The 54147-nt window shown below is 69.2% G+C and carries 59 protein-coding genes (2 of these 59 cut by a window edge); 38 read left to right on the top strand and 21 right to left on the bottom strand.

Features of this window, described 5'->3' with window-relative positions:
* From QTI68_RS02695 to QTI68_RS02675, 5 genes are all read left to right on the top strand, one after another.
* A protein-coding gene (locus tag QTI68_RS02695) for an FAD binding domain-containing protein (protein WP_286519503.1) crosses the window boundary here: on the top strand, positions 1–160 show its 3' end. The gene continues 680 nt to the left of window position 1, outside the view; the window shows 160 of its 840 coding nt (coding positions 681–840); its start codon lies beyond the left edge, outside the window; it ends in the stop codon at positions 158–160.
* Positions 157–1365: a xanthine dehydrogenase family Fe-S subunit gene (locus tag QTI68_RS02690; protein ID WP_286519502.1), complete on the top strand. Its 1209-nt coding sequence runs from the start codon at positions 157–159 to the stop codon at positions 1363–1365. Before QTI68_RS02695 ends, QTI68_RS02690 begins: the two co-directional genes overlap by 4 nt.
* Before the next feature lie 171 nt (positions 1366–1536).
* Positions 1537–2502, top strand: a complete 966-nt coding sequence (locus QTI68_RS02685; RefSeq protein ID WP_286520202.1) for an ABC transporter substrate-binding protein — start codon at positions 1537–1539, stop codon at positions 2500–2502.
* Positions 2499–3302 carry an ABC transporter ATP-binding protein gene (locus tag QTI68_RS02680; protein ID WP_286519501.1) on the top strand — a complete coding sequence of 268 codons (804 nt, stop codon included), beginning with the start codon at positions 2499–2501 and terminating at the stop codon, positions 3300–3302. The genes QTI68_RS02685 and QTI68_RS02680 overlap by 4 nt, the downstream gene beginning before the upstream one ends.
* Positions 3302–4069, top strand: coding sequence for an ABC transporter permease (locus QTI68_RS02675; protein WP_286519500.1), 768 nt, complete (start codon positions 3302–3304; stop codon positions 4067–4069). The genes QTI68_RS02680 and QTI68_RS02675 overlap by 1 nt, the downstream gene beginning before the upstream one ends.
* 12 nt (positions 4070–4081) lie before the next feature.
* Here QTI68_RS02675 and QTI68_RS02670 read toward each other — a convergent pair whose 3' ends face one another.
* From QTI68_RS02670 to QTI68_RS02650, 5 genes are read right to left on the bottom strand one after another with little or no spacing between them, the layout of a single operon-like run.
* Positions 4082–5056: a Bug family tripartite tricarboxylate transporter substrate binding protein gene (locus tag QTI68_RS02670; protein WP_286519499.1), complete on the bottom strand. Its 975-nt coding sequence runs from the start codon at positions 5054–5056 to the stop codon at positions 4082–4084.
* Positions 5057–5084: 28 nt separating this feature from the next.
* Positions 5085–6638 (bottom strand): bifunctional 3-(3-hydroxy-phenyl)propionate/3-hydroxycinnamic acid hydroxylase, encoded by a 1554-nt coding sequence (locus QTI68_RS02665; RefSeq protein ID WP_286519498.1) that lies wholly within the window; start codon positions 6636–6638, stop codon positions 5085–5087.
* The gene (locus tag QTI68_RS02660; RefSeq protein ID WP_286519497.1) at positions 6635–7498 is read right to left on the bottom strand and encodes a fumarylacetoacetate hydrolase family protein; all 864 of its coding nucleotides are present in this window, start codon (positions 7496–7498) and stop codon (positions 6635–6637) included. The genes QTI68_RS02665 and QTI68_RS02660 overlap by 4 nt, the downstream gene beginning before the upstream one ends.
* A 20-nt stretch (positions 7499–7518) precedes the next feature.
* The gene (locus tag QTI68_RS02655) at positions 7519–8418 is read right to left on the bottom strand and encodes a VOC family protein (protein ID WP_286519496.1); all 900 of its coding nucleotides are present in this window, start codon (positions 8416–8418) and stop codon (positions 7519–7521) included.
* Positions 8415–9446 (bottom strand): amidohydrolase family protein, encoded by a 1032-nt coding sequence (locus QTI68_RS02650; protein ID WP_286519495.1) that lies wholly within the window; start codon positions 9444–9446, stop codon positions 8415–8417. The genes QTI68_RS02655 and QTI68_RS02650 overlap by 4 nt, the downstream gene beginning before the upstream one ends.
* Before the next feature lie 84 nt (positions 9447–9530).
* Here QTI68_RS02650 and QTI68_RS02645 point away from each other — a divergent pair, with 84 nt between their 5' ends.
* The 12 genes from QTI68_RS02645 (at position 9531) to QTI68_RS02590 (ending at position 21289) form a co-directional block, all read left to right on the top strand.
* Positions 9531–10457 carry a LysR family transcriptional regulator gene (locus QTI68_RS02645; RefSeq protein WP_286519494.1) on the top strand — a complete coding sequence of 309 codons (927 nt, stop codon included), beginning with the start codon at positions 9531–9533 and terminating at the stop codon, positions 10455–10457.
* Between the two features lie 72 nt (positions 10458–10529).
* Positions 10530–11315, top strand: a complete 786-nt coding sequence (locus tag QTI68_RS02640; RefSeq protein WP_286519493.1) for a YoaK family protein — start codon at positions 10530–10532, stop codon at positions 11313–11315.
* Positions 11316–11327: 12 nt separating this feature from the next.
* Positions 11328–11678, top strand: a complete 351-nt coding sequence (locus QTI68_RS02635; RefSeq protein ID WP_286519492.1) for a hypothetical protein — start codon at positions 11328–11330, stop codon at positions 11676–11678.
* Positions 11679–11756: 78 nt separating this feature from the next.
* Entirely contained in the window at positions 11757–13160 is a 1404-nt protein-coding gene (locus tag QTI68_RS02630) for a porin (RefSeq protein WP_286519491.1), read from the top strand.
* 30 nt (positions 13161–13190) lie between these two features.
* On the top strand, positions 13191–14108 hold the full coding sequence (locus QTI68_RS02625) for a metal ABC transporter substrate-binding protein (protein WP_286519490.1): 918 nt from the start codon (positions 13191–13193) through the stop codon (positions 14106–14108).
* Positions 14105–14887 (top strand): metal ABC transporter permease, encoded by a 783-nt coding sequence (locus QTI68_RS02620; RefSeq protein ID WP_286519489.1) that lies wholly within the window; start codon positions 14105–14107, stop codon positions 14885–14887. Before QTI68_RS02625 ends, QTI68_RS02620 begins: the two co-directional genes overlap by 4 nt.
* A gap of 97 nt (positions 14888–14984) precedes the next feature.
* Entirely contained in the window at positions 14985–15365 is a 381-nt protein-coding gene (locus QTI68_RS02615; protein ID WP_286519488.1) for a DUF805 domain-containing protein, read from the top strand.
* Positions 15362–17671 carry an FAD-binding protein gene (locus tag QTI68_RS02610; protein WP_286519487.1) on the top strand — a complete coding sequence of 770 codons (2310 nt, stop codon included), beginning with the start codon at positions 15362–15364 and terminating at the stop codon, positions 17669–17671. Before QTI68_RS02615 ends, QTI68_RS02610 begins: the two co-directional genes overlap by 4 nt.
* Entirely contained in the window at positions 17668–18723 is a 1056-nt protein-coding gene (locus tag QTI68_RS02605; protein WP_286519486.1) for a hypothetical protein, read from the top strand. Before QTI68_RS02610 ends, QTI68_RS02605 begins: the two co-directional genes overlap by 4 nt.
* Positions 18707–19753 carry an alpha/beta fold hydrolase gene (locus QTI68_RS02600; protein ID WP_286519485.1) on the top strand — a complete coding sequence of 349 codons (1047 nt, stop codon included), beginning with the start codon at positions 18707–18709 and terminating at the stop codon, positions 19751–19753. The genes QTI68_RS02605 and QTI68_RS02600 overlap by 17 nt, the downstream gene beginning before the upstream one ends.
* Positions 19754–19933: 180 nt before the next feature.
* Positions 19934–20932: a M12 family metallopeptidase gene (locus tag QTI68_RS02595; RefSeq protein ID WP_286519484.1), complete on the top strand. Its 999-nt coding sequence runs from the start codon at positions 19934–19936 to the stop codon at positions 20930–20932.
* Positions 20933–20980: 48 nt separating this feature from the next.
* Entirely contained in the window at positions 20981–21289 is a 309-nt protein-coding gene (locus QTI68_RS02590) for a hypothetical protein (protein WP_286519483.1), read from the top strand.
* 57 nt (positions 21290–21346) lie between these two features.
* Here the strand turns inward: QTI68_RS02590 and QTI68_RS02585 are convergent, their stop codons facing one another.
* Genes QTI68_RS02585 through QTI68_RS02555 form a run of 7 tightly spaced genes read right to left on the bottom strand, consistent with a single transcriptional unit; the run spans position 21347 to position 28485 of the window.
* Entirely contained in the window at positions 21347–22264 is a 918-nt protein-coding gene (locus QTI68_RS02585; RefSeq protein ID WP_286519482.1) for a polysaccharide deacetylase family protein, read from the bottom strand.
* A 4-nt stretch (positions 22265–22268) separates the two neighbouring features.
* Positions 22269–23312: a bifunctional UDP-4-keto-pentose/UDP-xylose synthase gene (locus tag QTI68_RS02580; protein ID WP_286519480.1), complete on the bottom strand. Its 1044-nt coding sequence runs from the start codon at positions 23310–23312 to the stop codon at positions 22269–22271.
* Between the two features lie 26 nt (positions 23313–23338).
* Positions 23339–24268, bottom strand: a complete 930-nt coding sequence (locus QTI68_RS02575; protein ID WP_286519479.1) for a formyltransferase — start codon at positions 24266–24268, stop codon at positions 23339–23341.
* Positions 24265–25269, bottom strand: coding sequence for a glycosyltransferase (locus QTI68_RS02570; protein WP_286519478.1), 1005 nt, complete (start codon positions 25267–25269; stop codon positions 24265–24267). Before QTI68_RS02570 ends, QTI68_RS02575 begins: the two co-directional genes overlap by 4 nt.
* The gene (locus tag QTI68_RS02565; RefSeq protein WP_286519477.1) at positions 25266–26408 is read right to left on the bottom strand and encodes a DegT/DnrJ/EryC1/StrS family aminotransferase; all 1143 of its coding nucleotides are present in this window, start codon (positions 26406–26408) and stop codon (positions 25266–25268) included. The genes QTI68_RS02570 and QTI68_RS02565 overlap by 4 nt, the downstream gene beginning before the upstream one ends.
* On the bottom strand, positions 26405–26794 hold the full coding sequence (locus QTI68_RS02560) for a DMT family transporter (protein WP_286519476.1): 390 nt from the start codon (positions 26792–26794) through the stop codon (positions 26405–26407). Before QTI68_RS02560 ends, QTI68_RS02565 begins: the two co-directional genes overlap by 4 nt.
* The gene (locus QTI68_RS02555; RefSeq protein WP_286519475.1) at positions 26791–28485 is read right to left on the bottom strand and encodes a glycosyltransferase family 39 protein; all 1695 of its coding nucleotides are present in this window, start codon (positions 28483–28485) and stop codon (positions 26791–26793) included. Before QTI68_RS02555 ends, QTI68_RS02560 begins: the two co-directional genes overlap by 4 nt.
* A 309-nt stretch (positions 28486–28794) precedes the next feature.
* Here QTI68_RS02555 and QTI68_RS02550 point away from each other — a divergent pair, with 309 nt between their 5' ends.
* Together QTI68_RS02550 and QTI68_RS02545 are read left to right on the top strand one after the other, a co-directional pair.
* Positions 28795–29391 (top strand): ABC transporter ATP-binding protein, encoded by a 597-nt coding sequence (locus tag QTI68_RS02550; RefSeq protein WP_286519474.1) that lies wholly within the window; start codon positions 28795–28797, stop codon positions 29389–29391.
* Positions 29388–30233: an ABC transporter permease gene (locus tag QTI68_RS02545; RefSeq protein ID WP_286519472.1), complete on the top strand. Its 846-nt coding sequence runs from the start codon at positions 29388–29390 to the stop codon at positions 30231–30233. Before QTI68_RS02550 ends, QTI68_RS02545 begins: the two co-directional genes overlap by 4 nt.
* Here the strand turns inward: QTI68_RS02545 and QTI68_RS02540 are convergent.
* Positions 30133–31368 carry an O-antigen ligase family protein gene (locus QTI68_RS02540; protein WP_286519471.1) on the bottom strand — a complete coding sequence of 412 codons (1236 nt, stop codon included), beginning with the start codon at positions 31366–31368 and terminating at the stop codon, positions 30133–30135. The genes QTI68_RS02545 and QTI68_RS02540 overlap by 101 nt on opposite strands.
* A gap of 161 nt (positions 31369–31529) precedes the next feature.
* On the opposite strand from QTI68_RS02540, the gene QTI68_RS02535 reads away from it, so the two are divergent.
* The 4 genes from QTI68_RS02535 to QTI68_RS02520 all read left to right on the top strand — a co-directional run bounded on the left by QTI68_RS02535 (position 31530) and on the right by QTI68_RS02520 (position 34019).
* Complete coding sequence (locus tag QTI68_RS02535; protein ID WP_286519470.1) at positions 31530–32738, top strand: hypothetical protein; 1209 nt, start codon at positions 31530–31532, stop codon at positions 32736–32738.
* A gap of 12 nt (positions 32739–32750) precedes the next feature.
* Positions 32751–33194, top strand: a complete 444-nt coding sequence (locus QTI68_RS02530; RefSeq protein ID WP_286519469.1) for a GFA family protein — start codon at positions 32751–32753, stop codon at positions 33192–33194.
* Between the two features lie 82 nt (positions 33195–33276).
* Positions 33277–33591 carry an NIPSNAP family protein gene (locus QTI68_RS02525; protein WP_286519468.1) on the top strand — a complete coding sequence of 105 codons (315 nt, stop codon included), beginning with the start codon at positions 33277–33279 and terminating at the stop codon, positions 33589–33591.
* Complete coding sequence (locus QTI68_RS02520; RefSeq protein WP_286519467.1) at positions 33588–34019, top strand: DUF1801 domain-containing protein; 432 nt, start codon at positions 33588–33590, stop codon at positions 34017–34019. Before QTI68_RS02525 ends, QTI68_RS02520 begins: the two co-directional genes overlap by 4 nt.
* Here the strand turns inward: QTI68_RS02520 and QTI68_RS02515 are convergent, their stop codons facing one another.
* Genes QTI68_RS02515 through QTI68_RS02505 form a run of 3 tightly spaced genes read right to left on the bottom strand, consistent with a single transcriptional unit; the run spans position 34020 to position 37197 of the window.
* A complete protein-coding gene (locus QTI68_RS02515; protein ID WP_286519465.1) occupies positions 34020–34442 on the bottom strand; it encodes a GlcG/HbpS family heme-binding protein in 423 nt (140 codons plus the stop codon).
* 26 nt (positions 34443–34468) lie between these two features.
* Complete coding sequence (locus QTI68_RS02510; protein WP_286519464.1) at positions 34469–36202, bottom strand: thiamine pyrophosphate-binding protein; 1734 nt, start codon at positions 36200–36202, stop codon at positions 34469–34471.
* A gap of 5 nt (positions 36203–36207) precedes the next feature.
* Positions 36208–37197: a Bug family tripartite tricarboxylate transporter substrate binding protein gene (locus QTI68_RS02505; RefSeq protein WP_286519463.1), complete on the bottom strand. Its 990-nt coding sequence runs from the start codon at positions 37195–37197 to the stop codon at positions 36208–36210.
* 112 nt (positions 37198–37309) lie between these two features.
* On the opposite strand from QTI68_RS02505, the gene QTI68_RS02500 reads away from it, so the two are divergent.
* Positions 37310–38233: a helix-turn-helix domain-containing protein gene (locus QTI68_RS02500; protein WP_286519462.1), complete on the top strand. Its 924-nt coding sequence runs from the start codon at positions 37310–37312 to the stop codon at positions 38231–38233.
* Here QTI68_RS02500 and QTI68_RS02495 read toward each other — a convergent pair.
* A complete protein-coding gene (locus QTI68_RS02495) occupies positions 38221–38712 on the bottom strand; it encodes a GNAT family N-acetyltransferase (RefSeq protein ID WP_286519461.1) in 492 nt (163 codons plus the stop codon). The two genes, QTI68_RS02500 and QTI68_RS02495, sit on opposite strands and share 13 nt — an antisense overlap.
* 93 nt (positions 38713–38805) lie before the next feature.
* Between QTI68_RS02495 and QTI68_RS02490 the strand changes: the two genes are divergently transcribed.
* From QTI68_RS02490 to QTI68_RS02480, 3 genes are all read left to right on the top strand, one after another.
* Entirely contained in the window at positions 38806–39438 is a 633-nt protein-coding gene (locus tag QTI68_RS02490) for a hypothetical protein (protein ID WP_286519460.1), read from the top strand.
* 108 nt (positions 39439–39546) lie between these two features.
* The gene (locus tag QTI68_RS02485) at positions 39547–39786 is read left to right on the top strand and encodes a DUF6364 family protein (protein ID WP_286519459.1); all 240 of its coding nucleotides are present in this window, start codon (positions 39547–39549) and stop codon (positions 39784–39786) included.
* The gene (locus QTI68_RS02480) at positions 39776–40054 is read left to right on the top strand and encodes a PIN domain-containing protein (protein WP_286519458.1); all 279 of its coding nucleotides are present in this window, start codon (positions 39776–39778) and stop codon (positions 40052–40054) included. The genes QTI68_RS02485 and QTI68_RS02480 overlap by 11 nt, the downstream gene beginning before the upstream one ends.
* A gap of 2 nt (positions 40055–40056) precedes the next feature.
* Here the strand turns inward: QTI68_RS02480 and QTI68_RS02475 are convergent, their stop codons facing one another.
* Complete coding sequence (locus QTI68_RS02475; protein ID WP_286519457.1) at positions 40057–40773, bottom strand: GntR family transcriptional regulator; 717 nt, start codon at positions 40771–40773, stop codon at positions 40057–40059.
* A 121-nt stretch (positions 40774–40894) separates the two neighbouring features.
* Between QTI68_RS02475 and QTI68_RS02470 the strand changes: the two genes are divergently transcribed.
* From QTI68_RS02470 to QTI68_RS02445, 6 genes are read left to right on the top strand one after another with little or no spacing between them, the layout of a single operon-like run.
* Complete coding sequence (locus QTI68_RS02470; protein ID WP_286519455.1) at positions 40895–41863, top strand: VOC family protein; 969 nt, start codon at positions 40895–40897, stop codon at positions 41861–41863.
* Between the two features lie 7 nt (positions 41864–41870).
* Positions 41871–42725, top strand: a complete 855-nt coding sequence (locus QTI68_RS02465) for a fumarylacetoacetate hydrolase family protein (RefSeq protein ID WP_286519454.1) — start codon at positions 41871–41873, stop codon at positions 42723–42725.
* Between the two features lie 46 nt (positions 42726–42771).
* Positions 42772–43986: an amino acid ABC transporter substrate-binding protein gene (locus tag QTI68_RS02460; protein ID WP_286519453.1), complete on the top strand. Its 1215-nt coding sequence runs from the start codon at positions 42772–42774 to the stop codon at positions 43984–43986.
* 4 nt (positions 43987–43990) lie between these two features.
* On the top strand, positions 43991–44851 hold the full coding sequence (locus tag QTI68_RS02455; protein ID WP_286519452.1) for a branched-chain amino acid ABC transporter permease: 861 nt from the start codon (positions 43991–43993) through the stop codon (positions 44849–44851).
* Positions 44851–46677 carry a branched-chain amino acid ABC transporter ATP-binding protein/permease gene (locus QTI68_RS02450; protein ID WP_286519451.1) on the top strand — a complete coding sequence of 609 codons (1827 nt, stop codon included), beginning with the start codon at positions 44851–44853 and terminating at the stop codon, positions 46675–46677. The genes QTI68_RS02455 and QTI68_RS02450 overlap by 1 nt, the downstream gene beginning before the upstream one ends.
* Positions 46670–47434, top strand: a complete 765-nt coding sequence (locus tag QTI68_RS02445; protein ID WP_286519450.1) for an ABC transporter ATP-binding protein — start codon at positions 46670–46672, stop codon at positions 47432–47434. The genes QTI68_RS02450 and QTI68_RS02445 overlap by 8 nt, the downstream gene beginning before the upstream one ends.
* Here the strand turns inward: QTI68_RS02445 and QTI68_RS02440 are convergent.
* Both QTI68_RS02440 and QTI68_RS02435 read right to left on the bottom strand, forming a co-directional pair.
* Positions 47399–48043, bottom strand: a complete 645-nt coding sequence (locus QTI68_RS02440; protein ID WP_286519448.1) for a DUF6134 family protein — start codon at positions 48041–48043, stop codon at positions 47399–47401. The genes QTI68_RS02445 and QTI68_RS02440 overlap by 36 nt on opposite strands.
* Complete coding sequence (locus QTI68_RS02435) at positions 48036–48590, bottom strand: DUF2878 domain-containing protein (protein WP_286519446.1); 555 nt, start codon at positions 48588–48590, stop codon at positions 48036–48038. Before QTI68_RS02435 ends, QTI68_RS02440 begins: the two co-directional genes overlap by 8 nt.
* Before the next feature lie 130 nt (positions 48591–48720).
* Here QTI68_RS02435 and QTI68_RS02430 point away from each other — a divergent pair, with 130 nt between their 5' ends.
* Positions 48721–49191 (top strand): hypothetical protein, encoded by a 471-nt coding sequence (locus tag QTI68_RS02430; protein ID WP_286519445.1) that lies wholly within the window; start codon positions 48721–48723, stop codon positions 49189–49191.
* A gap of 84 nt (positions 49192–49275) precedes the next feature.
* The gene (locus tag QTI68_RS02425) at positions 49276–51648 is read left to right on the top strand and encodes a DNA polymerase II (RefSeq protein ID WP_286519444.1); all 2373 of its coding nucleotides are present in this window, start codon (positions 49276–49278) and stop codon (positions 51646–51648) included.
* On the opposite strand, the gene QTI68_RS02420 is transcribed toward QTI68_RS02425, so the two are convergent.
* Positions 51645–52154, bottom strand: coding sequence for a MarR family winged helix-turn-helix transcriptional regulator (locus QTI68_RS02420; RefSeq protein ID WP_286519443.1), 510 nt, complete (start codon positions 52152–52154; stop codon positions 51645–51647). The two genes, QTI68_RS02425 and QTI68_RS02420, sit on opposite strands and share 4 nt — an antisense overlap.
* A 133-nt stretch (positions 52155–52287) precedes the next feature.
* Here QTI68_RS02420 and badH point away from each other — a divergent pair, with 133 nt between their 5' ends.
* The 3 genes in view from badH to aliB are tightly spaced (at most 43 nt apart) and all read left to right on the top strand, a layout consistent with a single transcriptional unit that may run on beyond the window.
* Positions 52288–53055 (top strand): 2-hydroxycyclohexanecarboxyl-CoA dehydrogenase, encoded by a 768-nt coding sequence (gene badH, locus QTI68_RS02415; RefSeq protein WP_286519442.1) that lies wholly within the window; start codon positions 52288–52290, stop codon positions 53053–53055.
* 43 nt (positions 53056–53098) lie between these two features.
* Complete coding sequence (gene badI / locus QTI68_RS02410; protein WP_286519441.1) at positions 53099–53881, top strand: 2-ketocyclohexanecarboxyl-CoA hydrolase; 783 nt, start codon at positions 53099–53101, stop codon at positions 53879–53881.
* A gap of 25 nt (positions 53882–53906) precedes the next feature.
* On the top strand, positions 53907–54147 hold the beginning of the coding sequence (aliB, locus tag QTI68_RS02405) for a cyclohexanecarboxyl-CoA dehydrogenase (protein WP_286519440.1). It continues 911 nt past the right edge of the window; the window shows 241 of its 1152 coding nt (coding positions 1–241); it begins with the start codon at positions 53907–53909; its stop codon lies off the right edge, out of view.

Raw genomic sequence — 54147 nt, 5'->3', positions numbered from 1 at the left:
AGCGCAGGTGGCACGCGACGCTGCGATGCCGTCGCGCGACACGCTTCGATCGGCGGTCGCCGCGGCGCTGCCGGCCAAGGACGCGGTCGATCGCAAACTGATGGTCGCGGCGGTCGAGCGCTGCCTGCACCAGATCTTCGTTCCGGAGCTTTCCACATGACCACCATCGCCCTCGAACTCAACGGGCGCGAGCTCCGCCGTGACGTGCCCGCGCGCATGCACCTGGCCGATTTCGTGCGCGAGGAAGGCCGCCAGACCGGCACCCACCTCGGCTGCGAGCATGGCGTCTGCGGCGCCTGCACGGTGCTGGTCGACGACCGGCCGGTGCGCTCGTGCATCGCCTTCGCGGTGGCCTGCGACGGCCGGAAGGTGACGACCGTCGAAGGCTACGACCACGACCCGCTGATGGCGCTGCTGCGTCCCGCGTTCTCGCGCCACCATGCGCTGCAATGCGGCTTCTGCACGCCCGGCATGCTGGCCACGTCGCGCGACATCGTGCTGCGCTTCCCGGACGCCGACGAGGCCCGGGTCCGGCTCGAACTCTCCGGCAACCTGTGCCGCTGCACCGGCTATGTCGGCATCGTGGGGGCGATCCGCGACGTGCTGGCCCAATGCCGCGGCGGCGCCCACCCCGAGATCGACGCCCTGCGCGCTGCGATGCCGGGCCACGCCTGCAGCGCATCGGCGCCTGCAGCGACGCCGGGCTTCACGGCCTTCGAGGCGGCCGACACCGGCGTGGCGGCGGTGGCCGCCGTGCCGCGCGGCGAGGCGCCTGCGGCGGACGCCGCCGCGCCGGCCAACGGCACCCGCATCCAGGGCCAGTTCACGGTGCCGTTCCCGGCCGCCGATGTCTGGCGCTTCATGGCCGACCTGCCTGCGGTGGCCGCCTGCCTGCCGGGTGCCGAACTGACCGAGCACAACGGCGATCGGGTCAAGGGACGGGTGGCGATCAAGTTCGGTCCGATGTCGGCCAGCTTCAACGGCGCCGCCCGGCTCGACCGCGACGACAGCACCCGCAGCGCGGTGCTGAAGGGCGCCGGCCAGGATTCGCTGAGCCAGTCGCGCGCCAACGGCGACGTGGCCTACCGGCTGACGGAAGTCTCGCCGGCCTTGACCCGGGTCGATGTCGACCTGCTCTATTCGCTGCAGGGCCCGCTGGCGCAGTTCTCGCGCTCCGGCCTGGTCAAGGACTTCGTCGGCCGCCTGATCCAGGAGTTCGGCAAGAACGTGGCCCTGCGCATGGACCCCGCGCGCTCGGCCGGCGCGCCCCTGCCGCCGGCGCGCCTCAACGCCTTCAGCATGGGCGTCGGCGTGCTGTGGTCGCGCATCCGCCGCTGGTTCGGCCGCGGCGACCAGGTCGGATAGCCGCCACTTCCGTTCCCCATTCCCCGCACCGCGGCGCGTCTCGCAGGACTCGCGCCGATGGCGCAGCTTTGTCTGTCGATTGGTCCCTTTGCTCCTGGAGAAACGATGATGAATGGCTTGCTTGCTGGAACTCTTCGCGCAGCGCTCGCGTGCTGCATCGGCCTCGGTGCCATGACGGGCGCCCATGCCCAGGCGCTCGAGAAGCTCAAGGTCCGCCTCGACTGGACGCCCTGGGGCGTGCACGCCGCGCTGCACCTGGCGCAGCAGAAGGGCTGGTTCAACGCCGCCGGGCTCGACGTCAGCCTGGAGGACGGCAACGGCTCCGTCACCACGGTGCAGCTGGTCGGCGGCGGCGACCAATTCGATGTCGGCCATGCGGCGCTGGCGTCGATGATGATCGCGCGCGACAAGGGCGTGCCGGTGAAGGCGGTCGCGGTCTTCGCGCGGCTCAGCGACGTCGGCCTGCTGGTGCCCAAGGACGGCGGCATCCACGGGCCGAAGGACCTCAAGGGCAAGAAGGTCGCCTACACCGCGGGCTCGCTCGAAGCGCCATTCATCGATGCCTTCCTGGCCGCCGGCGGCCTGAAGCGCAGCGACCTCGAGCTGGTCGGTGTCGATGCCGCGGGCAAGGCGGCCACCTATGCCGCCGGCCGCACCGACGCCGCCTTCTCGACCATCCCGTTCTTCCTACCCGTGGTGTCGCTGACCCGGCCGTCGGACGCCATCCGCTTCGCCGACTACAACCTCAACATGCCGAGCTTCGGGCTGTTCGCGACCGAAGGGAAGCTCGCGTCGCGCGGCCCCGCCATCGGCAAGTTCGCGAGCGTGGTGGCGGCCTCCTGGACCTACGTGCTGAACGGGCACGAAGACGAGGCGGTCGATGCCATCGTGGCGCAGCGGCCCCAGGCCAAGCTCGACAAGAAGGTGGTGCGGGCGCAGATCGATGCCCTGCGGCCCTTCTTCCAGTCGCCCGCCGCCGCCGGACAGCCGACCGGCGTGCCGGTGGCCGCCGACTGGACCACCGCCGTCAAGACGCTGACCGATGCCGGACTGATCAAGTCGATCAAGGACGGCAACGACTTCTTCGCGCCGGGGCTGGTGCGGCCGGTGGTGCTGAAGACGGCTGGCGCGCCATGAACGCGGCGGCCATCCATGCCGACCGGGTGCGCAAGGTCTATCCCGGCGAGCGGGCGCTGACTGCGCTGGACGGCATCTCGCTCGACATCCGGCCGGGCGAGTTCGTGAGCATCCTGGGCCCCAGCGGCTGTGGCAAGAGCACCTTCCTGCGCTGCGTCGCCGGGCTCGAGCCGGTGACCGAGGGGACGCTCAGCGTCGACGGCCGAGTGGTGGCCGGGCCGCCCGATCACCTGGGCATGGTGTTCCAGCGCGACGCGCTGCTCGAATGGCGCACCATCGAGCGCAACATCCTGCTGCCGATCGAGTTCGCCGGCAAGCCGACCCAGGCCTACCGCGCCGCGATGGCGCAGCTGCTGAAGCTCACCGGCCTGTCCGACTTCGGCGACCGCTATCCGCGCGAACTCTCGGGCGGCATGCGGCAGCGAGCGGCGATCTGCCGTGCGCTGATCGACCAGCCGGGCCTGTTGCTGATGGACGAGCCCTTCGGTGCCCTCGACGCCCTGACGCGCGACCAGATGAACGTCGAGCTGCAGCGGATCTGGCTCGAGACCCGCAACACCGTGATGTTCGTGACGCACGGGATCTCGGAAGCGGTATTTCTGGCCGACAGGGTGGTGGTCTTCTCGCCGCGGCCCGGGCGCATCGCCGACATCATCGAGGTCGACCTGCCGCGTCCGCGCCGGCTGGCGGTGCGCGAGACGGCGCAGTTCGGCGCCTACACCGGGCGCATCCGCGACCTGTTCCACGAGATGGGGCTCATCAACGAAGAGCCCGTCCAGGCCATCGAGGAGGCCGCCTGATGAACCCATGGATCGCCAAGGCCAGGCAATGGCTGCTCGGCGCGATGTCGATCGTCGCCTTTCTCGTGGTCTGGGAAGTGCTGGTGCGGGCGCTGCACGTGCGGCCGGTGACGCTGCCGCCACCGACCGCCATCCTGGGCGAGCTCGCCGGCGAATGGCACTGGTATCTCGACCACACGCTCTACACCCTGCTCACCACCCTGGGCGGCTTCGCGCTGTCGGTGGTGGTCGGCGTCGCGCTGGCGATGCTGCTGGTGGGGTCGCGCTGGTTCGAGCACACGGTCTATCCGCTGATCGTGGCGCTGAACAGCGTGCCCAAGGTCGCGATCGCGCCGCTGTTCGTGATCTGGCTCGGTACCGGCTCCGAACCCAAGATCGCGATCGCCTTCCTGATCGCGGTCTTCGCGGTGATCGTCGACGCGGTGCACGGGCTGCGCTCGGTGCCGCAGGATGTGCTCGACCTCGGCACCGTGCTGAAGGGCTCGACGCTCGACTTCTTCTTCAAGGTCCGGCTGCCCTGCGCGCTGCCCTCGATCCTGACCGGCATGAAGGTGGCGATCTCGCTGTCGCTGGTGGGCGCCATCGTGGGCGAGTTCGTCGCCTCGCAGCGCGGCCTCGGCTACGTGATCCTGAGCGCGCAGGGAACCTTCGACACGGCGCGGGTGTTCGCGGCGGTGTTCATGCTGGCGCTGCTCGGCATCGTGCTCTATGGCGCACTGGCCTGGGCCGAGCGGCGCGCAACGCCATGGCGGCGGGTCGACGGCTAGCGTCGCCTGGCATCACTCCGGCGCGATGCTCAAGTCCTTCGTGAGCTTGGCCCAGCGTGAATGCTCCGCGTCCAGCATGCCGCCCATCTGCGCCACCGTGCCGGCGCCGTCGGTCATCGGGCCGATGGCCAGCAGGCGCGCCGCCATGTCCTTGTCGCTCAGCACGACGTCGAGCTCACGGTTCAACCGCTGGACGACGGCCGGCGGCGTGCCGGCAGGGGCGACGATTCCGATCCAGCCGGCATAGTTGAACCCGGGCAAGGTGTCGGCCACGGGCGGCACGTGGTCCCAGCCGGCGATGCGCTTGGCGGTGGTGACGGCCAGCGGGCGGAGCTTGCCGGCCGTGACCATCTGCGAGACCGAGGGGACGTCGCTCACCAGCACTTCGATCTGGCCGCCGACCGTGTCGGTCACGCCGGCACTGACGGAGGCATAGGGCACCGAGTTCACCTCGATGCCCAGTTGGGCGGCCAGCAGCCGGGTGATCATGCCGCTGAAGGTCTTCGGCCCTTCGTTGGCGATGGCCAGCTTGCCGGGATTGGCCTTGGCGTACGCGACCAGGTCGCCCAGCGACTGGAACTTCGACCCCGCATTGACCGAGATGGTGAAAGGCACCGTGCCGACCATGCCGACCGGGACGAAGTCCTTCCGGGGGTCGTAGGGCAGGTTCTTGAACAGGTAGGAGTTCATGACCAGCGCCGCGGCGGTCGCGAAATAGAAGGTGTAGCCGTCGGCGGCCGAACGGGCCGCCGCCTGGGCGCCGATCGCGTTCTGACCGCCTGGACGGTTCTCCACCACGATCGGCTGGTTGAGCCGGCGCGAGAGCTGGTCGCCGATCATGCGTGCCATCGAGTCCGGGCCCGATCCGGCGGGCTGCGACAGGATCAGCTTGATGGGCTTGTCGGGCCATCCTTGGGCCCAGGCGGTCGGCAGCCAGGTGGCGAGCAGCGCGGCGCCGCCGGTCAGGGTGAAGGTCCTGCGATTCATTGTCGATGTCTCCTGTTGATTGTTGGGTTCAGGCCTCGCAGGCCGCCGTGACGCCGAGGGCGATGGCCGCCTCTTCGAGCAGCGCCGTGGTTTCTTGCGCCGTGGCCGCGACGCCATAGACGTAGTTGTCCGGCCGCACCAGCGCCGCCACGCAGGCATGGCGGCGGAACCAGTCGGCGGCGACGCCTTCCGTTTCCGCCAGGGCCTCCAGCGAGACCCGCGTGAGCCCGCTCCAGAGGCCGGCTTCAGCGCCCGCTGCCGCTCCATCGATGAGTACCAGCCGCCAGCCGTGGCCCGCGACCTCGTCCATGCGGCTTCTCTTCTCGCCCTCCTGCAGCCAGGGCTGAGGAAACAGGCCGCCGCGTGCCGCGCTCTCGCGCCCGGAGAGCAGGCCGTGTTCGAGCCGGGGCAGGATGTCCTGGCGCGGCGTGTCCCTGACCACCCCGGCGCAATCCGCCAGCAGCTGCGCATCGCGCGCCCGGGCCTTGGCCGGGTCGCGTTCGCAGATCACCGCGCCGACACCCTTGATGCGGCTCGTGAGCTCGCGCACATGCGCCTTGCGCTCGGTGCCGTAGCTGTCGAGCAGGGCCTCGGCGGCCGGGCCGCCGACCTCGCCCTGCAGCACGGCCGCGAGCTTCCAGCTCAGGTTCGCCGCGTCGCGGATGCCCTGGCACATGCCCTGGCCGAGGAAGGGCGGCTGCATGTGCGCGGCATCGCCGGCCAGGAACACGCGGCCCTTGCGCCACTGGGCGGCCACCAGCGCGTGGAAGCGATAGCTGGCCTGGCGCCACAGCACGCCGTCCGCGGGCGTGAGCCAGCGCGCGAGCAGCTTCCAGGTCTCGGCGTCGGTCGCGACCGCGCCGGGATCTTCGCCCGGCTTCAGCGAGATCTCCCAGCGGCGATGGTTCTTCGGACCGATCACCAGGGTGCACGGACGCTCCGGCTCGCAGTACTGCACGCTCACCGGCGGCAGCTTGGCGAGGCCCTGGTCGTTGACCAGCACGTCCACCACCAGCCAGGGCTCGTCGAAGTCGAGGTCCTCCAGCGGCATGTCGAGTTGCGTGCGCACGGTGCTCGAGCCGCCGTCGCAGGCGATCGCGTACCTGGCGCGCACCGTCTTGCGCTCGCCGTTCGCTGCGTCGATGGCGAGCGACACGCCGTTCGCGTACTGGTCGATGCCTTGCAGCGTCGCGCCGAGCTCGACCGTCACGTTGGGCAGCTCGGCGACCCGTGCGCGCAGCACGCGCTCCACCGCCGGCTGCGTGAAGACCATCGAGGGCGTGTAGCCCTGCGGGTAGGGCGGCTCGACCATGGTCATGCGGCGGATCAGCTGGCCATCGACGCCGAAGTATTCGGAGTTGGTGAAGGGCTCGCAGTGGGGCTCCACCGCTTCGGCCACGCCGAGCTGCTGGAACACCCGCATGATTTCGTGGTCGAGGGCGATCGCGCGCGGGATCTGGTAGACGTCCTGCAGCCGCTCGCAGACATGGACCCGCAGGCCCTTCTGCCCCAGCAGCCCGGCTGCGACCTGGCCCGCCGGACCGTAGCCGACGATCGCGACGTCGTAGACGGGCTCGTTCATCTCGCTTCGTTCACGATCGGATTGGACAAGGTGCCGACGCGTTCGATCTCGACCTCGTAGCGATCGCCGGCCTTCATCCACACCGGCGGCGTGCGCGCCTGGCCGACGCCGGCCGGCGTGCCCATGACGATCACGTCGCCGGGCTCCAGGGTCAGCACCTCGGCCAGCAGGGCAATCGTCTCGGCGACGCTGAAGATCATGTCGCTGGTGTTCGCGTCCTGCATCACCTCGCCGTTGAGGCGGCCCTGGATCTTGAGGCCGACCGCGCCGGGCGGCAGCGCGTCGGCGCTCACCAGCAGCGGTCCGAAGCCGCCGGTGCCGTCGAAGTTCTTGCCGATGGTCCATTGCGGCGTGCGCTTCTGGTAGTCGCGCACGCTCATGTCATTGAAGCAGCTGTAGCCGAAGACGTATTGCAGCGCGTCGGCCTCCTTGGTGTGGCGCGGCACGCGGCGGCCGATCACCACCGCCAGCTCGGCCTCGTAGTCGAACTTCGAGGACACCGAGGGCACGACGCCGGCCTCGCCGTGGGCGATCAGCGAGGAGGCGCCGCGGAAGAAGAACCAGGGGTAGTCCGGCTTCTCGCGCCCGCCTTCCTTGGCATGGTCGTAGTAGTTGAGGCCGAGGCAGACGATCTTGCCCGGCTCGGGCACCAACGGTGCGAGGGTCGCGGCGGCCAGCGGCTGGCGGGCGCCATGGGCCAGCGCCTGCCGTGCCGCCTCGTTCAGGTCGACGCCGGACTGGAGCGCGCGGCGAAGATCGTCGGGCACCTGCGGCTGGGCATCGTTCAGGTCGATCAGCTGGTCGTTGTCGACCACGGCCAGGCGAGGCGCGCCGTCGCGCAGGTAGGTGGTGAAGTTCATGGCTTTCTCTTTCAGGGGAATCAGGAGGGAACGAACAGGACGCGCCGCTGCGCCTCCTTCAGGGTGGGGCCGGGCGGTGGCGAGATGCCCCACTGGTCGACGCGGCCGGGCGGCCACTTCCAGTCTTCCGGCCCGCGAGGCTGGTAGCGCTCGTCGACCTGCTCGACCTCGGCCGTGTATTCGATGACGACGCCGAAGGGATCGATGAAGTAGTTGAAGAGGTTGTTGCCGGGACCATGGCGCCCCGGCCCCCACTGGATCGGGAAGCCTGCATCCTTCATCCGGCCGCCGCCGCGCATCACGGCATCGCCGTCGGGCATCAGGAAGGCGATGTGGTTGAGCGCGTCGTTGTCCGAGACGCCGACGGCCAGCGTGTGGTGGTCGCTGTTGCAGTTCATGAAGGCAATCGCCACGGTGCGATCGGCCAAGGTGAAGCCGAGCACCTTCGCCAGGAAGGCCTGCGTCTCGTCGACGGCGTGGCTGTTGAGCACGACGTGGGTCAGCCGCAGCGGCCGGTCGCGCGTCGACGCCGACGGCTCGCGGCGGGCATCGCCATGCACCACCTGGAAGATGCGGCCGTGCGGGTCGCGGAAGCTGAAGCCGGTGCCGCCCGCTTCTTCATCCAGCGGCTGGACCGGGCTGAGGATCCGGCCGCCGCTCGGCTCGACCTGCGCGGCCACGACGGCCAGCGCCTCGGCGCTGCGCGCGCGCAGCGTGACATGGCGGATCCGCGGCACGCCGCCGCCGTGGTGCAGCGCGAGCAGAAATGCATCGCTGCCGCTGCCCCGCAGATAGAGCGCGCCGTTGCCGCGTGCAGCGACCTCCAGCCGCCAGGTCTCGGTGTAGAAGCTTTCGGCCTGCGCCAGGTCGGGCAGGTCGAGCGCGACGCTGCGCAGCCCCTCGATCCAGGGTGAACTCATGCGATGCCTTTCGAAAGGCCGAGGAAGCGCTCGGCGTTGCGGTGGACCAGCGCGGCCGCGGTATCGGCATCGAAGCCTGCGGCCTCGACCCGCTCCACCGGCGTGCGGTCGTGGAAGTTGAAGGGGTAGTCGGTGCCCAGCATCAGCTGGCTGCCGCCGAAGCTGCCGACCAGGTGGCGCAGGGTCGGGGTGTCGAACACCAGCGTGTCGTAGAAGAAGCGGCGCGCCTGTTCCACCGGCGATTGCAGCAGGGTGTCCTGCAGGGCAGGGAACACGCCCGCGCCCTGCTGCAGGCGCGGCAGCAGCGAGGCCAGCGTGCCGCCGCCGTGGCTGAAGGCGATCCGCAGCTTCGGCCGCCGTACGAGCAGGTTGCTGGTGATGGCCGAAGCGGCGGCCAGGCCGACGTCGCCGGGGTAGGCCAGCACCTGCTGCAGCGCCGGCGGCCCCACCAGCCGGTCCATGCCCGCGGGCCGGATCGCATGCACGAACACCGCGGCGCCGAGCCGTTCGCAGGCCTCGAAGAAGGGGTCGAAGGCCGGTGCACCGATTGCGACGCCATTGATGTTGCTGCCGATCTCGACGCCGGGGAAGCCGAGCACCTGGACCACATGCTCCAGTTCCCGGATCGCAAGGTCCAAGTCCTGCAGCGGCACCGCGCCCAGGCCTGCGAGTGCGCCGCCGCTTTCGGCCACCATGGCGGCGATCTGCTCGTTCAGGAAGCGCAGCAGCTGCTGCGCGGGCTCGGCCTCCATCCAGTACGAGAGCAGCTCCGGCATCGGCGAGACCACCTGCAGCGCCAGCCCCATGCCCGGCAGGTCCTGCAGCCGCTTGCCCGTGTCCCAGCATTTGTCGGACACGGTGCGATACACCTTGCCCGAGATCATGACGCTGCGGTGGCAGGGCTGGGCCGCGGCCATCGACGGCCAGTCGGCCGGCAGGCGGCTGCCGAGGCAGGCCGGGAAGTTCTCCGGCACCACGTGCGCGTGCGTGTCGATGCCGCAGGCGCAGCCGGATGGGTGTTTCAGCATGCTCAATGTGTGTCTCCGGCCGCGATCGTAGGAAGTCGACCAGTCCATGTACAGACGATTTGGCCGATAGATAAAATCGGTTTCATGGATATTCGTTCGGTCGATCTCAACCTGCTGGTCCTGTTCGACACGATGGCGCGCCTGCGCAGCGTCAACAAGGCGGCGGAGGCCCTGGCGCTGAGCCAGTCGGCCACCAGCGGGGCGTTGGCGCGGCTGCGCGCGGTGTTCGACGACCAGCTGTTCGTGCGCACCGCTTCGCAGATGGAACCGACGCCGCGCGCGCTCGAGCTGGCGCCGGTGGTGCATCGGGTGGTGCAGACGATCCAGTCCGAGATCCTCCAGCAATCAGCCTTCGATCCGGCGCGCGCGGAGCGCAGCTTCACGATCCTCACGCCCGACATCGGCGAGGTCGCCTTCCTGCCGGGCGTGCTCAGGCGGCTGCGCGAAGAGGCGCCGCATGTGCGGCTGCATGCGGTGTCGAGGCCGCGGGCGGCGGCGGCGGACGCGCTGGAGAAGGGCGAGGCCGAGCTCGCCGTCGGCTTCTTTCCGGACCTGCAGCGGGCCGGCTACTTCCAGCAGGCGCTCTTCATGAGCACCTACACCTGCATCGCCTGTGCCCGCAACACGGCGGCGGGGTCGCGCATGACGCTGAAGCAATACCTGTCGGCGCGCCACATCGTCGTGCGGCCCGATGGCCGGGAACATCTGCTGGACCGCTTCCTCGACGACAAGGGCTGGCAGCGCCATGTCACGCTGGAGCTGTCGCATTTCATGAGCCTGGTGGTGCTGCTGCCCGGCAGCGACCTGATCGCCACGGTGCCGCAGGACATCGCCACCGTGGTCGGCCGGCATGTCGCGATCAAGGAGATCGCGCTGCCGTTCCGCCCGCCGCAGCTGCAACTGCAGCAGTACTGGCACCGGCGCATGCAGAACGATCCTGCGAACCGCTGGCTGCGGGGGCTGTTCTATGACGTCAACCGCCGGGAGGCCGGGGCGCAGATGCCGGGCTGACGGCGGTTTGCCTTCCGGGCCGACACCGGCCGCGCCATGCCAAGATAGCGCCGTCGAACCATCGAGACAGCCATGCGACGTCTGCGCTTCCTCACCAACCGCCATCGCGCGCCCTCGACCAACAGGGCCCTGGGGCTGCTGCTGGCCTTCAATGCGGGCGCCGTCAACGCGGGCGGCTTCCTGGTGCTGCACATGTACACCTCGCACATGACCGGCTTCGCCTCCCAGCTTGCGGATGGGCTGGTGCTGGGCAACGCGAAGCTGCTGCTCAACGCGCTGGGTGCGGTGCTGGCCTTCCTGAGCGGCGCGGCGGTTTGCGCGATGCTGGTGAACTGGGGCCGCCAGAACCGGCTGCATGGCGTCTATGCGCTGCCGCTGCTGCTGGAGGCGATGCTGATGCTTCCCTTCGGGCTGATGGGCGCCATCACGCTGACCTGGAACACGCCCTTCGCGGTGCCGCTCACGGTGCTGCTGCTGTCGTTCATCATGGGCTTGCAGAACGCGGTGGCGTCGAAGACCTCGGGCGGCAGCATCCGCACCACCCACATGACCGGCAACATCACCGACCTGGGCATGGAGCTCGGCAAGCTCTTCTACTGGAACCGCGCCGACCACGCCACGGCGGCGCCGGTGCGCCACGATCCGCGGCGCATCCGCATGACCAGCGGCCTGGTGGGCATGTTCGTGCTCGGCGGGATCGTCGGCGCGCTGGGTTTCAAGTACGTGGGCTTCATCTGCACGCTGCCGCTGGCGGCGCTGCTGCTGGCACTGTCGCTGCCGCCGCTGGCGCGCGATCTGCCCCGCTCGCGGGTGCTGCGCCGGCTGGCGGCTTCCTTGGGGTGGCGGCCTGGGCGCTAATATGCGAACGCCATGACCGCCCCGAGTCCGCACCACCGTCCCCCGCGACATCTCGCGTGGCTGCTGTGGCTCGTCCTGCTCCTGCCCTTGGCGCAGGCGGCGTCGAACTGGCATGTGCTGTCGCACACCGCGCAAGCCACTCAGGCCGCGGGCGAGCAGGACGAGACGCTGCCCCAGACCGGCCATTGCGCGCTGTGCCTGATGGCGGCGGCCATCGACGGCGGGGCCTTGCCCGCCGCGCCGGTCGTCTTCTTGCCGCCCACCGCGCCGCACCAGGCGCCCTGTCGGGTGCTTTCGGACGTATGGCAGGCGCCGCCGGCGCCTTGCTACCAGGGGCGCGCCCCGCCCGTCGCCTTGCACTGATCGTTTCGGCCGTCGCGCCAGGCACGCGCTGCATGCGTGCCCGGCGCTGTCCAACGTCCTTGCAAGGAGCGTCATTTCATGCACAAGCTTCACCGGGCCGGCCTTGCGCTGGCCCTGGCGGTGCCATTCGGGGCCATGGCCCAATCCTCGTCCTCCGACGTCGAAGCGCTGCGGCGCGAGATCGATGCGATGCGCGCCGACTACGAGGCGCGGCTGCAGGCGCTCGAGCAGCGCGTCAAGGCCGCCGAGGCCAGCGCCGCCCGTCCGGCCGAGACCGCGACGGCCGCGGCACCGCCGGCTGCCGCGCCGCCTGCCGCCGCACCCGCCGCGCCGACGGTCACGGCATCCGGCGGCGGCGGCGCCAACGCGTTCAACCCCGCCCTGTCGCTGATCCTGTCGGGCGGCTACACCCGCACCTCGCAGAATCCCTCGAACTACGCGATCACGGGCTTCCCGCTGCCGTCCAACGCCGAGATCGGCCCCGGCACCAGCGGCTTCAGCCTGGCGGAGTCCGAACTCGGCTTCTCGGCGAGCATCGATCCGTGGCTGCGCGGCTCAGCCAACATTTCGCTGCACCCCGACAACTCGGTCTCGGTCGAAGAGGCCTTCATCGAGACCACCGCGCTCGACAACGGGCTGTCGCTGAAGGCCGGTCGCTTCTTCTCGGGCATCGGCTACCTCAATCCCCAGCATTCCCACACCTGGGACTTCGTCGACAACCCGCTGGCCTACCAGGCGATGCTGGGCACCCAGTTCAGCAGCGATGGCCTGCAGCTCAAATGGATCGCGCCCATCGAGCAGTACCTCGAACTCGGTGCCGAAGTCGGGCGCGGCAACAGCTATCCCGGCACCGACACCAACCGCAACGGCGCCGGCATGAGCGCGCTCTACGCCCACACCGGGGGCGACATCGGCGAGAGCAACAGCTGGCGCGCCGGCATCTCGGTGCTGTCCGCCACGGCCACCGACCAGGGCCTGGTCGGCACCAACGCGGCGGGTGCCACCGTCAACGACATCTTCAACGGCAATACGCGCGTCTGGGTCGTCGACGGCATCTGGAAGTGGGCGCCCGACGGCAACGCGACGCGGACCAACTTCAAGCTCCAGGGCGAGTACCTGCGCAGCACCCGCGACGGCAACCTGCTGTATGACATCGGCGGTGCCAACGCCTTCGGCGGCTACAAGGTCACGCAATCGGGCTGGTACCTGCAAGGGGTCTACCAGTTCATGCCACGCTGGCGCGTGGGCCTGCGCACCGAGCGGCTCGACCCCGGAACGCCTGAATTCGGGCTCGACTCGGCGGCGCTCTTCACCAGCTACCGGCCGCGCAAGAATTCGCTGATGGTCGACTTCAATCCGAGCGAGTTCTCGCGCATCCGGCTGCAGTTCGCGCAGGACCGTGCGCGCGAGGGCTACATCGACAACCAGATCTTCCTGCAGTACCAGATGAGCCTGGGCGCCCACGGCGCCCACAGCTACTGAGCCCATTCCCTTTCGCAAAGGACACATGCCATGACGAAACGAAACTCTCTCCCCGGCCTGCTCGCCGCGGCGCTGCTGGCGCTCGCACTTCCCGCCCATGCGGCGCTGCACGTCTTCGCCTGCGAGCCCGAATGGGGCGCGCTGGCCAAGGAACTGGGCGGCGACCTGGTCGACGTGTCGATCGCGACCAACGCGCTGCAGGACCCGCACCAGATCCAGGCCAAGCCGAGCCTGATCGCCCGCGCGCGCGGCGCCGACCTGGTGGTCTGCACCGGCGCCGAACTCGAGATCGGCTGGCTGCCGGTGCTGCTGCAGCAGTCGGGCAACGCGAAGGTGCAGGCGGGCCAGCCCGGCAACTTCGCGGCGGCGGATTTCGTGCGCAAGCTCGAAGTGCCGACGCAGGTCGACCGCTCCCAGGGCGACGTGCATGCCGCCGGCAATCCGCACATCCAGACCGATCCGCGCAACATCGCGCTGGTGGCGGCGGCGCTCGGCGCCCGGCTGCAGCAGGTCGACGCTGCGCACGCGGCCGACTACGCCAAGCGCCAGGCCGACTTCACGCAGCGCTGGCAGCAGGCGATGGCGCGCTGGTCGGCGCAGGGCGCGCCGCTCAGGGGCGTGCCGGTGGTGTCGCAGCACAACGCCTTCGTCTACCTGTACGACTGGCTGGGGCTGAAGGAAGTGGCGGTGCTCGAGCCCAAGCCCGGGGTCGAGCCGACCGCCTCGCACCTGCAGGAGGTGCAGGCCCGGCTGAAGGAATCGCCCGGGCGCATGGTGGTCTACGCCGCCTACCAGGACTCGCGGCCCTCGGACTGGCTCAGCAAGAACGCCGGCATCCCGGCGGTCAAGCTGCCGTTCACCGTCGGCGGCACCGAGGGCGCGAAGGACCTGTTCGGTCTCTTCGACGACACGCTGGCCCGGCTGCTGGCCGCCGGGGTCAAGTCGTGAACTGGGCCGCGCTCGACGCGGGCATCCTGGGGCCGGCCCTGGTCGCCGGCCTGCTGGTGCTGGCGACGCACGTGCCGCTCGGCATGCAGGTGCTGGACCGCGGCATCGTCTTCATCGACCTCGCGATCGCGCAGATCGCCGGGCTCGGCGTGATCGCCGCCGATGCGCTGGGCATGCCCGAGGGCGGTGTCGCGGTGCAGGCCGCGGCGGTCTCGGCGGCGCTGCTCGGCGCCTGGCTGCTGACCTGGACCGAGCGGCGCGCACCGCAGCAGCAGGAGGCGCTGATCGGTGTCATGTTCATCCTCGCGGCCTGCGCCGGCATCCTGCTGCTCGCCGGCAATCCGCACGGCGGGGAGCACCTGAAGGACCTGCTGGTCGGCCAGATCCTGTGGGTCGGCAAGACGCAGCTCCTGTGGCTGGGCGGCGTGTCGGCGGTGCTGCTGCTGGCGCTCTGGCTGGGGTGGGTGGAGCGCCTCGGGCGCTTCGGCTTCTATGCCGCCTTTGCACTGGCGGTCACGGCCTCTGTGCAGCTGGTGGGCGTGTACCTGGTGTTCTCGAGCCTCATCATCCCGGCCCTCGGCACGCGGGCGCTGCGGGGCCCGCGGCGCATGGCGCTGGCCTATGGCGTCGGCGTGTCGGGCTATGCCCTGGGGCTGGGACTGTCGGCCGTCTTCGACCTGCCATCGGGCGCCGTGATCGTGTGGGCGCTGGCCGCCTGCGCACTGATGGGCGCGCTGGCCATGCGGCCGAAGGCGGAGACGGACACGGCGCCAGCCTGACTACGGCGTTCAGCTGGGTACACATTTCGATACATCCCGATTAGGATAGCGGGGGCTCGGCATCGCGCCGGCACGGGCAGACAACAAGCACTCGAAGATGTCCTGGATTCAAGAATTTTCCCTGCAGGGTCGACTGAGCCGCACCGGCTTCTGGCTGCGCATGGGCGTGGTGGTTCCGGTGGCGCTCTGGCTGTGCACGGCGGTGCAGCAGCGGCTGGGCGCGCCCTTCGACCTGGTCCCGGTGCTGGCCCTCGTGGGGCACCTGGTCTCGGTCTGGGGCCGTCGGCTTCACGACCGGGGGCGCTCGGCCGCCTGGCTGCTGCTGGCGGCCGTGCCGGTGGCCGGAGCGATCGCGCTGCTGATCGAATGCGGATTCCGTGGCCCGGCGGCGAACGCCGAGCGGTACGGCGCGCCGGCGGGCGTCCGCAGCGACTATCTGCGGGTGACGAACCCCGCCACCGACTCCGCCCTGCCATGACCAACCACCATATCGTCAACGACGTCACGCAACTGAACCCGGTGCGGGTGATGGCCATCGTCGCGCCGGCCTGCACCGAGGACGTCGTCGAAGCATTGCGTCGCACCTCCGGGCCGGTCTCGATCGGGGGCGGGCGGTTCAGCATGGGCGGGCAGACGGCCAGTCCGGGCAGCCTGCATTTCGACATGCGCTCGATGAACCGCATCCTCGCGTTCTCGCCCGACGAGAAGACGATCCGGGTCCAGCCCGGCGTTCGCTGGTGCGACATCCAGCGCTTCGTCGACCCGCACGGCCTGGCGGTGAAGATCATGCAGACCTACGCCAACTTCACGGTCGGCGGGGCCTTGAGCGTGAACTGCCACGGCCGCTACGTGGGGCTCGGCCCCTTGGTGCTGTCGATCCGCAGCATCGAGGTGGCGCTGCACGACGGCCGGCTCGAGCGCGCCAGCCGGACGCTCAACCCCGAGCTGTTCTACGCCGTCATCGGCGGCTACGGCGGCCTCGGCGTGGTGGTCGAGATCGAGCTCGACCTGGCCGAGAACAAGCGCGTGCTGCGAGTCGACAAGGTGATGCCGCTGTCGCAGTACTGGACCCACTTCAAGAACGAGGTCCGCAACAACCCGAAGGCGGTCTTCCACAACGCCGACCTCTACGCGCCGCACTATGCGAGCGTGCGCTCGGTCACCTGGGTCGAGACCGATCGCCCGGCCACCACCTCGGCGAGGCTGCAGCCGCTCGCGAGCCGCTACCCGCTGCACCAGTACTTCCTGTGGGCCGTGTCCGAGACGCCCTTCGGCAAGGAGCGGCGCGAGAAGCTCGTCGACCCGCTGCTGTACCTGCGCAAGAAGGTGCACTGGCGAAACTACGAGGCCGGCTACGACGTCGCGGAACTCGAGCCGCCGTCGCGCAAAGACCGGACCTACGTACTGCAGGAATACTTCGTCCCGGTGGAGCGACTGGAGGCCTTCGTGCCCCTGATGGCCGCGGTCCTCCGGCGCCATCGCGTGAACGCGCTGAACGTGTCGATCCGCCATGCCATGCCCGACCCCCACACCTTGCTGAGCTGGGCGCCGCGGGAGACCTTCGCGTTCGTGCTGTACCACAAGCAGCGGACCCGGGAGAACGCCAGGAGCCGGGTCGGCGTCTGGACCCGCGAACTGATCGATGCCGTGCTGTCGGTCGGCGGCACCTACTACCTGCCGTACCAGCCGCACGGCACCGAGGCGCAGTTCCATCGCGCCTATCCGCGCGCCAGGGAGTACCTGGCCCTGAAAGAACGGCTCGACCCCGACTTCCGCTTCACCAACGTGCTCTGGAACAAGTACCACAAGCCGGGGCAGCCGCTGCCCGCCGCCACCGATGCGCCGAGCTCGGAGTTCCACCAGGTCTTCGGCGATGTGCGGCTGTCCGATGCCTTCTACCGCTTTCTCCAGAGCGTGTTCCGCACTTTGCCGGAAGACCGCTTCCACCAGCTGATCCGCGACGCCTGCAAGCTGCACAAGGACGAAGAGAGCGTCTACCGCTACCTGCAGAGCGAGCTGAAGGGCATCAAGCCGATGCTGGCCGACCTGACGCATGCGCTGCCGTCGCTGGTCAAGCAGAAGGCCGAGATGACCCGGCAGACGCTGCAACTGCTGGGCGACCGCAAACGCTTCTCGGGCTATGCCGAGATCGGCTCCAAGGGGCGCTACTTCCGCGGACTCGCGTCGGCGCTCGACATCGGCGGCCTCTGCTACTTCATCGACGAGAAGGCGCCGACTTTCTCGCCCGTCGACATCATGGAGCGCGGGCAGCTTCGCAAGCTCGAAGGCCGGCACCTGCCGCTCGCCGACTACGCGCCGCTGCCGGCCGACCCGATCGCCGACGCATCGCTCGACCTGGTCGCCTGCTACGTCGGGCTCCACCACATGACGGTGGAGCGGCTGCGGGGCTTCCTGGCGTCGGTCAACCGCGTGCTGCGTCCCGGCGGCGTCTTCATCGTCCGCGACCACGATGTCCGCTCGGAGGAGCTGCGGGTGCTGGTGTCGCTGGCGCACACCGTCTTCAACGCGGGACTCGGCGAGACCTGGGAGACCAACCGGGCCGAGCTTCGCTTCTTCGAGCCGGTGGCGACCTGGGTCGAGCGGCTGGCGCAGGCGGGCTTCAAGGACTCCGGCGCCCGCATCCTGCAGGACAACGACCCGACCGACAACGTGCTGCTGTGCTTCACCAAGGAAGGCCGGGCGCTGACCGGCAGCGTGGCGAACGACGATGCGGCAGCGCCGCTGCCGTCCGTGCGGCCCGAAGCGATCGCGGCGGCACGATGAAGTGCGTCCGGGCACTGCTCGCACTGGTGTTCGCGGGCCTTGCGCTCGCCTCCTTCCACGGCGGGGCCGCCGCGGCGGAAGCCACCACGCCGCCGGTCCATCAGAGGACCCCCGACCAGACCTTCCTGACCTTCCCCGAGTGGTACCTGGTGCACAGTCCGGCCGAGTACGCGGCCTACCTGGGCAGCGGACGGCCGCCCAGTGCCTTTCCACTGTTCTCGCACATCGGCCAGTTCTGGCAGGGATACCGGGCGGTCGGCCGTGAACTCGGCAACTACCCGTTCAACGGCGGCTATCACCTCATGGTGATGGTGATCGGCACCAGCACCACGGTCGAGTACGCGGTCAAGGGCGCCTACGAGCACACGGTCGGCAGGCTCGCGGAGGCCACGCGGTCGGGCCCGGCGCCAGTGCCCGAGGAAGCCTTCGCAGCGCGCTATGCGCAGGCCTATGTGGACTTCATCCGGGTCGACCCCTGGTACCTGTTCGACTTCGGCGCCGAGCTTCGCCGGCTGTGGGCGGCGGGCCTGCCGCTCTCGGGGCCCAACCTGGTCCGGCGCTGGGAGCGCCGGTTCGCGCTCACGACCGAGTTGCTGGTGAAGGCCGGCTATGCGCAGGCGATCAAGCTCGGCACCCACGCCATCTATGACGCGCCGCTGCCGGTCACGGCCGTAATCCTCAGCAGGGAGCCGGCCAGGGATGCCGCGCATCCGGACTACGCGCTGCTCGAAGCGGGCGCCTCAGGCGTGCTGGCGACGATCCCGCGCTACGAGGGCTTCACGGCCTACAGCCGCTGGCTCGCGGGCCAGGGGATCGACTTCAGGGAGATCGCCGGGAACCGCGGCGAGGTCGTCGCGAGCCTGCTGGTGCCGACGAAATGGTCGCCGCCGCCCGGCGCCACGGCGCGGGTGCTGTTCGTGCAGCCGATCCTCACGCGGCCGGGCACTGTGCGCGTGGTGCTGGCCACGCCGATCGATCGGCTCGGCGGCTTGCTGCGCCAGGTCGAGTCGGGGCTGGGCGGCAGTGCCATCGAGCATGTCTACGACTTCTAGAACGGTCGCCTCGACGGTCCTGCGCTGTGCGGCGGTCGCGCTGCTGCTCGTCGGTGCCGTCCTCGTCGCGGCCGCGGGATGGATTGCCTACGCCAACGGCATGCGCGTCGCGCGGGAGACGAAATCGGTCGAGCAGCTGGCCGGCGGGCGGGGCCGTTGGGTGCCTGCCGGCGATGCCGCGCTGTATGTGCAGGAGTGGGGGGATGCCAAGGCCCCGACGCTCCTGCTGCTGCACGGCACCGGCGCCTGGAGCGGCACCTGGTTCGGGCTGCCCCGGACCCTGAGCCAAGCCGGGTGGCGGGTCGTGGCCGTCGACCTGCCGCCGTTCGGGCTGTCGAAGCCGGCGCTGGCAGGTGCCGGCCCGGACTACTCGCGCGCGGCGCAGGCGCGGCGTGTCCTCGGCCTGATCGACAGCCTCGGGGCGCCGGTGGTCCTGGTCGGCCATTCGTTCGGCGCCGGGCCCGCGCTCGAGGCGGCGCTGCAGGCGCAGGGGCGGGTGCGCCAGCTGGTGCTGGTCGATCCGGCGCTGGGCCTGGGCCCGATGGGCGAAGCGCCGCTCTGCGAGGCCGGCGCCCCCGGCTTGCTGGCGCACCGCGATCTTCGAACCGCCCTGGTCGGCGCGACCGCGACCTGGCCCGGACTGACGGGCACGCTGCTGAAGCAGTTCGTTTTTCGGAAGGACGCGGTGACCGACGCGCTCGTCCCCGCCTACCAGGTGCCTTTCGAACGCGAGGGCTTCACCGCGGGCCTCGGCGACTGGGCGGAGGCGTTCGCGGTTTCGGTCTGCGAGGACGCCGCCAGCCTCGACCCCGCGAAGCTGCGCGCCTGGGCCGCCGACGGTCCGCCGGTGGCGCTCCTGTGGGGCGAGCAGGACAGCATCACGCCGCTGCCGCAGGCGCGTGCCCTGCAAGGCTGGATTCCGCAGGCGACGCTGACGGTCCTGCCTCAGGTGGGGCACATACCGCACATCGAGAGTCCGGAGGCTTTCGTTGAGGCGTTGGTGGGGCGGCTGCCGTCGGCCGCGCCCTGAGATCGGCGCCTGGCTCGCCCTTGACCCGCGCGCCAAGACGGCCGGACGTCTGTGAGAGCCGAAGCAACGTACGACTTGAGGATGCATCTCCGGCCACTTCTCGTTAAAAGAGTTGGTCGCTTCGGCATGAGCGCTTGTCGACAGCGGCGTATCCATGTCACGCGCTCGTGGGGGAAATCTATGATGCAGGAAAAACGGCTGCTCGAGGCACTGGCACAGATTGCGACGGCCGCCAACGCGGCGGTCGATGAGTGCGCCCACGGACATGGGCAGCATGCCCATGCGGATTCGTCTGATGACGGCGGCCACGACGACGTTCCCGGCTGCGTGGTCAAGTCACTTCCGCAGCGGCTGCTGGTCAAGGCCGCATACACCGCTCGCACTCTCAATCCAGTCAATGCTCCGGCGTTGATCTCAAATGCGCTGATCTCCGGCGGCATCCGGATCGACGACCCGATGCGAATCGCTGTCCTCACGTCGAAGTACTGGGGGCCACAACTAAGACGCATGACGGTCAGCTTCATGGAAAGCACGCCAAGTGACTTGCAGAAGCGCATCATCAGTCACATGAATGCGTGGAGTGGCTGCTGCGGGATTTCGTTCGTGGCGACCTCGGGGGTCGGTGATGTCCGTATCTCGCGCCAACCCGGAGGCTATTGGTCGTACCTTGGGACCGACATCCAGCACATTCCGAAGAACCGCCAGACGATGAACCTCGAGGGGTTCACGATGAATACGCCGGAGTCGGAATACAAGCGCGTTGTCCGCCACGAGACCGGTCATACGCTCGGGTTTCCGCACGAGCACATGCGCGCCTCGCTTGTCGCCCGCATCGATCCAGCGAAAGCGTACGCTTGGTTTCTCAAGACCTACGGCTGGGACAAGGCCACGGTCGACGCACAGGTGCTCACTTCTCTCAGCGAGGCATCGCTGATGGCGACTCCGCCCGATCAGACGTCGATCATGTGCTACCAACTACCCGCAGCCATAACGAAGGACGGCAAGCCGATCACCGGCGGAATTGACATCAACAAGACCGATTGCGGCTTCGCGGGCAGGATCTATCCAAAGGCCGGCCGCGCGCTTGTTTTGAGCGGAGACACCGAAACATCCGAACAGAGTCAGGTCACGCGCACCGACGATTGGCCGGAGGAGGAGGATGTCGAGGTTTTCGTCTGATCACCGCGACGCCTTGCGCAGTGATGGTCAGCACTCGGAGCGCATCAGATGGCCAGGCTGATCGAGATTCCGGATGTCGCCGCGTGTCCCTCGCCCTTGAGAGTGCAGTCCGGTGACGTCCTCGTGCTGCGCGCCTCCGGGGCCCGAATCGACGCCGGTTTCGACTCGGTCGTCGTGCTGGGCCCATTCACTGCCGCAATGCTCGGCGACAACGGTGAGGTGATCGCCGCGATGGGTGCGCCGGGTACCGTACTGCTGCAGGCCCGGGAGCCGGGCGATGCATCGATCACGGTCATTGGCGGCGATCCTTTCCATGCGCCGCGAACGATCATGGTTCGGATCTCAGTCCAGCCCTGAATTCTCCTGGGCACGACAGACGCCGGAATCAACCGACGTCTTGCCGAGAAGCTTCAGTCATACAGCCGGCGTCCAGGCCGCGCCCTGCACCGCCAGCAGCCCCGAGCGCCCCGCCACCTCGTCCTGCTGCAGCCGGTGCCGCGGCAGGGCGGAGCGATCGACCGCCGCGGCGAGATCGCCGAGCGTGACCAGCTGGTGGCCCTGGGCCTGCCAGCCCTGCAGCAGGCGCTCGAACACCGGCATCAGCTTCATGCCCTCGAGCTCGGCGTGCAGCGTGTAGACCTGGTCGCGGTCGGAACCGGCCGTGAGGCCCAGCAGGTGGGCGTGGACGTTTTGCGCATCGAGGCCGTCGATGCCGATCAGCTCGTCGAGGGTGGGCAGCGTGGTCGGGAACTGCGGCGGGCCGATGACGCGCCCGTCGTCGGCCACCGGGATGAACGGCCCCTCGCCGCGCGTGTCCGACGCCAGCTCGATGCCGAGCGTGGTCTCGGCCTGCGCGGCCGCCGCGTTGAACTGCCATCCGGCGGCGCCGTGCAGGCGCGGGGCGCTGCCGAAGATCTGCGTGTGCCGCTCGACCGCGCGCGCCATCTGGCGCAGCGTCCATGCCGCATCGCGCTGCGTCAGGTGGTCCTGCCAGTCGATGTGGTCCCAGCAATGCACGCCGACCTCGAAGCCGGCGTCGCGCACCGCACGCAGGGTCGAGGCTTCGCGCTGCCCGATGTCGGGACCGGGCAGCAGGCTGCCGTAGAGCAGCGTGCGCACGCCGTAGTGCTCGACCACCGAGGTGCGCGCCACCTTGCTCAGGAAGCCGGGCCGGAACACGCGCAGGATGGCCCGTCCGGTGTGGTCGGGTCCGAGGCTGAACAGGAAGGTGGCGCCGGCGCCGGCGCGCTGCAGCAGCGCCTGCAGCCGGGGCACGCCTTCGCGGGTGCCGCGCAGGGTGTCGACGTCGATCTTCAGTGCGATGCGCGCCATCGTCTCAGAGCGCCAGGTCGGCGGCCGCCTCGGCCTCGTCCCGGTAGTACGCGAAGAGGCTGGCGAGCGCCTCCTGCATGCCGAACTGCGGCTTCCAGTCGAGGTCCTTCATGGTCGCGCTGATGTCGGGCACGCGGTGGGCGACGTCCTGGTAGCCGCGGCCGTAGTACTCGGCCGACGACACGTCGGTCAGCCGCACCGCCGCGGCCGCCTCGGCGTATTCGGGCAGCGTGCGCGCCAGCTGCAGCATCATCTCGGCCAGCGCGCGGATCGAGTGGTTGTTGGCCGGGTTGCCGATGTTGTAGATCTTCTGGTCGGCCACGCCGCCTTCGTTGGCGATGATCTTGACCAGTGCCGCGATGCCGTCGTCGACATAGGTGAAGGCGCGCTGCTGGCTGCCGCCGTCCACCAGCCGGATCGGCTCGCCGCGCACGATGTGGCCCAGGAACTGGGTGATCACGCGGCTCGAGCCCTCCTTGGGCGTGTGCAGGCTGTCCAGGCCCGGCCCGATCCAGTTGAACGGGCGGAACAGCGTGTAGCGCAGCCCTTCCTGCATGCCGTAGGCGTGGATGACGCGGTCCATCAGCTGCTTGGCGGCGGCATAGATCCAGCGCGGCTTGTTGATCGGGCCGTAGACCATGTTCGACGATTCGGGGTCGAAGGCATCGTCCTCGCACATGCCGTAGACCTCGCTGGTCGAGGGGAACACCACCCGCTTGCCGTACTTGAGGCACTGCCGAACGATCGGCAGGTTGGCCTCGAAGTCGAGCTCGAAGACGCGCAGCGGCTGTTTCACGTAGGTGGCCGGCGTGGCGATCGCCACCAGCGGCAGCACGACGTCGCATTTCTTGACGTGGTATTCGATCCACTCCTTGTTGATCGTGATGTCGCCTTCGAAGAAATGGAAGCGCGGGTCGCCGAGCCACGGCCGGACCCGGTCGGTCTGCATGTCCATGCCGTAGACGTGCCAGTCGGTCGTCTCGAGGATGTGGCGGGTGAGATGGTGGCCGATGAAGCCGTTGACGCCGAGGATGAGGACTTTGAGCATGGGGCGATCCGTGGGTTGGGAATGATTCAATGGTCGACCGGGACGCAGGGCGCACCGAAGCGGCGTTCGAAGCCGGCCGCGTCGATCGCACCGGCAGGGCCTTGTGCGGCCAGCACTTCGAGCGTGCTGCCGTCGGCGGCCAGCAGCCAGAGCGCGCCGGCCTCGCTCGCCAGCCGAAGGCCGGCGCCGGGTGCCCGCCGCGGCCGTTCGGCGAAGCGGGTGCTGTCGATGCGGATGCGCTCGCCGCCGATGTGGCAGAAGGCGCCCGGGTAGTGGGGCGGCGCGAGGGCGCGCACCAGGTTGTGGATCTGCAGGGCGTTGGCGCTGCCCGGGATCAGGCCGTCTTCCGGCTTGCGGCCGCCGAAGTAGCGGCCCTGCGAGAGGTCCTGCGGGCGCTCGACGGCGGTCCCGGCGAGCATCAGCGGCAGGCTTCGCGCCAATACGATCTCGGCTGCGACGACGACTTTGCCGAACACCTCGTGCGCGGTGTCGTCGATCAGGATCGGCACCGCGCACTGGTCGACGATGGCACCGTTGTCGGGCTTCTCGTTCATGCGGTGCAGGGTGGCGCCGGTCTGCGTCGCGCCTTCGATCACGGCCCAGTTCACCGGCGCCCGGCCGCGGTACTGCGGCAGCAGCGAGCCGTGCATATTGAAGGCACCGCGGCTTGGCAGGTGCAGCCAGGGCGCCTTGAGCATGTGGCGGTAGTAGAACGAGAACAGGAAGTCGGGCGCCGATGCGGCCGCTTCGGCCAGCAGTTCCGGCAGGTGCGGGTCGGCGGGCGTCACGCAGCGCAGGCCGTGCGCCGCCGCCACGCCGGCCACGCTGGAGAACCAGATGGCCTCGCCGGCGGCGTCGGCATGCGTGACGACCAGCGGCACCTCGACGCCGGCATCGAGCAGCACCCGCAGGCAGCGCACGCCGACGTCGTGGTAGGCGAAGACGATGGCTTTCATGGGCGCTTGCGCTCCAGCACGGCGTTGATGACGTAGCGCGGCCGGGCCCGCACCTCCTGGTAGATGCGCCCGATGTACTCGCCCAGCAGGCCGATGCCGAACAGCACCAGCCCGACCAGCAGGAACAGCAGGGCGAACAGCGTGAAGACGCCGCCTTCCTCGGGCCCCAGCACGATCCGGCGCGTCGCCAGGATCAGGAACAGCAGCGCCGACAGCATCGACACCACGATCCCGAGCAGCGAGAACGCTTGCAGCGGCACCAGCGAGAAGCCGGTCACCAGGTCGAAGTTGAGCCGCACCAGGCTGTAGAACGAGTACTTCGATTCGCCCGCGTGCCGCTCCTCGTGGCCGACCACCACCTCGGCCGGGTTGCGCGAGAACTGCAGTGCCAGCGCCGGGATGAAGGTGTTCATCTCGTTGCACTGGTTGATCAGCTGCACCACGTTGCGGCTGTAGGCGCGCAGCATCGAGCCGTGGTCGGTCATCACGATGCCGGTGAGCCGATGGCGCATCCGGTTCATGGCCCGGGAAGCCCAGCGCCGCCAGGCCTGGTCCTGGCGATCGCGGCGGATCGAGCCGACGCAGTCGTGGCCTCGGTCCATGGCGTCCAGCAGCAGGCGGATGTCCTCGGGCGGGTTCTGCAGGTCGGCATCGAGGGTGACGATGCGGTCGCCCCGGCAGTGCTCGAAGCCCGCCAGGATCGCCCGGTGCTGGCCGAAGTTGCCGTTGAAGAGAATCACCCGCGTCACGTCGGGCCGACGCTCGAACTGCGCCGCCAGCAGCGCGGCCGAACGGTCGCGGCTGCCGTCGTTGATGAAGATCAGCTCGTAGGAGACCCCGAGCGCATCGAGCGCCGGGTAGAGCCGCTCGAACAGCGCCGCCAGGCCCTGCTCCTCGTTGTAGACCGGAATCACGACGCTGAGCTCGGGCGTGTCGTCGTCGATGTCGTCGTCGTGGTCGTGGTCGGCCTCTTGGCCGGGAACCGACTTCAGCACCGTCATGGACGTACTCCCTGGAGGTCCGCCATCACGGTGGTCACGGCAGCGCACACGCGATCGACGTCGGCGTCCGTCATGGCCGGGAACAACGGCAGCGTGACCGTGCGTTCGCCGATGTCCTCGGCGACCGGGAAATCGCCGCGGGCGTGGCCCATGGCCCTGAACATCGAGAACAGGTGCATCGCAGGGTAGTGCACGCCGACGCCGAAGCCGAGCGCCTTCATGCCGGCCACGAAGTCGGGGCGCGCCGCGGCGAACGCGCGCGGCAGCAGCGGCTGGAACATGTGCCAGTTGCCATGCAGTTCCGTGTCTTCGGGCGGCAACTCGAAGCCGAGCGAGCGGTCCCAGCGTTCGAAGTAGCGCCGGGCCAGCTGGCGTCGGCGCAGATTGAAGTCGTCGATGCTGCGCAGCTGTCCCAGGCCGATCGCCGCCGCGATGTCGGTCATGTTGGCCTTGGCGCCCCAGGCCTCGACCTCCATGCCGCCGCCGGGCAGCCGCTGGACCCCCTGCAGCCGCAGCAGCTCGAAGCGCCGCGCTTCGGCCTCGTCGTTCATCACCAGGCAGCCGCCTTCGCCGAAGGTCATGTTCTTGTTGGCATGGAAGCTGAACGACACCAGGTCGCCGAAGCTGCCGATCGGCCGCCCGCCCCATTGGGAACCGAAGGACTGCGCCGCGTCCTCGACCACGCGCAAGCCATGGGCCGCGGCCAGCCGGTTGAGCCGGTCCCGGTCGACCGGCAGGCCGGCCAGGTCGACCGGCAGCAGGGCCCGCGTGCGCGGCGTGATGGCGGCCTCGATGCGGTCGAGGTCGATGTTGCGGGTGGCGGCATCGGCGTCGACGAACACCGGCGTGGCGCCGACCGCCAGCACCACGTTGGCGGTCGCGACCCAGCTCAGCGGCGTGGTGATGACCTCGTCGCCCGGGCCGATGTCGCACAGCCGAAGCGCCAGTTCGAGCGAGGCGGTGCCGGAGTTCACCAGCCGCACGGGCCGGCCGCTGAAGCGCTTGGACAACGCGGCCTCGAGCGCCTGGCACTTCGGGCCGGTGGTGATCCATCCGGAGCGAAGCACCTCGGACACTTCGGCGATGGTGCGCTCGTCGATCGAAGGGCGCGTGAAAGGCAGGAAGGGCGTGTCGTTCAATTCGTGCTCCCGCTGCGCGCCACCAGGATGACGCCGACGACGATGACCGCGATGCCGAGCCAGCGCTGGGCGTTGACCTGTTCGCCGAACAGCCACCAGGCCAGCGCCGCGTTGACGATGTAGCCGATCGAAAGCATCGGGTAGGCGATGCTGACTTCGACCCGCGACAGGGCGACGATCCAGACCACCACGCTGATCGCGTAGCAGGTCAGGCCGCCGAGGATGCCGGGATGCTGGGCCAGCCCGGTCGCGCTGCGCCAGAGCGCGGCACTGCCGTCGCTCATGGAAATCTCGCCGACGCTGCGCGCCCCGGCCTTGAGCAGCAGCTGGGCTGCGGCGTTGAGCAGGACGCCGGTCAGCACCCACGCAAAATCGATGATCTTCATTGTCTGGCTACCACCACGCGTCGTTGATCCTGGAAGATGACCCGCATCGGAAGGCCGCGCTGGCGCATCGCGATGAAGCTCGGAAAGTCCATGTAGGCGCCGGCCTGCGGCAGCGCCTGCCAGCGGCTGGCGAAGGCGTCGAGCGAGTCCAGCGAGCGGCCGGGCTCCAGCACCTGGCCCATGGCGAATTCGTCCTGGTAGTCGACCAGCACGACGTCCCGCCGCAGGTAGAAGGGCAGCGTCTGGTCGTAGATCCCGACCGCGAACATCGGCGCCCCGGACCGCAGCACCGGCTCCAATGCCGACACGATGGGCGCCGCGCTCTTGAGTTGTCCGTAGGCGTTGTGGGCCGCCATCACCATCGTCATCCCGATCAGATGGCCGAGCGCCAGGCTGACGATGGCCAGCGTGACGCCGCGCCGCCGCAGGGCCCACCATGCAAACGCCGCGAACGCGAGGAAGACCGCGCCACCCCAGCGGATCCCGGCGCCGAGCTGGGCGAAGATCTCGGCCGGCGTCGAATGGGAGGCCACCCGGGCGCTCTGCGTGGAGGCGACCAGCGCGATCGACCAGACCAGGATCGGGACCAGCAGGTGACCGCGCAGTACGCGCGGGCTGGCCTGCTGCAGCCGCAGGCCGATCAGCAGGGCCAGCGCCGGGAACATCGGCAGGATGTAGGAGGGCAGCTTCGAACCGCTGGCGCTGAAGAACAGCAGGATGAAGACCGAGTGCACGAACAGGAAGTCGGCCGGCGCGACGCCGCGCGGCGGCGCGTCGCCGGCGCGCCGGGGGCCGAGCCATGGCAGCGCGCTGGTCCAGGGCAGCATCCCGCCGAGCAGCAGCGGCAGGTAGTACCACCAGGAGCCTTCACGCTGGTGGACCTTGGTGAGGTAGCGCGCGAAATGCTCGTGGATGAAGAAGAACTGGGCGAAGGTCGGATTGCGCATCGACACCAGCACGAACCATGGCGCTGCCAGCACCAGGAAGATCAGCAGTCCGGACCACCAGTGCATCCGGCGCCAGGGGCCGAAGTCCCGGCGCCAGAGGCAGGTCAGGACCAGCGTCGCGCCGGGGATCAGGATGCCGACCAGCCCCTTGCTGAGCACCGCGCCGGCCATCGCGGCCCATGCGAGCCAGATCCAGTTGCGGCGCACCGCGGGTGTCGCGGGAACGTTCTCGGCGATCAGGACGGCGCACAGCGCGAGCGTGAGGAACAGCGTCAGGCCGGCGTCGAGGGTCAGGAAATGAGCGTTGCCGAAGATCCAGGTCATCGACGCCGCGATCGCCAGGGTGCGGATGCCGGTCTCCCGGCCCCACAGCCGCGAGGCCGTCGCGCCGACCGCGAGCACCGTGAGGAAGCCGGCGAGCGCCGGCCACAGGCGGGCGGCGAACTCGTTCAGGCCGAACAGGTGCAGGAACAGCGCGCTGAGCCAGTACTGCATCGGCGGCTTCTCGAAGTAGAGAAGGCCGTTCAGGCGCGGCGTGATCCAGTCGCCGCTGCGCATCATCTCCCAGGCGATGCTGGCGTAGCGGCCCTCGTCGGGGCTGATCAGCGAGCGCATGCCGAGCGAGCCGAACCAGATCACCGCCAACGGGGCGAGCAGCAGGGCCAGCATGCCGCGAGAAAACGGTTGCTTGTCCGCAAGGGGCGGTGCGGGGTGGTACGTACCTCGATCGATCGGGTGATTCATGAATACATTGGATGTACATCTGGGCCGGTGCTGCATCGCAACATCGTCGCCTCGGCGGCGCCTTTCGATGATATGCGGCGCATTGGCTCGGCCTCCGCGGCCGACCGTTTGGTCAGAAGGATGGCACTGGAAGTGGCGCCGCAGGTGTCCGCCACCATGGACTGGGCCTGGCGGGAGCTTGAAAAGGGCGCTGGATCCACATGCTTGGATGCTATGTCCGCCACCTGCACGAAACCTGAACGGCCGGACCCTGTCCGCGGGTCAGGCGGTGTTCAGCCGCCTTTCATCGTCTGGCCCTACATTGCCTCCATGCTCCGTGTCAGGCAACTGGCCAATGACTTCGGCGGCCCGTTCGATCTGGACCTGGCGCGCGGCGAATGCGTGGCCGTGCTGGGCGCGTCCGGCGCCGGCAAGAGCGTGCTGCTGCGGCTGATCGCCGACATGGACGTGGGCACCGGAGAGGTCACGCTCGACGGGCTCGACCGCGACCGCTCCAGCGGCCCGCAATGGCGGCGCCGCGTCGTCTACCAGGCGGCCGAACCGGCCTGGTGGGCCGCCGATGCCGCCGCGCATTTCCGGCCCGGCGACCTCGCGCAGGTCCATGCCCTGCTGCCGATGCTGGGCCTTTCGCTCGATCTGATGGATGTCGATATCGCGCGCCTGTCGACCGGCGAGCGCCAGCGGCTGGCGCTGGTGCGCTCGCTCGCGGTCGGCCCCGACGTGCTGCTGCTGGACGAGCCGACCGCTTCGCTGGATGCGGCGTCGACCGCGGCGGTGGAGGCCCTGCTGCGCGAGCGCATGGCCGGCGGCCTGGCGGTGCTGCTGGTCACGCATTCGCGCGAGCAGGCGGCGCGCATGGGGCAGCGCGCGTTCGACATGATCGACGGCGCGCTGCACCCGGCATGACGATCCACCTCGACACGCTCGACGTCGGCGTGGCCGCCCTGCTGGTGGTGGTCAATGCGGCGGCGTCGCTCGCGCTCGGCCTGCAGGTGCATCGGCAATTGCTGTGGTCGGCGTTCCGGATGGTCGTCCAGTTGCTGCTGGTGGGCCTGGTGCTGCGCGCGGTCTTCGCGGCCTCCTCGGCGCCCGCCACGCTGGGCATCGTCGCGCTGATGATCCTCGCGGCGGCCCGAGAGGTCGCGGTGCGGCCCCGGCAGCGGCTGGCGAACGGCGGCAACTTTCGCATCGGTGCGCTGGTGGTGACCGTGTCGGGCATCGTGACCGTGGCGCTGGCGCTCACGACCGCGATCAGGCCGGTGCCCTGGCACGACCCGCGCTATGCCATTCCCCTGATGGGCATCGTGCTCGGCAGCGTACTGAATTCGGCCAGCCTCGGGCTCGACAGCTTCTTCGAGGACGTGCGGGCCCGGCGCTCGGCGATCGAGGCCCGGCTGGCGCTCGGCGACAGCGCCCGGCAGGCCCTGGCCGTGACGGTGCAGGCCGCGATACGCCGCGGCATGATCCCGCTCGTCAACCAGATGTCGGCAGCCGGCATCATCACGCTCCCGGGCATCATGACCGGCCAGCTGCTGGCCGGCATGGACCCGCTGGAAGCGGCCAAGTACCAGATCCTGCTGCTGTTCTTGCTGAGCGGCGCCGGCGGGCTGGCCGCCGCCGGGGCGGTCTACCTGGCCGCGCGCAGCGTCACGGACGAACGGGATCGCCTGCGGGTCGACCGCCTGCAAGCGCCGGCGAAGCGCCGTGTGCGCGCCGAAGGTAGAGGAACACGATCCAGGGCAGGCTGAGTCCGATCGCCGCGTCGCGGGTGGCCGAGTTGACGCTGGTCGCCACCAGCAGCACCAGCATCGCGACGAAGGCCAGCCGCCCGGCGAGGTCGGCGCGCCGCCAGGCCATGCCCAGGCCGGTCGCGAAGACCAGCGCCAGCGCCAGCAGCCCCGGCACGCCGGTCTGCGAGCCCATCCACAGGAAGTCGTTGTGCGGCATGTTGTAGTCGTGCAGCAGGCTCGGCGCGCGGCGGTGCCACTCGCTGGTCCAGCTGCCGACGCCCCAGCCGGCCCAGGGGCGCTCGATCATCATGCGCGAGGTCTCGCGGTACATGTAGAAGCGCACCACCCAGCTGCCCTCCGACACCGCGCCGGCCTGGGCGGCCTCGATTTCCTGCACGCCGAGCTTGAACTTCTCCTGCGCCGACGGCGCCTGCGAGATCAGTCCGCCGGCGGCGATCATGACGACGCAGAGCGAAACAGCGAGCGCGCGCAGCCGAAGGCGCCATTGGTGCACGCAGGCGCCGAGCACGGCGACGAACAGGGCGATCAGCGAGGTCCGCGACGGCAGCGCCAGCGTCACGATGACCGCGCAGGCCAGGGTCGCGGCGAAAGCGGCCGCCAGCCAGGCAAGCCGTTTCGGCGTGGTGCGCGGCAACGCCAGCGCCCAGGTCGCCGCCGACGCGCCGAGCAGCGCGAACAGCAGGGCGTCGTTGATCGACTTGTTGCCCTTCATGGTCGTCAGGTTGTGCCACAGCGGCAGGTCGGGCAGGCCGAAGGCGCAGGTCAGCAGCATCACCGCGAGCGCCAGCAGGGCACCGGCGAAGAAGCCGCGCAGGCCCCAGGCGGTCTCTTCTTCGGACAGCAGGATCGGCAGCACCATGGTGGTCGCGATCCGCAACCCGTGCCCCAGCTCGACCGGCGTCCCGGGATAGCGCGGGCCGAACGCCAGCACGGCCAGGGTCCACAGCAGGAAGGCCGCGATCGGCCAGCGCAGCGGGTGCGTGCGCAGGCGGTCGAGGCGCTCGGGCAGCTGGCCGCCGGCCAGCATCGCGCTGATGAGGAAGATCGCGCCGGCGTAGTTGAGCCCGACGGGCATGAAGACGACGGCGCCCCAGAGAAAGGCGCAGGTGCGAACCCAGGTGTGCCTGGACATTGGATGCAGAAAGGGAAAAGCGGCCGCCCGGCGATCGGCGCAGGCGTGGGCAAAAAAAGTTGCGCGATTCTTGGCGATGAGGGTGAACGGATCGTGAATGCCCGCGGCCCCCGCCATGGGCGCCGTGTAGGATGCTGCACCGATTGCGGAGGTTCCGAGCCATGCCCCCTGCGACGCCGAGCATCGACGAGCTGCAGCAGCTCGAATCGGACGACTTTTCCCTGGTGGTGGGGGGGCCCCTGTTCCAACTCTGGCGGCGCGCGCACCTGTCGGACGAGGTCGGCAACATGCCGCACCGCCGCGCGCTGGCCGCGGTGCTCCTCGCCTGGGCCCCGCTGCTGCTGATTTCCGTGGTCGAAGGACGGGCCTGGGGCGGCATCGAACTGCCGTTTCTGCGCGATCTCGAACTGCATGCCCGCCTGCTGGTCGCATTGCCCTTGTTGATTCTGGCCGAGCTGGTGGTTCACCGGCGCATGCGCCTGGTCGCGCGGCAGTTCTTGGAAGACGGCCTGGTGCCGGACGCTTCGCGCGGTCGCTTCCACCTGGCGGTCGCGTCCGCCCTGCGCCTTCGCAATTCGGTCTGGGCGGAAATCCTCCTCGTGCTGCTGGTCTACGGCATCGGTGTGTTCGTGGTCTGGCGAACGCGATTGACGCTCGACGTCTCGAGCTGGTATGGCGTCGTCGCCGACGGGCAACTCAGGCTGACGGCCGCGGGCTGGTGGCTGGCCTGCGTGAGCCTGCCGCTGTTCCAGTTCCTGCTGTTGCGGTGGTACTTCCGCCTGTTCATCTGGGCCCGCTTTCTCTGGCAGGTGTCGCGCATCCGGCTGGACCTGATGCCGACCCATCCCGACCGCTGCGGGGGACTCGGCTTTCTGTCGCTGGTGCGAGTGGCCTTCGCGCCCTTCCTGTTCGCCCAGGGCGTGCTGCTGGCCGGCATGATTGCCGACCGGATCTTCTTCGGTGGCGCCAGCCTGCTCGAGTTCGAGGTCGAGATCGCCGGGGTGGCCGCCCTGATGGTGTGCGTGATCCTCGGGCCGTTGTGCGCCTTCAGTGCGCAGCTGGAGGCGACCGAGAACAGGGGCCGCCGCGAGTACGGCACGCTGGCGCAGCGCTATGCGCGCGAGTTCGACCACAAATGGCTGCGCGGCGGTGTGCGGCCCGACGAGCCGCTGATCGGCAGCAAGGACATCCAGTCGCTGGCCGACATGGGCAACAGCTTCGCGATCGTCGAGGACATGCGCTGGGCGCCGTTCACCCTGAAGACCGTGCTGCACGTGGCGGTCACCACGCTGCTGCCCGTGCTGCCGCTGACACTCACGATGTTCTCGGCCCAGGAGCTGCTCGCCCGGCTGCTGAAGGTTCTCATGTGACAGGAGGCGATCATGGTCATCACAGGCGGTTGCCACTGCGGCAACACATCTTTCGAACTCGGCTGGGAGCCGGAGCCGACCGAGATCCCGGCGCGGGCGTGCGGCTGCTCGTTCTGCGCCAAGCACCGCGGGGTCTGGACGTCCAACCCCGGCGGGGTGCTCCGGGTGACCGTGGACTATCCGTCGCTCGTCTCCAGCTACTTCTTCGGCACGCGCACGGCCCGGTTTCATGTCTGCGCGCGATGCGGCGTCGTTCCCCTGGTGACCAGCCTGCTCGACGAGCACCTCTATGCCGTCGTGAACGTCAACGCGTTCGACAACGTGTCGCCGTCGCTTCTTCGCCCGCAGCCGGTGTCGTTCGAAGGCGAGGACGTCGAGACGCGGCTGGCGCGCAGGCGGCGCAACTGGATCGCCGACGTCCGCTTCGTCGAGGGCTGCGCTGCCGTCTCCGATTGAGCCTGCCGCTGGCCTGCCCCGGTTGCCCAGCGGGCGCCCAGGTGCTCCAATGAGCGTCCTTTCTGCGATGAAGGAGACATCCATGGCCTACGAAGCGCGCTACGTGTTGCGACCCAACCCCGGGGCCGATCTCGCGGTCGTCATCGATGCGATGAAGGTGGGTGCGGCGCTCTGGAAGAAGCATGGTGCACCCCAGCCCCGGCTGTGGACGGTGGCGGCGGGCGAACTGGGCAACTATGTGCTGACCGTGGAGTTCGACAACGCGGCGGCCTACGCCAAGGTCACGGACCCGCTGTCGGCCGATCCCGAGTTCCGCCAGTGGCAGGCGGGCAATCTCCGCGCCGGGGCCTTCACCTGGGTCCGCAGCAACCTCATGCGCGAACTCCCCCTGGCATGAAGAAACCGGATTCGACCGCGGGCCTGTCGGCCTCCGAGCTGATCGACCAGCGGATCGCCGAGCTCGGCGACTGGCGCGGCCAGACCTTGGGCAGGATGCGCCAGCTGATCAAGGAAGCCGACCCGGAGGTCGTCGAGGAATGGAAGTGGATGGGCACGCCGACCTGGTCGCACGAAGGCATCCTCTGCACCGGCGAGTCCTACCAGGCGAAAGTGAAGTTGACCTTCGCCAAGGGGGCTTCACTGGAAGACCCTGGCCAGCTTTTCAACGCAAGCCTGGACGGCAACGTGCGGCGCGCGATCGACATCGGGGAGGGCGAGCAGGTCGACGCCGACGCGTTCAAGGCGCTCGTGCGGGCCGCGGTCGCCCTCAATTCGGCCGGCGCCAAGGCGAAGGCAAAGCCGAAGCCGAGGCGGGCGGCTGCATGATCACACGGCGAAACCCGCTGCCTGAACCCCCGCGATGCAGATCGCCTCGTCTTCGTCGCCGGTGCCTCCGCTCGCGCCCACCGCGCCCAGCACCTGGCCTTGGGCGTCCTTGATCAGCACCGCGCCCGTCTGCGGCAGGAACCGGCCGGCCGACGTCGCGGCCAGCGAGACGAAGAAGTTCGGGTTGCCCTTGGCCCGCTCGCCGAGCTGGCGGCTCGATACGCCCATGCCGACGGCGCCCCAGGCCTTGGCCTGGGCGACGTCGAAGCGGAACATGCTGGCGCCGTCCTCGCGCGCGAAGGCCTTGAGATGGCCGGCTTCGTCGAGCACCGCGATGCCCATCGGCTGGTAGCCGGCCTGCTTCGAATGCGCGAGCGCGGCGGCGATGATCTGGTTGGCTTGGGCGAGGGTCAGTGAGGTCATGGTGAGAAGGTGCAAGGTGGAAGGAGTCAGCCCGGGGCGGGCACCGGCATGAACGCCTCGAAGCCGAAGCGGTTCATGCTGCCGAAGGCCGGCGCGGCGGGATGCGACACGAAACGCGTGCGGCAGTCCAGCACCGACGGCAGGCCCGAGGCCAGCGCCCGGCCCAGGGCCGGCGCGAACTGCTCCGCACGGGTCACGGTTTCGCCGAAGCAGCCGAAGCCGCGCGCGATCGCCGCATGGTCGGTGCCTTCGAGGCTGGTCGCGAATTCGAAATCGAGCTGTGCCCGCTGGCCCGAACGGATGATGCCCCAGGCGGCGTTGTTGTGGATGATGCAGACCACCGGCAGCCCGGCGCGCCGCGCGGTGTCGAGTTCGTTCAGCGTGAAGCCGAAGGAGCCGTCGCCGGTGATGTTGAACACCGGCCGGTCCGGATGCTGCAGCTGCAGCGACAGCGCGTACGGCAGCCCGAAGCCGAGGTGGCTCATGCCGGGCTCGTGGAAGCGCGTGCGCACCGCATCGACCGGCGTGAAATCGTTGCTCCAGAAGGTGGTGTGGCCGCCGTCGAACACCGCCAGCGCGTCGCCCGGAAGCGCATCGGCAATGGCCTTGGCGAGGGCCGCGGGATGCATCGTCGGGTCCGGGTCGCGCGCCATCGCCGCCAGGCCTTCGACGTAGCGGGCGCGGACCTCGCGCAGTCCGGCGAGCCAGTCGCCGTCCGGCGTTCGCTCCGGGCCCTCGGCCGCGAGGGCGGCCACCAGGTCTTGCAGCGCCAGCCGCGCATCGGCCTGCATCGCCACTTCGTGGAGCACCGGATGGCCCAGCGCGGACGGGTCGGTGTTGATGCTGATGGTGCGGTGGTGGCGGCGCGCCAGGGGCCCGCGCGCATCCCACATCCAGGACGAGAAGCGGCAGCCGACGGCGAGCACCACGTCGGCCTGCTCGAAGGCCGCGCGCAGCGCGTCGCCCGAGATCAGGCCGCCATGGCCGATGAAGTGCGGGCTGTCGCTGGCGACCACGCCGAGCGCCATCTGGGTCGGCACCACGGGCGCGCCGAGCAGGCCGGCGAGGGTGCGCACGGCGTCGACGGCGCCGCTGGTCACCACGCCGCCGCCGGCGACCACCAGCGGACGCCGCGCAGCGCGCAGCAGGTCCGCCGCGCGGGCGACCGACTCGGCCGCCGGGCGGGGGCCGAGGGTGGCCCGGTAGCGCTCCGGCGGCAGTGCGAACTCGTCGTCCGGGTAGTCGGCAGTGGCCGCCAGCACGTCCTGCGGGATGTCCAGGTGGACCGGGCCGGGCCGGCCCGACAGCGCTTCGCGGAAGGCGCGGCGCACCAGTTCGGGCAGGCGGCGCGGGTCATGAACGACCGCATTCCACTTGGTCAGCGGGGCGAACACCGCCTTCGTGTCCAGGTCCATGAACATGCCGCTGTGCGGATAGGCGGCCGCCCGGTGCTGGTTGGTGGTGATGGCCAGCAGCGGCAGGTTGTTGTTGAGCGCCACGCCCATGCCGGATGCGAGGTTGAGGCCGCCGGGCCCCATCTCGCCGACGGCCACGGCCATGCGGCCCGAGCCCGCGTGGACGGCGGCGGCCATCATCGGCGCGCTCGCCTCGTGGCGCACGCCGACGAAGCGCACCGCCTGCTGCTGCGACAGGGCGTGCATCAGCGGCGCCAGCTTGCCGCCGACGATGCCGAAGGCGAAAGGGACTTGCTCGATCGCCAGCAGGCGCACCAGCGCCTGGGCTGCAGTGAGGCGAGGCACGGTGCTCAGTCCTCCGCGGTGAAGCCGGTGGAGCGCACGATCGGGCCCCATTTCTCGTAGTCGGCCTTGACGATCTGCGCGAACTCCTGGGGCGACTGGTGGATCGGCTGCAGCCCGTAGGTGGCGAGCGCGGCCACGAAATCGGGCACCTGCAGCGCCTCGCCGACCAGGGTGTTCAGGCGCAGCACCACGTCGGCCGGCGTCCTGGCCGGCAGGAACCAGCCGAGCCACTCCTGCACCGCGATGTTCTTGTAGCCCTGCTCGATCAAGGTCGGCACCTCGGGCAGGAAGGGCGAACGCTGCGCGCTGGTGATCGCCAGCGAGCGCAGCTTGCCCGAGCGCACGTGCGGCATCACCTCGCCGACCACGTTGAAGCTCACCGGCACCTGGCCGCCGAGCAGGTCGTTGAGCAGCGGCGCGCCGCCGCGGTAGGCGACGCTGGTCATCTCGATGCCGGCCGCCTTCTGCAACAGCATGCCGGCGAAGTGCAGGGCCGAGCCCGCGGCGGGGATGCCGTAGGTCGCCAGCTTGGGATTGGCGCGGGCCCAGGCGACGTAGTCGGCCACCGTCTTGATCTCGGCCGGCAGGCCCGGCCCGGCGGTGAACGAGAAGGCGTAGGTCACGGTCGAGCAGACCGGCGCGAAGTCGGTCAGGGGGTCGTAGTTGAGCTTCTTGTAGGTGTGCGGATAGAGCGTCATGGGCGAGCTCGGGATCTGCAGGATGGTCAGGCCGTCGGGCGCGGCCCGTTTCACGTATTCGACCGCGATGCGGCCGCCGGCGCCGGTGCGGGCCTCGACCATCAGGCTGTTCGCGTAGCGGCCGCGCAGCCGCTCGGCCACCGGCCGTGCCACGTTGTCGCCCATGCCGCCGGCCGGAAAGCCCGAGACGATGACGGCGTTGCCGTTGAGTTGGGCCCATGCCGAGCGCCCCAGGCCCAGGCTGGCCAGGCCGGACAGGGCCGCGCTGCGTTGCAGCAGCTGACGTCGATTCCACATGCTTGTCTCCGGTGTTTCTTGATGAACGGGGACCAGCTTAGGGAGACGGCGGACTTTCCACCATGGACGAATAGGAGGGCTTCTTGTAGATTTCCGGCCTCCAGGTAGATCCATGCGGCCCAGCAACCTCCTCGTCGTCCCGTTCCGCGAAGTGCGCCACTTCATGCCGGAGGACAGCCTGCACGTCGAGGCGATCGGCGTCCGGGCCCAGCAGCACCATTGGAGAATTCCGGCCCACCGGCACGAGGAACTGCACCAGTTCCAGCTGCTCACCGCCGGGGCGCTGGTCGGCACCTTCGATGGCGAGCGTCATGCGCTGCGGGCGCCCGTGGCGCTGATGGTGGCGCCCGGGGTGGTGCACGGTTTCGACTACGAGCCCGACAGCGTCGGCACGCAGGTGACGGTGCCGAGCAGCGCACTGGCTTCGCTGTGCGCGCACTCGCCGGTGGTGGCGCAGCGGCTGGCGCAGACGCTGGTGCTCGATGCCACGCGCCTGGGTGACAACGCCGCGGCCTGCGCCCGGCATTTCTCCGCGCTGGCCGAGGAGTTCCAGTCCCAGCGCATCGGCCGCGCCGAGGCGCTGCAGTCCCAGGTCGTGCTGCTGGCCCTGTGGTTCCTGCGGCAGGAGATCGCGGCCACCGGCATCGGCCGGCGCCAGGCCCTGCGCGACACGCTGGTGCAGCGCTACCGGGCGCTGCTGGAGCGGCACTTCCACGAGCACCGGCCGCTGGCCTTCTATGCGCAGGCCCTGGATGTCACGGCCGACCACCTGAGCCGCGTCTGCAGGGCGGTGGCCAGCACCAGCGCGCTGGCGCTGCTGCACGAGCGCGTGGTGCTGGAAGCCAAGCGCATCCTGGCCCATACGCCGATGACGGTCTCGGAGGCCGCCTTGCAGCTCGGCTTCGACGATGCGGCCTACTTCAGCCGCTTCTTCAAGGCCGAGGTCGGCTGTGCGCCGTCGGAGTTCCGCCTGCGCATCGCTTCGGGTGCGCTGGCCGTGCCTGCGCCTGGGCGGATGCTCTCTCAGAGCCGCTGAATCATTTCATGCCAGGACACGCCGCCGTGGTTCGAGGCGGATGGCTTGACGTAGTCGTAGCCCATGCGCCTGTAGAGTTCGATGTGGCGTTGCTTGCACATCAGGTGGACCTCGCGCTTGCCCGCAGCGCGCATCCTCCGCAAGAATTCGGCCATCAGAAGCTTCGAGAAGCCCCGCCCCTGCCGGGTCGGCGCCACGGCCACCGACATGATGACGACCTTGGGTGCAGCAGGATCGTGCCCCACGAGTTCCTTGAACGCCGAGTCGGACATCGCGACCTGGTCCGCGCAGCCGCTGTTGATGAAGCCGACGATCTCGTCGTCGACCTCCAGCACCAGGAACCCCTGCGGATACACCTCGATGCGCTTGACGATCTTTGCCAGCGTGGCGGCTTCGTCGCCTTCGTAGGCGGTGCTTTCGATCTCGAAGCAACGCGCGGCGTCGCGGGGGACTGCATTACGAAGGGTGGTCTGTGTCATCGCGAAGAGATGCGGGTGCGGGCAAGGGCGACAGTATCGGTTCGCCTGCGCCCTCGGTCCACCGAAGGCCTCGATGCATCCCCCGAATGGCAGATGTTCAAGCGCCGCACCTGCATGCAGACTCCGGCACGTCGCAATGTCAGAGGGGATGAGATGGGAAGCAACAGCCGCGAAACGCGCGCCATGCGAATCGTGCGGATCCCGTCGAACAAGGTTGAAGGCCCAATTTCCGACTACCACGTCCTGACCTACGCCGACTCCGGCTTCGGCCCCTTGCCGCACTACACCAGGCGTCGCGTTCCGCGCGATCAGGTGGAAGCGATCGTCAGCCGCATCAACCAGCGCGACGAGGCCGCGACCTTCTTCCCGCTGCCGCTGAGCGCGGTGCCCCGCAAGGTGATCTGGGACAAGCGCCACTGGGCGGAGCTTCGCGCGCATCTTGCGGATTTTTTCCACGTCAATGCACGCACCTTCGGTGCGCGTCGCATCCTCATCGACCTGCAGTCCCCGCATGGCACGGCGCACCTGATGGAGGCGCTGCACGGTGCGGTCGAAGATGTCCCGCCGGTCTGCGTGGACGAGATCGTCGTCGTCACGGCCGCTGAAGGCGACGATGACCAGCCGGCCCTTTCGCGCCGCCAGCGCGACGCGAGCGTCATCGCCGCCATCGTCAAGGACCACGAGGCGGCCGAAGCCGAGCGTCGCAATCGGCGGTCACGGCCGTAGGCAGGGCGCAGTCCAGCCGCCTGCCGGCCCGAGATCAGCTGGCCACTCTTGCTCTGCCGTGTGGGCATCTAAGATACAGAAATCTGATATCGGCGGTCAGAGAAAGCCATGAAGACCACGCTCAACCTCAATGACAACCTGCTTGCTGAAGCCAAGGCCTTGGCGGCGCAACAGCGCACCACTCTGACGCGCCTTGTCGAAGAAGGTCTGCAACTGCGATTGCGCGGGCGGCCGCCGCAGCTGAAGTCCGTGCGCCTGCCGGTCTATCGGGGCAAGGGTGGACTGGCACCGGGACTCGACGGGCTCAGCAACAAGGCGATGCTGGACGCCGCCGACAGTGACGCCTGACGTCAACGTCCTCGTTGCTGCATCGCGCAGCGACCATCCGCACCATGTCGATGCCTTGCTGGCGGCCCCGGGCGTGGAGCGACCGGCGCTGGGTGCCGAGAGGCCGGCGTTCCGCCAGTTGTGTGCCGACAATGCGCTCGCCGCGAACGATGTACCTGATGCGTGGCTGGCCGCCGCAGTCATCCATCAAGGCGAGCATCTGGTCAGTTTCGACAGCGACTTCAGGCGGCTTCTGTCCAGGGCGCAGTTCACCCGCCTGCAAGCCTGACATCACCCGGCGACGCCGGCCTGCGCTTCCAGTGCCTGGTTCAGGTGCGGCGAGTCCAGCAGCATCTGCGCCGTGTGGTCCAGGTGGCGCGCGATCAGTGCCTGGGCGGTCGGGATGTCGCGGCCGAGCACCGCGTCGACGATCGCCTGGTGCTCGGCCTTGACGTCGCGCTCGGTGGCGGCCAGCGGGGCCGTCAGGAAGCGGTAGCGCTCGCTCTGCTGATAGAGCATCTGGTGCATCTTCAGCAGCCATTCGTTGGGGCAGCCGGACACCAGCGCGTGATGGAACTCGCCGTGGTTCGCAGCCCATTCGCGATTGAGATGGCGCGGCTGCCCGGCTTCGCGCTCGGCGATGCGGGTCAGCCGGTGCAAAGCCGAGACGATGCGCCCCTCCCAGGCCAGGTCGCCGTGCCGGATGGCTTCGGCGAGGCAGAGCTGCTCGACCTGGATGCGGGCCTCGACCAGGTTGCGCAGGTCGAGCGCCGAGACCGGACTGACGCGGTATCCGCGGGCCGGCTCCGACACCACCAGCGCCTCGGCCTCGAGCATCGCCAGGCCTTCGCGCACCGCACCGGCACTGACCGAGAGCTCTTCCGCCAAGGCAGCGATGTTGAGCTTCGAGCTCGGCAGCAGCCGCCCTTCGACGATCGCCGTGCGCAGCCGCTCGAACACCAGCCGTGTCTGGCTCATTCCCCGGGGGCGCTCGCTCGTCGCTGTCATGTGTGGTCCGAAAGGAATGATCTTCCTTGTTAACCCTAGGTATAGATAAAGCGTCTGTCGATATAGTTTGGCTTGAAGAATATATTATTTCGAGCTTCGCGAGAAGTACCGGAGACAGACCATGGCCATCGAGCTTCGTACCCGGAAGGACCCGTATCGGGCCGCCGTTCATGGCGTGCATTCGCTGGACGGCATCGTTTTCACGGTCCCCGACCTCGACGATGCAGTGCGCTTCTACGAGGCTTTCGGGCTGGAGACGAAGCGCGTCGGCGATCGGCTCGACCTGCATACGCTCGGCCATCCGCATGCCTGGGCGTCGGTCCATGCGGCGCCGGGGCCGAAGAAGCTCCAGTACCTGCGCTTCGGCTGCTTCGCCGAAGACTTCGATGCGATTGCCGCGCGCATCGAGACGCTGGGCGTCGAGCGCTGCGCGCCGCCTCCCCTGGGCAGCGGCGAAGGCCTGTGGGTCAAGCATCCGGACGGCTTCCCGGTGCAGGTTGTGGTGGCCGCCAAGAGCACGCCGGACCTGCGCAGCGAGAAGCAGGTGGAGCCGCCCGTGCCGCTGGGCACCGGCGCTTCGCTGGCGCGCTCGCGCATTCCGAAGGTCCGGCCGCGCCGCCTGTCGCACGTGCTGCTGCACTGTCCCGACGTGTCGCGCGCCATCCATTTCTACGAGGATGCGCTCGGCCTGCGCCTGACCGACCGCTCCGCCGACCTGGTGGTGTTCATGCACGGCGTGCACGGCAGCGACCACCACCTGATCGCCATGGCGAAGTCGGATGGGCCGGGCCTGCACCACCTGAGCTGGGACGTTGCCAGCATCGACGAGGTCGGGCGCGGCATGGAGCAGATGTACGCGGCCGGATTCACGCGCGGCTGGGGTGTCGGGCGCCATGTGCTGGGCTCGAATTACTTCTACTACGCGCGGGACCCCTGGGGCAGCTACAGCGAGTTTTCGTTCGACATCGACTACGTGCCGGGCGATTTCGAATGGCGCTCCGGCGACCACCCGCCCGAGGATTCCTTCTACGCCTGGGGCCCCGCGGTGCCCGAGGACTTCATCACCAACTTCGAAATCCGGAACGGTTGACTGCACCATGCGCCTCATCGCTTTTCAGAACAAGGGCCAGTCCGCCATCGGCCTGCGCCTGGGCCAGGAGGTCGTCGACCTCACGGCCGAAGGCCTGCCCGCCACCCTCGACGCGCTGCTGCGCGCCGGGCCCGAAGGCCTGGCCGCGGCGCAGCGCGCCGGCGCCTCGGCCCGCACGCGGCTGCCGCTGGCGGACATCGCATGGCTGCCGCCGCTGCAGTCGCCCGCCAAGGCGATCGCGGTCGGCCTCAACTACGTCGACCACGCGGCCGAAGGCAACTTCGATCCGCCCAAGTACCCGGTGCTGTTCCATCGCTTCCCCTCGTCGTGGGTCGGCCACGGCCAGCCGCTGGTGCGTCCGCACGTGTCGACGCAGTTCGACTACGAAGGCGAGCTGGTGGTCGTGATCGGCAAGGGCGGCCGCTACATCGACAAGGCGAAGGCGCTCGAGCACGTGGCCGGCTATTCGCTCTTCAACGACGGCTCGATCCGCGACTACCAGTTCAAGTCGGCCCAGTGGATGATGGGCAAGAACTTCGACCGCTCCGGCGCCTTTGGCCCGGAACTGGTCACGGCCGACGAACTGCCCCCGGGCGCCACCGGCCTGAAGCTCCAGACCCGCCTCAACGGCCAGGTGCTGCAGGAGGCCGATACGCGCGACATGATCTTCGACGTCGCCACGCTGGTGTCGGTGTGCTCGGAGCCCTTCGCGCTGCAGCCCGGCGACATCATCATCGCCGGCACGCCCGCGGGTGTCGGCTTCGCGCGCAAGCCGCCGATCTTCATGAAGGCCGGCGACGTCTGCGAGGTCGAGATCGAAGGGGTCGGCCTGCTGTCGAACCCGGTGGTCGACGGCGACTGACAAGCAGGCACCGACCGCTTCCCCGAACAACTACAGGAGACAGAGCATGAACATGGACCGTCGTTCCTTCGTGGCAGCGGCCGGCGCCCTCGGCGCCAGCGCACTGTGGAGTTCGCAGGCCGGCGCCCAGCCCAGCGGGGCGCCGATCAAGGTCGGCGGCACGCTGGCGCTGACCGGCCCGCTGTCGTCCACCGGGCTGGTGCACAAGCTCACCGGCGAGATCTATGTCGACTCGCTCAACAAGCGCGGCGGCCTGCTCGGCCGGCCGGTGGAGTGGGTGCTGAAGGACGACCAGTCCAAGCCCGACCTGGCCCGCACGCTGTACGAGCAGCTCGTGACGGCCGACAAGGTCGACCTGCTGATCGGGCCCTACGCCACCGGCAACATCCTGTCGGCGATGGGCGTGGCGCAGCGCTACAACAAGACCCTGGTGCACCACACCTTCGGCATCCCGAACCTGGCCAAGTACGACCAGCAGTTCCCGGCCTGGTCGATCGGCCCGGAGCCCGAGAAGACCCTGCCAGCGCTGGTGCTCACCGCACTGGCCTCGTCGTCGGCGCCGCCCAAGACCATCGCGGTCGTGACCAGCAAGTTCCCGTCGGTGCACTTCGTGGCGCTCGGCGCGCGCGAAGTGGCCAAGCAGCGCGGCATCAAGGAGGTGCTGTTCCTCGAGTGGGACTTCGGCAATCGCGACTTCGGCCCGATCGCCGGCCGCGTGAAGGAGGCCAACCCGGACTTCATCTGGACCGGCGCCATCGGCCTCGAGGGCAACCAGCTGCTCGACGCCATGAAGAAGATCGACTATGCGCCGCTGCACCACTTCTATCACGTGCCCGCGCCGGCGCCGATGCTGAAGGCGCCCGAGGCCAACGGGGCGTTGTCGATGACCATCTTCGAGGACCATCCGCCGTTCACCAACAACCCGGTGGCGGCCGAGTTCGTCAAGGTCTACCGCGAGCGCGCCGCCGGCGCCGGCATGCCCGACACCGCGGTCGAGACCCAGGCCGCGGCCTCGTTCACGGCCTGGCAGATCATCGAGGCCGCGGTGATCGCCACCAAGGGCCTGGACGACAAGGCCATGGCCGCCTGGCTGCGCGCCAACCAGGTCGACACCATCCAGGGCAAGCTGCGCTTCAACGAGCGCGGCAACTTCGGCGCCGACCTGAGCCGGGTCAAGCAGGTGCAGAACGGCAAGTGGGTCACGGTCTGGCCGGCCGAATGGGCCGCCCCCGGCGCCAAGCTGCAGACCCGCGGCGCCTGAGCCGATGGCATTGCCGAGCGCTACCCTTCTCGCCCAGGCCATCCTCGCGGGCCTCTTCACGGGAGCGCTCTATGGCCTGCTGGGCCTGGGCCTGAGCCTCTCGTGGGGCATGCTGCGGCAGATCAACCTGGCGCATTTCGCGCTCGCCTTCCTCGGCGCCTACCTGACCTACGAGCTGTCGAGCCGCCGCGGTGTCGACCCGCTGCTCTCGCTGGTCTTCATCGTGCCGTTGTTCTTCGCGCTCGGCACGGCCTTGCACTGGGTGCTGACGCGCTTTCGGGTCAGCCCGTTCAACTCGTTGCTGGTGACCTTCGGCGTCACCGTGATCATCGAGGCGCTGCTGCAATGGATCTGGACCGCCGACTACCGCAAGCTGGAGTCGAGCTATGCCGAGCACAAGCTGCGGCTCGGGCCGCTGTTCCTGCCGCTGCCGGAGCTCATCACGCTGGGGCTGGGCGTCGGCATCTCGCTCGCCGTGTGGGTGGCGCTGCGCCGCACCGACCTCGGCAAGGCGATGCGCGCCGCCGCCGAGGACGCCCCGATCGCCGCCGCCTTCGGCGTCAACCAGAACGCGCTGGCGCTGATGCTGTCCGGCCTGAACGCCGCGCTGGCCGGCGTGGCGGGCGTGTGCATCGCGCTGGCCTACACGCTGTCGCCGTCGCAGATCTACGCCTGGATCGGAGTGGTCTTCGCCGCCGTGATGCTCGGCGGCCTGGGCCGGCCGCTCGGGCCGTTGATCGCCGGCTGCGTCATCGGCGTCACCGAAGCCGTCACGATGGCGGTCACCGCGCCCTCGTGGGCGCCGCTGGTGTCTTTCTCGCTGCTGATGCTGGTGTTGCTGGCGCGGCCGGGGAGGGTGGCCTGATGAAGCGCTCCCTGCTCGTGATCCTGGCGGCCGGCGCGGGCCTGGCCACGGTGCCGTGGCTCGGGCTGCCGGCCTTCTACGAGTCGATCCTCTACCTGGTGCTGCACTGGATCGCGCTGGCCACCTCGTGGAACCTGTTGTCGGGCTACTCGGGCTATTTCTCGTTCGGCCACGGCGCCTTCTTCGGCATCGGCATGTACACCACGGCGACCTTGGCGACCCGCTTCGACATCCCGTTCCTGTGGACCCTGCCGGCCGCCGGCCTGGTGGCCGCGCTGTTCGGCACCCTGCTGGGCGCGGTGGCCTTCCGGGTCCAAGCGGTGCGCGCCGAGCTGTTCTCGCTGCTGACCCTGGCCGCCACCTTCGTGGTGGCGACGCTCATTCTCAACACGCCGATCGACGGCGGCCCGGGCGTCTACATGAGCGCGGTGCCGGTGCCCGCGATCGGGCCCACGGCCTCGGGCACCTTTTATCTGCTGGCGCTGGCGGTCGCACTGGCCACGGTGGTGGCCGCGCTGGTGGTCTACCACTCGCGCTTCGGCACCGGCCTGTTCGCGATCCACGACGACGAGGACGTCGCCGAGGTGATGGGCGTGCCGACCTTCCGCTACAAGCTCGGCGCCTTCGCGCTGTCCTGCGGCTTGGCGGGCGTGGTCGGCGGCGTGCAGGCGCTGTTCATCTCCTATGTGACCACCGGCGACACCTTCACGATCGCGCTGCCGCTCACGGTGGTGCTGATGGCGGTGCTCGGCGGCACGCGGCACTGGGCCGGCCCGATCGTCGGCGCCACCACGATCACGCTGCTGCTCTATGCCTTCACCGGCGGCGACACCGCGATCATCGGCAAGGGCCTGACCGGGCTGGTGCTGATCGTCGTGATCCTCTTCATGCCCGAAGGGCTGCTCGGCCAGGCCCTGAAATGGTGGCACGCGCGGCGTGGCGCCGGGGTGATCGCAGCGCCCGCGCCTGCGCGTGCGCCGGCCCTGGCGACGGGCGCGCCGGCCGTGCCGCCACGGCCGGTGGCCGGCGCCGGCGAGGTGCTGCTGCGCGCCCAGGGCGTGCGCAAGTCATTCAAGGGCGTGCAGGCGCTGCGCGGCGTCGACCTCGAACTGCGGCGCGGCGAGATCCTCGGGCTGCTCGGCCCCAACGGCTCGGGCAAGTCGACCTTCATCAATGTCGCGAGCGGCCACTATGCGGTGACGGCGGGAGTGATCGAGTTCGACGGCCGGCGGATCTCGGGCATTCCGGCCCACCGCATCGCGCACGGCGGCATGGCGCGCACCTACCAGATCCCGCGGCCCTTCGCCCATCTCACGGTGCTCGAGAACGTTGCTTTGCCGGCGATGTTCGGCGCCGCCTCGCTCGACCGCCGCAGTGCCGAGGCCGAGGCCTGGCAATGGCTGGCCTTCACGGGCCTCACCGAGCGCGCCGGGGCGCTGCCCGGCGAACTCAACCTGCACCAGCGCAAATTCCTCGAGTTCGCGCGCGCGCTGGCCTCGCGGCCCCAGGTGCTGATGCTCGACGAGGTGCTGTCGGGCCTGACGCCGTCGGAGATCGACGAGGCCGTGGCGCTGATCCGGCGCATCCGCGACCAGGGCGCGACCATCGTCTTCGTCGAGCACGTGATGCGGGCCGTGATGGCGCTGTGCGACCGGGTCGTGATCTTCCATCGCGGCGAGGTGCTGGCCGAAGGCGAGCCACGCGAGGTCATGCAGCGGCCGGCGGTGGTCTCGGCCTACTTGGGGCAGGCCATGGCGCCGGCGTGCGCCGAGGCCGCCTTCGAAGCGCCGATACCCGTCGGCGTCGCGGAGCTGAGCCATGCTTGAGGTGCAGGAGATCCGCGTCGCCTACGGCCAGGCGACCGCGCTGTGGGACGTGTCGCTATCGATCGGCAAGGGCGAGCTGCTCTGCGTCGTCGGGCCCAACAGCGCCGGCAAGAGCACGTTGATCAATGCGATCGCCGGGCTCCATCGCGTGAGCGCCGGCCGCCTCGTGTTCGATGGCCAGGACATTTCGCGGCTGGCGCCGCATCGCTTCTGCGGCCAGGGCATCGCGCTGGTGCCTGAGGGCCGGCGCCTCTTCACCGAGATGACGGTGCGCGAGAACCTCGAGATCGGCAGCTACCTGGGCGCCGCGCGCCGCGAGCGGGCACTCTCGCTGGAACGCGTGTGCGCGCTGTTCCCGGCGCTGGTCGAGAAGCTGGCGCAGCCGGCCGGCTCGCTGTCGGGCGGGCAGCAGCAGATGGTGGCGATCGGCCGCGCGATGATGGCGAAGCCGCGCCTGCTGCTGCTCGACGAACCCTCGCTGGGCCTCGCGCCGAGCATCGTGCTCGACATGTTCGAGGCCATCCGGCGCATCCATGCCGATGGCATCGCGGTGCTGCTGGTGGAGCAGAACGTCAGCATGGCGCTGGAGGTCGCGCAGCGCGCCGCGGTGCTGGAGGAGGGCCGCATCGTCGCGATCGGGCGGCCCGATCAACTGATGGCGAGGCCCGAGTTGCGCCGGGCCTACCTCGGGGTCGAGCCCGACGCCGCGCCGGCGGCCGGCTCATTTCAGCCGGTAGCTCAGCCTGCGGCCCCCTGAGACGGTCGAGTCGAGACCGATCCATTCGCCGTCCGCCGCATACCAGAGGTCGATCGGCTGCGCAGTCCCGGTGATGCGCCATCGCGAAGCCGCGACAGGCACGCCACGCACCTCGACGGTGTCGCTGCCTTGCGGCTTCACCTGCACGGTCTCGGCGCGGCCGGTCTGGGCGTTGAACAGGCGGGTTTGCGTCAGGATCGCCGGATTCCAGTAGGCGAAGCTCATCACGCAGCCGACCAGCGACTGTGCGGCGTCGCCCGGCACCGGGGCCGGGCCTTCGGCCTCGGCGCGCACGCGGGTGGTCTTGCCGTTTTCTTCGGTGGTGGAGGCCAGGCCGGTCAGGCAGTTGCCGCGCCACTGCTCGATCGCCTGGTGACGGTAGCGGTAGACCGCGAGCCCCAGCATCTTGACGACGAAGCTGGCGTCGCTGTTGATCTGCCGGTCGTCCCCCGATGCCGTGCTCATGAAGCGGTGCTCGCCGATCGGCTGGCCGTCGAGCGTGACCTGGAAATCCCATTGGCGACGGGTGTCCGACCAGGCTGGCGGCGCGTTCGTGGCCAGCAGGCCGAGCAGCAGTGCCATGGCGAAGGAGATGAGGCGCTCAGCCATGCGCCGGCTCCGGAACCGTGACGCCGTCGAACCGGATCGACAGCCAGACCAGGGTCGGCAAGGCGACGGCCCAGCCGAGGGCCAGCGCGAACAGCGCCGGCGGGGCATCGACGAACTGCGCCGCGCCCATCCGCACGCCGGAGGCAAAGGCCAGGGGTCCGGCGACCGCGCCCAGCAGCGCGGCCAGCCAGAGCCGGTGTCGGAGCCAGCGCAGCGTGACGTTCAAGGCAATCGCGAACAGGCCCCAGAGGGCGACGATCCAGTAGGGCGCCAGGCGCGGATCGAACTGTCCCGACGGATAGGTCACCTGGCCTGCGGCGGTGTGCAGCGACTCGGTGGCGAAGCCGATGAGCATCGCCAGCCCCACCAGGCAGGCTTCGCGCTTCGGCCGGGCCGATACCGCCAGGTGCCAGCCGATGCCGGCGAGAACGCAGACCGTGCCCCAGAGCGGCATGTGGCGCGCGGCGCCCAGAACCGCGGCGAACCAGGCCAACTGGGACACTGCGATGTTCGCGAATCGGATGGCGGTCGTCGGACGCGGCTTCATGGGGCTTTCCTTCGCGGCCGCAGACAAGGGTGCTGGGGAGCTTTGCCGCCTTGTCTTTACGCATGGGACCCGGGATTGGATCTCCTTCGCAGGCCCCGGGGTAGGCGAAGAGTGCGCTGGATCGGCCCCAATGTCCTACCCTGCGAGCGGGCGGGCGGGTGTCCATTGCGGCATGAACTCGAAGTTGTCCCCGGTGCTGCGTGTCCTGCAGCAGATCTCGCATCTCCACGTCCTGCGGGACGTCGAGCTCGTCTTTGCGCCGGCGGGCCAGGTGTCCGAGACCGGCGGCCCGTTCGAATTGCGCATCGCTTCCTGCAAGCGAGAGCTGCGCCGCCTGACTTTCGGGGCCACCGCTGCGGATCTGTCCCGCTTCCGCCTCGAGCGGGCGCTGTTCCTGCGCCTGCTTCTGGCTAGCGCCGATGCGCGGCTGGCGGCCTGGAAGTGCGCGGCCGAATGGCAGCCGCTGCGGCGCTCGCAGCTGCAGGAATCGCTCTCGCATGACGCCGAGCAGCGTGAACTGGCCGTGCTCGTGAAGGAGATGGACGCGCCGCAGTTCGCGGACTACGTCTGCCAGGCCGCGCGGCGGGCCTGCGTCGGCTGAAGCGTCGCCGCGGCCGGAGTCGGCACACCGCCAGGGAGAGGCGAAAATCGGCGCCTTCCTGCTCTATCGATTCTCCAAGCTCTCGTGGCATCCAACGAACTCAAGGGCTTCATCCTCACTCGCCGCTGGCGAGACGCCCCGGCCGGCACCGAAATCGAGTATTGGCTGGCGACCGACGCCGGGCCGATGAAAGTGGTCCTGACCGCCCGCACCTCGGTCGCATTCGTCGAGGCCCGGCACCGGCCTGCGCTGGACGCGCAACTCGCAGCCATGCCGGGCCTGCAGGTGCGTGAACTCGGGCTGAAGACCTTCGGGCAGGGACCCGTCGTCGGTGTCTATGCCAAGCACTTCCGCCAACTCGGCCAGCTGGCACGGGCGCTCCAGGCGCAGGACCTTCCATTGCTCGAAGCCGATGTTCGTCCGCACGACCGCTACCTGATGGAGCGGTTCATCACCGCGGGCGTGCGGGTGGAAGGAGGGCGCAGGGACGGCGCCACCATCGTCGACTGCAGGCTCAGGCCGGCGCCCGACTTCCGGCCAGTGCTCAAGGTGGTGTCGCTGGACATAGAGACCAGCCGGCACGAGGCGCTCTACTCCATCGCGCTGGACGCAACCGCGGACCGGGTCGTCTTCATGCTGGGCGAGCCGCCGGCCGAGCCGGCGGAGCCCGAGGGCTTCTCGCTCGTCTATTGCCCGACCCGCAAGGACATGATCGAGCGCTTGAACGACTGGTTCGAGAAGAACGACCCCGACGTCATCATCGGCTGGAACGTCATCCAGTTCGATCTTCGCGTGCTTCAGAAGACAGCCGACGACTGCGGGGCGCAGCTGCTCCTGGGGCGCGAGCGCCGGCCCTTCGAGTGGCGCACCCATCCGGGCCGACAGGGCTACCTGTTCGCGCCGACACCCGGGCGGGTCGTCATCGACGGCATCGACGCGCTCAAGGCCGCGGTGTGGAGCTTTCCGTCCTTCAGCCTCGAGACCGTGTCGCAGGCGCTGCTGGGCGAGGGCAAGGCCATCGGGGACGCGTACGACAAGATGGCCGAGATCGAGCGCCGCTACCAGGAGGACAAGCCCGCGCTGGCCACCTACAACATCCGCGACTGCGAACTGGTGCTGCGCATCTTCGAGAAGGCGAAGCTGCTGCAGTTCGTGCTGGAACGGGCCCACACGACGGGCCTGCAGGCCGACAAGTTCGGGGGCTCCATCGCCGCGTTCAGCCATCACTATCTGCCGCGCATGCATCGCCTGGGCTACGTGGCGCCGAGCGTGGGCGAGATCCCGAGCAAGGCCTTCCCCGGCGGCTACGTGATGGACTCGAAGCCGGGGTTCTACGACTCCGTCGTGGTGCTGGACTACAAGAGCCTCTACCCCTCGATCATCCGGACCTTTCTCGTCGATCCGGTGGGCTTCATCGAGGGGTCGAACGCCTCGGACCCGACGCGTGTCGTCCAGGGGCCGGGAGGGACCGTCTTCTCGCGCGAGAAGCATTGCCTGCCGGAGATCGTGACCACGCTGTGGCGCGCCAGGGACGAGGCCAAGCGGGTCAGGAACGAGCCCTTGTCGCAGGCCCTGAAGCTGCTCATGAATTCCTTCGCCGGGGTGCTGGGTGCGGCCGAGTGCCGCTTCTTCAATCCCAAGCTCGTGTCCGCCGTGACCTTGCGCGGGCACGAGATGATGAAGCTCACCCGCGAATTCGTGGAAGACCGGGGCTACGAGGCGATCTACGGCGACACCGACTCCATCTTCATCTGGCTGCGGCGCACCCGCACCAACGAAGAGGCGCACGCCATCGCGGCCGACCTGGCGAGAGACATCAACGCCTGGTGGACGCGCACCCTTCGCGAGGAGCAGGGTCTGGAGAATTTCCTCGAGATCGAGTTCGACACGCACTACAAGAAGTTCTTCATGCCCACCATCCGCGGCTCGGACGTGGGCAGCAAGAAGCGCTACGCCGGCCTCAGCGCGGATGCCGGGGGCAAGGAGGAGATGGTCTACCGCGGCCTCGAGATGGCCCGCAGCGACTGGACCCCGCTGGCGCGCCAGTTCCAGGAGGGCCTGCTCTCGCGCATCTTCCGCGGCGAGCCCCATCAGGCGTTCGTGGCCGACTATGCACAGTCGATGCTGGCGGGCAGGATGGACGACCTGCTTGTCTACCGCAAGCGCCTGCGGCATCGCCTCGATGCCTACCAGGTCAACGTGCCGCCGCAGGTCCGCGCTGCCCGGATGGCCGACGAGCACAACGATCGGGTCGACCGCCCCAGGCAATACCAGGACGGCGGCTGGATCGAGTACGTCATGACCCTGAACGGGCCGGAGCCCATGGAAGCGCGCCGCTCCCGCATCGACTACGAGCACTACCTGAGCAAGCAGCTGCAGCCGATCGGCGATGCCATCCTGCAGCCCATGGGGGAGAGCTTTGCGGCGCTGACGACATTGCAGCGAGGTCTGTTCTAGGCCTCCTCCGGCTCGACGCCTCCCTGCATGTCATCCACCCGCTGCATGTTCTCGAGGATCCGCAGCAGGTAGTGCAGCGTGTGCGTGATGTCGTTGACCGAGAAATCGCCGATCACCTGCTCGTAGTAGTCGTGGATCTTCGGCAGCGCCTCCTGCTGCCACACCTGCAGGCCTGAAGGCGTCATCGAGACCAGCCGCGACCGGCGGTCTCGGCCGTCGGGCGCCATCCGCAGCCGGCCGTCGCGCTCCATGCGGCTGAGCAGTCCCGACAGCGCCTGCCGGCTCACCTTGAGGTAGCGGGCCAGGTCGCCCACGCTCATCCCGTCGCCGGCCTCGGGCCGCGACAGCGCACCCAACACCGCCCATTGCTGCGTCGTGAGGCCTTCGGCCTCGACGGCCTTGGTGCCTGTTTTATGCAACATGTTTGCACATTGGTACAGGCGAAAGAACACGCGGTTGGCCAGTGCCATGCGCGCTGGGTCCGCTGATTGATTAGGGATAACCATGATTCATCTCTGAAAGTTCGATTTGACAGGCGAGTCGATTCGACCATAATACGTAAACATGTTGTCGTAATGGCGCGAAACCTCTCGAGGCTGGCGCCCACGATAGCAAGCTTCGCAACCCATGGAGACCCAGATGCAGACATTCAATGAAAAGACCGTCGTGATCACCGGCGGCGGCGGCGGCATCGGCGGCGCGACCAGCCGCCGCTTCGCCCGCCAGGGCGCACGTGTCGCGGTGTTCGACCTGAACCCGGAGGCCGCCGAGAAGGTGGCCGCGCAGATCCGCGCCGAGGGCGGCCGGGCCGAGGCCTTCCGCTGCGACATCACCGACCGCGCGAGCGTCGACGCCGCGGTCGCCGCCACGATCGAGCGCTTCGGCGCGATCGACGTGCTGGTCAACAACGCCGGCTGGGACGTGTTCAAGCCCTTCACCAAGACCGAGCCTGCGCAGTGGGACAAGCTGATCGCCATCAACCTGACCGGTGCCCTGCACATGCACCACGCAGTGCTGCCCGGCATGGCGGCGCGCAAGGCGGGGCGGATCGTCAACATCGCCTCCGACGCGGCGCGGGTCGGCTCCTCGGGCGAAGCGGTGTACGCGGCCTGCAAGGGCGGCCTGGTGGCGTTCTCGAAGACCATCGCGCGCGAGCACGCCCGCCACGGCATCACGGTCAATGTGGTGTGCCCGGGGCCGACCGACACCGCGCTGTTCGCCGACTACAAGGAAGGCGCCGGCAATCCCGAGAAGCTGATGGAAGCCTTCACGCGCTCGATCCCGCTGGGTCGCATCGGCCAGCCGGACGACCTGCCGGGCGCCATCCTGTTCTTCGCCAGCGACGACGCGGCCTACGTCACGGGCCAGGTCCTGAGCGTCTCCGGCGGACTGACCATGAACGGCTGATGCCGCGCTGCGCGCCCCTGTCCCACCTCACCGAAAGAACATCATGGAATTCGAAGACATCCTCTACGAAGTGCGCAACGGCGTGGCCTGGATCACCATCAACCGGCCCGAGAAGATGAACGCCTTTCGCGGCCAGACCTGCGACGAGATCATCCGGGCGCTGAACCGCGCCGGCTACGACCGCGAGGTCGGCGCCATCGTGCTGGCCGGCGCCGGCGAGAAGGCCTTCTGCACCGGCGGCGACCAGTCCGCGCACAACGGCAACTACGACGGCCGCGGCACCATCGGCCTGCCGATGGAAGAGCTGCACACCGCCATCCGCGACGTGCCCAAACCGGTGATCGCACGGGTGCAGGGCTTCGCCATCGGCGGCGGCAATGTGCTGTGCACCATCTGCGACCTGACGATCGCCTCCGAGAAGGCCATCTTCGGCCAGGTCGGCCCGAAGATGGGTTCGGTCGACCCCGGCTACGGCACGGCCTTCCTGGCGCGCGTGGTCGGCGAGAAGAAGGCGCGCGAGATCTGGTATCTCAACAAGCGCTACTCGGGCCAGGAGGCCGTGGCCATGGGCCTGGCCAACATCTGCGTGCCGCCCGAGAAGCTCGACGAGACCGTGCAGGAGTGGGCCGAGACCATCTGCGAGCGCAGCCCGACGGCCATCGCCATCGCCAAGCGCAGCTTCAACGCCGACACCGCGCACCAGAGCGGCATCGCCGGCCTGGGCATGTACGCGCTCAAGCTCTACTACGACACCGAGGAGTCGCGCGAAGGCGTCAAGGCGCTCGGCGAGCGGCGCAAGCCCGAGTTCCGCAAGTACGCGAAGTAGGCCCCGAGCCACCCAAGGAGACACCATGAATCCCTACATCGATGAGGATCTGGCGGCGCTGGCCGAGCATGCGCGCCGCTTTGCCACCGGACGGGTCGCGCCGGGCTTTCTGGAGCGCGACAAGACACGCGTGCTCGACCGCGCGCTGATGCGGGAGATGGGCGAGATGGGATTCATCGCGCCCGAGCTGTCCGAGGCCCACGGCGGCCAGGGCATGGGCGCGCTGGCGGCCGGCGTGATCCACGAGGAGATCGCGCGGGCCGACC

The sequence above is a fragment of the Variovorax sp. J31P207 genome (genome assembly GCF_030316965.1).
Taxonomy (GTDB): Bacteria; Pseudomonadota; Gammaproteobacteria; order Burkholderiales; family Burkholderiaceae_C; genus Variovorax; species Variovorax ginsengisoli_B.
This window is presented reverse-complemented; position numbering and strand designations above follow the sequence as displayed.

Bases quoted from the DNA above. Each gene is read 5' to 3' on its own strand.
- QTI68_RS02690 (WP_286519502.1), top strand. From the start codon at position 157: ATGACCACCATCGCCCTCGAACTCAACGGGCGCGAGCTCCGCCGTGAC.
- QTI68_RS02685 (WP_286520202.1), top strand. From the start codon at position 1,537: ATGACGGGCGCCCATGCCCAGGCGCTCGAGAAGCTCAAGGTCCGCCTC.
- QTI68_RS02680 (WP_286519501.1), top strand. From the start codon at position 2,499: ATGAACGCGGCGGCCATCCATGCCGACCGGGTGCGCAAGGTCTATCCC.
- QTI68_RS02675 (WP_286519500.1), top strand. From the start codon at position 3,302: ATGAACCCATGGATCGCCAAGGCCAGGCAATGGCTGCTCGGCGCGATG.
- QTI68_RS02670 (WP_286519499.1), bottom strand. From the start codon at position 5,056: ATGAATCGCAGGACCTTCACCCTGACCGGCGGCGCCGCGCTGCTCGCC.
- QTI68_RS02665 (WP_286519498.1), bottom strand. From the start codon at position 6,638: ATGAACGAGCCCGTCTACGACGTCGCGATCGTCGGCTACGGTCCGGCG.
- QTI68_RS02660 (WP_286519497.1), bottom strand. From the start codon at position 7,498: ATGAACTTCACCACCTACCTGCGCGACGGCGCGCCTCGCCTGGCCGTG.
- QTI68_RS02655 (WP_286519496.1), bottom strand. From the start codon at position 8,418: ATGAGTTCACCCTGGATCGAGGGGCTGCGCAGCGTCGCGCTCGACCTG.
- QTI68_RS02650 (WP_286519495.1), bottom strand. From the start codon at position 9,446: ATGCTGAAACACCCATCCGGCTGCGCCTGCGGCATCGACACGCACGCG.
- QTI68_RS02645 (WP_286519494.1), top strand. From the start codon at position 9,531: ATGGATATTCGTTCGGTCGATCTCAACCTGCTGGTCCTGTTCGACACG.
- QTI68_RS02640 (WP_286519493.1), top strand. From the start codon at position 10,530: ATGCGACGTCTGCGCTTCCTCACCAACCGCCATCGCGCGCCCTCGACC.
- QTI68_RS02635 (WP_286519492.1), top strand. From the start codon at position 11,328: ATGACCGCCCCGAGTCCGCACCACCGTCCCCCGCGACATCTCGCGTGG.
- QTI68_RS02630 (WP_286519491.1), top strand. From the start codon at position 11,757: ATGCACAAGCTTCACCGGGCCGGCCTTGCGCTGGCCCTGGCGGTGCCA.
- QTI68_RS02625 (WP_286519490.1), top strand. From the start codon at position 13,191: ATGACGAAACGAAACTCTCTCCCCGGCCTGCTCGCCGCGGCGCTGCTG.
- QTI68_RS02615 (WP_286519488.1), top strand. From the start codon at position 14,985: ATGTCCTGGATTCAAGAATTTTCCCTGCAGGGTCGACTGAGCCGCACC.
- QTI68_RS02610 (WP_286519487.1), top strand. From the start codon at position 15,362: ATGACCAACCACCATATCGTCAACGACGTCACGCAACTGAACCCGGTG.
- QTI68_RS02605 (WP_286519486.1), top strand. From the start codon at position 17,668: ATGAAGTGCGTCCGGGCACTGCTCGCACTGGTGTTCGCGGGCCTTGCG.
- QTI68_RS02600 (WP_286519485.1), top strand. From the start codon at position 18,707: ATGTCTACGACTTCTAGAACGGTCGCCTCGACGGTCCTGCGCTGTGCG.
- QTI68_RS02595 (WP_286519484.1), top strand. From the start codon at position 19,934: ATGATGCAGGAAAAACGGCTGCTCGAGGCACTGGCACAGATTGCGACG.
- QTI68_RS02590 (WP_286519483.1), top strand. From the start codon at position 20,981: ATGGCCAGGCTGATCGAGATTCCGGATGTCGCCGCGTGTCCCTCGCCC.
- QTI68_RS02585 (WP_286519482.1), bottom strand. From the start codon at position 22,264: ATGGCGCGCATCGCACTGAAGATCGACGTCGACACCCTGCGCGGCACC.
- QTI68_RS02580 (WP_286519480.1), bottom strand. From the start codon at position 23,312: ATGCTCAAAGTCCTCATCCTCGGCGTCAACGGCTTCATCGGCCACCAT.
- QTI68_RS02575 (WP_286519479.1), bottom strand. From the start codon at position 24,268: ATGAAAGCCATCGTCTTCGCCTACCACGACGTCGGCGTGCGCTGCCTG.
- QTI68_RS02570 (WP_286519478.1), bottom strand. From the start codon at position 25,269: ATGACGGTGCTGAAGTCGGTTCCCGGCCAAGAGGCCGACCACGACCAC.
- QTI68_RS02560 (WP_286519476.1), bottom strand. From the start codon at position 26,794: ATGAAGATCATCGATTTTGCGTGGGTGCTGACCGGCGTCCTGCTCAAC.
- QTI68_RS02555 (WP_286519475.1), bottom strand. From the start codon at position 28,485: ATGAATCACCCGATCGATCGAGGTACGTACCACCCCGCACCGCCCCTT.
- QTI68_RS02550 (WP_286519474.1), top strand. From the start codon at position 28,795: ATGCTCCGTGTCAGGCAACTGGCCAATGACTTCGGCGGCCCGTTCGAT.
- QTI68_RS02545 (WP_286519472.1), top strand. From the start codon at position 29,388: ATGACGATCCACCTCGACACGCTCGACGTCGGCGTGGCCGCCCTGCTG.
- QTI68_RS02540 (WP_286519471.1), bottom strand. From the start codon at position 31,368: ATGTCCAGGCACACCTGGGTTCGCACCTGCGCCTTTCTCTGGGGCGCC.
- QTI68_RS02535 (WP_286519470.1), top strand. From the start codon at position 31,530: ATGCCCCCTGCGACGCCGAGCATCGACGAGCTGCAGCAGCTCGAATCG.
- QTI68_RS02530 (WP_286519469.1), top strand. From the start codon at position 32,751: ATGGTCATCACAGGCGGTTGCCACTGCGGCAACACATCTTTCGAACTC.
- QTI68_RS02525 (WP_286519468.1), top strand. From the start codon at position 33,277: ATGGCCTACGAAGCGCGCTACGTGTTGCGACCCAACCCCGGGGCCGAT.
- QTI68_RS02520 (WP_286519467.1), top strand. From the start codon at position 33,588: ATGAAGAAACCGGATTCGACCGCGGGCCTGTCGGCCTCCGAGCTGATC.
- QTI68_RS02515 (WP_286519465.1), bottom strand. From the start codon at position 34,442: ATGACCTCACTGACCCTCGCCCAAGCCAACCAGATCATCGCCGCCGCG.
- QTI68_RS02505 (WP_286519463.1), bottom strand. From the start codon at position 37,197: ATGTGGAATCGACGTCAGCTGCTGCAACGCAGCGCGGCCCTGTCCGGC.
- QTI68_RS02500 (WP_286519462.1), top strand. From the start codon at position 37,310: ATGCGGCCCAGCAACCTCCTCGTCGTCCCGTTCCGCGAAGTGCGCCAC.
- QTI68_RS02495 (WP_286519461.1), bottom strand. From the start codon at position 38,712: ATGACACAGACCACCCTTCGTAATGCAGTCCCCCGCGACGCCGCGCGT.
- QTI68_RS02490 (WP_286519460.1), top strand. From the start codon at position 38,806: ATGTTCAAGCGCCGCACCTGCATGCAGACTCCGGCACGTCGCAATGTC.
- QTI68_RS02485 (WP_286519459.1), top strand. From the start codon at position 39,547: ATGAAGACCACGCTCAACCTCAATGACAACCTGCTTGCTGAAGCCAAG.
- QTI68_RS02475 (WP_286519457.1), bottom strand. From the start codon at position 40,773: ATGACAGCGACGAGCGAGCGCCCCCGGGGAATGAGCCAGACACGGCTG.
- QTI68_RS02470 (WP_286519455.1), top strand. From the start codon at position 40,895: ATGGCCATCGAGCTTCGTACCCGGAAGGACCCGTATCGGGCCGCCGTT.
- QTI68_RS02465 (WP_286519454.1), top strand. From the start codon at position 41,871: ATGCGCCTCATCGCTTTTCAGAACAAGGGCCAGTCCGCCATCGGCCTG.
- QTI68_RS02460 (WP_286519453.1), top strand. From the start codon at position 42,772: ATGAACATGGACCGTCGTTCCTTCGTGGCAGCGGCCGGCGCCCTCGGC.
- QTI68_RS02455 (WP_286519452.1), top strand. From the start codon at position 43,991: ATGGCATTGCCGAGCGCTACCCTTCTCGCCCAGGCCATCCTCGCGGGC.
- QTI68_RS02450 (WP_286519451.1), top strand. From the start codon at position 44,851: ATGAAGCGCTCCCTGCTCGTGATCCTGGCGGCCGGCGCGGGCCTGGCC.
- QTI68_RS02445 (WP_286519450.1), top strand. From the start codon at position 46,670: ATGCTTGAGGTGCAGGAGATCCGCGTCGCCTACGGCCAGGCGACCGCG.
- QTI68_RS02440 (WP_286519448.1), bottom strand. From the start codon at position 48,043: ATGGCTGAGCGCCTCATCTCCTTCGCCATGGCACTGCTGCTCGGCCTG.
- QTI68_RS02435 (WP_286519446.1), bottom strand. From the start codon at position 48,590: ATGAAGCCGCGTCCGACGACCGCCATCCGATTCGCGAACATCGCAGTG.
- QTI68_RS02430 (WP_286519445.1), top strand. From the start codon at position 48,721: ATGTCCTACCCTGCGAGCGGGCGGGCGGGTGTCCATTGCGGCATGAAC.
- QTI68_RS02420 (WP_286519443.1), bottom strand. From the start codon at position 52,154: ATGGTTATCCCTAATCAATCAGCGGACCCAGCGCGCATGGCACTGGCC.
- badH (WP_286519442.1), top strand. From the start codon at position 52,288: ATGCAGACATTCAATGAAAAGACCGTCGTGATCACCGGCGGCGGCGGC.
- badI (WP_286519441.1), top strand. From the start codon at position 53,099: ATGGAATTCGAAGACATCCTCTACGAAGTGCGCAACGGCGTGGCCTGG.